The organism is Burkholderia sp. AcTa6-5, from assembly GCF_017815075.1.
Classification (GTDB): Bacteria; Pseudomonadota; Gammaproteobacteria; order Burkholderiales; family Burkholderiaceae; genus Burkholderia; species Burkholderia sola.
This window is the reverse complement of sequence record NZ_JAGIQE010000003.1, coordinates 280,158-336,580: the sequence shown is the minus strand read 5'-3', so window position 1 is coordinate 336,580 and position 56,423 is coordinate 280,158. Positions and strand designations below refer to the sequence as shown.

The following is a 56,423-nucleotide window of genomic DNA, read 5'->3' as shown; positions in this document are numbered from 1 at the left end:
ACGCTGAACGTGTGGATCTTGAACAGCTCGAGCGAGAAGATCGGCTGCGGCGCGCGCACCGCGTACAGCCCGTACGCGACGAAGCACGCGAGGCTCAGGATCAGCAGCACCAGTACGGCCGCGTGCTGCATGCCGAGATCGGCTAGCCCGTCGAGCGACAGCGAGATCGCGACCATCCCGATCGTCAGCAGCAGATAGCCCTTCAGGTCGAAGCGGCCGGCGGCCGGGTTGCGCGAATCGGGCATCGAATAGAAGGTCGCGATGCAGCCCGCGACGCCGACCGGCACGTTGATCAGGAAGATCCAGTGCCACGACGCGATCTTCACGAGCCAGCCGCCGAGCGTCGGCCCGATCAACGGGCCGATCAGGCCCGGAATCGCGACGAACGACAGCGCGGGCAGGTAGCGCTCGGCCGGGAACGTGCGCAGCACCGCGAGCCGCCCGACCGGCAGCAGCATCGCGCCGCCGACGCCCTGCACGACGCGGAACGCGACGAGCTGCGTCAGCGTATGCGCGTTCGCGCACAGCAGCGAGCCGAGCGAGAACACCAGGATCGCGCTGAAGAACACGCGCCGCGTGCCGAACGTATCGGCGAGCCACCCCGACACGGGGATCATCACCGCCATCGTCAGCGAGTACGCGATCACGACCGATTGCATCCGCAGCGGCGATTCGCCGAGGCTCGCGGCCATCGACGGCAGCGCCGTGTTGACGATCGTCGCGTCGAGCGTCTGCATGAAGAAGCCCGTCGCAACGAGCCAGAGCATCACGGTGAGGTTCTTTTCGCCGGGAGCGGCGGCGGGCGGGCTTTGGAACATGACGGCGGGGGGCGGTGGCGCGGGACAGCCGACATTGTAGGGAAAGCCGCCGCGCCTTGCAGATTCTGCGCGGTATGTCGTGCGGTTCCGGCCGGACCGGGCCGGCGCGGCGGCCGGCTGCCTGTCCCCGTCGGGCGGCCAGTACAGTTCAGCCGGAACTGTTCGCGGCCGTATCTGTCCGGGGGCGGCCGCTCTCCGAAATACTGGTGTCATCGAACCGGTGCGACCAGGAGGCTGCGATGCGCGAACTGCGACTTTACGTAATGGACGGCGACGAGCCGGCCGGACGGTGGCGGATCGTCGATCGTACGCTGCTCGAAGTGGCCGAAGGCGACGTGTGGGTGACCGTCGAGGGCCGGCCAGACGATCACTGGCTGGGCGCGGGCGAATCGTTGACGTTGCTGCCCGGCACGCGCGCGTGGGTCAGCGCCGGGCCGCGCGGCGCGACGTTCGCGTTCGGGCCATTGGCGGTGCCGGCCGTGCGCACCGCGCCCGCGTGGTGGCGCCCGTTCGCCGCATGGCGCGACGGCCGGCGTCACCCGGCCGCGTCGCTGCCGACGTAGCGTGCGCGCGGCCGGATCAGCTTTCCGTCCGCGTACTGTTCGAGCGCGTGCGCGATCCAGCCGGCCGTGCGGCCGGCCGCGAACAGCGTGAACGCCGCGCCGTCGGGCAGCGCGAGCGTGCGCTCCAGCACCGCGAGCGCGAAATCGATCGTCGGCCGCAGGCCCGTCGCTGCTTCGACGCATGCGGCGAGCGCGCGCGCCGCGCGCAGCGCCGGCCGGTCGGGCGCCGTCGCATGCAGCGCATCGAGCAGCGCCCGTGCGCGCGGGTCGCCGTCGGGGTACAGCGGGTGCGCGAAGCCGGACAGGGCCGTGCGCCCGCCGTCCGCGCGTTCGTCGTGCGCCAGCCGCAGCGCGAGGTAGCGATCGAGATCGGCGGCGCGGGCCGCTTCGTCGAGCAGCGTGCCGGCGCGGAACGTCTCGCCGCCGTGACGCGGCCCCGACAGCGCCGCGAGCCCGCCCGAGATCGCACCGAACAGATGGGTGCCGGTCGATGCGATGCAGCGCACCGCGAAGGTCGACGGATTCAGTTCGTGATCGGCGCACAACACGAGCGCACGCCGCAGCAGGTCGGCTTCGTTGCGCCGCCGCACGCGCCACGCGGCCGCGAGCTGGCGGTGCACGGGCGCGTCGCCCGGCGCGATGCCGGCGAGCGCAGCCGTCGCGACGCGCAGCAGCAGCGCCGCGGCATCGAGCTGCGCATCGCGCCCTTGCGCCCACAGGCGCGGCAGCGATGCGGCCGCGGCCGGCAGCAGCACCAGCGTGCGTTCGAGCGGTGCGAGATGCGCCCAGCGACGCGCCCAGTCGTCCCACTGCGCCGCATCGAAACCGCCGGAAGCGAGCGACGCGGCGGCCAGCCGCGCGGGCGGACAGTCCCACAGCCGCGCGGCCGTTTCTTCGAGCGTCGCCGCGTCGGCCAGCGCGAGTGCATCGACGCCGCGGTAGCGCAGGCGGCCGTCGGCGATCTGCGTGATCCGCGATTCCAGGACGGGCACACCCCAGTCGAGCGAACGTTCGGCGACACCGCCCGCGCGTTTCGCGTCGGCGCGGCGGCGCGCGAGCAGGCGCACCTCGTTGGCGTCGTAGCGGCGGCGCTTCGTCGCGCCGTCGGGCAGCGAGCGTAGCAGGCCGCGGCTCACGTACGCGTAGAGCGTGCTCACGCTGACGCCGAGCATGCCCGCGGCTTCCTGCGCACTGACGGATGTCATGCCGGTGGCTCCTGTCGCCGCGCATGAAGCGCGGGCCCGTTACGACTATTCGTTATGTATTGATTCGCGCAATCAAGATTGATCGCGCCTGTCGCGAATTCTAGACTCGATTCCGTCTCCTCAACGGCGTCTCCTCCGCCATGACACCCGAATCCGCATTGGCGCATCTTTGGCAACTCGCACGTGGCGAGCGCGACGCGCTGGCCCGCACGACCGTGACGGGGCAGGACCCGACGCTGCCGTCGACGTTTCATGTCGGCACGCTCGCTGCCGCGACGATCGCCGCGGCCGGGCTCGCGGCAGCCGAATGCCATCGGCTGCGAACGGGCGTGGCGCAATCGGTCGACGTATCGGTGCGCGACGCGCTCGTGGCGTTCCGCAGCGAACGCTACCTGCGCGTGGACGACGGGCCGCCGCCGGAGCTGCGCCATCCGGTGACCGGCTTCTTCGAGACGGGTGACGGACGATGGATTCAGCTGCACGCGAATTTCCCGCATCATTTGCACGGCATTCTCGACGTGCTCGGCTGCGGCCCGCAGCCCGCCGACGTCGCCGCCGCGATCCGTACGTGGGACGGCGCGGCGCTCGATACCGCGCTGGCCGACGCCGGCCTGTGCGCGGCATTGATCAGAACCCCTGATGAATGGGCGGCGCACGAGCAGGCGCACGCGATCGCGTCGCTGCCGCTGTTCGAGATCGAGCGGATCGGCGACGCACCGGCCGAGCCGATCGGCCGCGGCGAAGCCGGCCAGCCGCTGGCCGGTGTGCGCGTGCTCGATCTCACGCGCATCATCGCGGGGCCGGTCGCGGGCCGCACGCTGGCGTCCCACGGCGCGCAGACGCTGCTCGTCAACGGTCCGCACCTGCCGAACATCGCGCCGCTCGTGATCGACAACGGGCGTGGCAAGCGCTCGACGCGGATCGATCTGCGCGACGCGGCAGGCGTCGATACGCTGCGCGCGCTCGCGCGCGAGGCGGACGTGTTTCTGCAGTCGTACCGGCCCGGCGCGCTCGCGGCGCGCGGTTTCGCGCCGCAGGCATTGGCCGAACGGCGGCCCGGCATCGTCTACGTGTCGGTGTCGGCGTACGGGCATGCAGGGCCATGGGCGAAGCGGCGCGGGTTCGACAGCCTCGTGCAGTCGGCGAGCGGAATCGCATGGCAGGAGCAGCAGGCCGTGCAGGCGCGCGGGCCGCGCCATCTGCCGTGCCAGGCGCTCGATCATGCAACGGGGTATCTCGCGGCGTTCGGCGCGATGATCGCGCTCGCGCGGCGGGCGCGCGAAGGGGGAAGCTGGCACGTGCGGATGTCGCTCGCGCAGACGGGGCGCTGGCTGCAGTCGTTCGGCGCGGTGCCGGACGGGTTGCACGCGCCCGATCTCGCGTTGGCCGACGTGCGCGACCGGATCGACCGCATCGCGTCGCCGTTCGGCGTGCTCGACACCGTGCGGCCGGCCGAGCGACTGTCGGCGACGCCGCCGTCGTTCGCGCGGCCGCCCGTGCCGCTCGGCACCGACGACGCGCGCTGGCTGTGAGCGCCGGCGACGCGCGTCGCGTTACTTGCGCAGTTCGACGACGAAATCGTAGTAGTCGTTGCGGCAGTAGGTATCGGTCAGTTCGATCGCGCGCTGGTCGGACGTATAGCCGATCCGCGTGATCAGCAGCAGCGCGTCGTGCGGGGCGATGCCCATCTGCTCGGCGATCTCGTTGGTCGCGTTGACCGCGCGGAAATGCTGCAGCGCGCGCACGATCGGCGTGCCGCGCGCTTCGAGATAGCTGTACAGCGAGCCGACGATCGCCTGCGGATCGGGAATCAGCGTCGCGGGGAACGTCGAATTCTCGACGGCCATCACGATGCCGTCGGCGAGACGCAAACGTTTCAGGCGTGTTACCGATGCGGCCGGCGACAGCCCGAGCTGGATCACTTCGTCGCGGTTCGCGGGCTGAATTTCGCGCGCTAGCCACTGCGAGCTCGGCTTGAAGCCGCGGCGCTCGAGCATTTCGCTGAAGCTCGACAGCCGCGACAGCGGATCCTCGTAGCGCGGCTGGATGAAGTTGCCGGCGCCCTGCGTGCGACGGATCAGGCCTTGCTCGACGAGCAGCGCGATCGCCTTGCGCGCGGTGATGCGCGACACGCCGAGCGCTTCGGACAACACGCGCTCGGACGGCAGCGCCTCGCCGGCCGTCCAGCGGTTGTCGTGGATCGCATCGCCGAGCTTGCGGGCGAGCTGCAGGTAGAGCGGCGTATCGTTGTCGGGGTCGGGGCGCAGGTCCTGCCAGCGGTCGTCCGTGGGTGCCTTCATACAATGGGTATCGATCAGGTTGCGGCCATTCTAAGTCATCATGCCGCGCCGTTATAGCCGGTTTTTGCCGCGTAATAGGCCGGGGGCGCACCGATTGACTACACTGATGCGTCGTATCCGATGCTTCGGCCGCGGTGTGCGGCCACGAATCCGCCACGAGGAAACGCATGACAGACACGATCGCCACGGTCGTTTTGCCGAACGGCGAGACGATTCCGAAGCTGGGCCTGGGCACCTGGGAAATGGGGGAGCGGCCGGCGCGGCGCGCGGACGAGATCGCCGCGCTGCGCGAGGGCGTCGAGCTCGGAATGACGTTGGTCGATACCGCGGAGATGTACGGCGACGGCGCGACCGAGGAACTGGTCGGTGACGCGCTTGCGGGCCTGCGCGACGACGTGTTCCTCGTCAGCAAGGTCTATCCGCACCATGCGAGCCGGCGCGGCGTTGTCGCCGCGTGCGACGCGAGCCTCAAGCGCCTGCGTACCGATCGCCTCGACCTGTACCTGCTGCACTGGCGCGGTTCGGTGCCGCTCGCGGAAACGGTCGAGGGTTTCAACGCGTTGCAGCGTGCGGGCAAGATCCGGCACTGGGGCGTGAGCAACTTCGATACGGCCGACATGGCCGAACTCGTCGACGACGCGGGCGGCGGGGCGTGCGCCACCAACCAGATTCTCTACAACATCGCGCGACGCGGCCCGGAGTTCGACCTGCTGCCGTGGCTGGCCGATCGTCGGATCCCGGCGATGGCGTACAGCCCGGTCGATCACGGGCGGCTGCCGAAACGCTCGCCGCTCGACGACATCGCGCGGCTGCGCGGCGTGTCGGTGACGCGCGTCGCACTGGCATGGGTGCTCGCGCAGCCGGGTGTATTCGCGATTCCGAAGGCGTCGCGGATCGAGCACGTGCGCGACAACCGCGCCGCGCTCGATGTCGTGTTCAGCGATGACGAGCGCGCGCAGCTTGACGCGTATTTCCGTCCGCCGCGCAGCAAGCGCGCGCTCGAGATGCTCTGACCGACTTCAGCCGGGCAACGCTTCGGGTCAGTGGCGGCCGCCCGACGATCCGCCGTTGCCGGGACCGCCGCCGTTGCCGTTGCCGGCGCCACGGCCGTTGCCGACGCCGTTGGCCCCGCCGTTGCCGGCGCCGCCACTGCCATTGCCGTTACCGTTGCCGCCGCCATTGCCGTGGCCGCCGGTGCCGTTGGCGCCGCCGCTTCCGCCGCTCCCGCCGTTACCGTTTCCACCGCCATTGCCACCGGCGCCATTGCCGTTACCGCCGCCGTTGCCCGCGCCACCACCGCCGTTTCCGTGGCCACCTCCGCCGTTACCATGGCCGCCGCCGCCGCCGCCGCCGCCGCTGCCGCCGCTGCCACCGCTGCCACCGCTGCCACCGCTGCCGCCACCGCTGCCGCCACCGCTGCCGCCACCGCTGCCGCCACCGCTGCCGCCACCGCTGCCGCCACCGCTGCCGCCGCTGCCGCCGCTGCCGCCGGTGCCACCGCTGCTGCCGCCGCTGCCGCCGCTGCCGCCGCTGCCACCGCTGCCACCGCCACCGCCACCGCCACCGCCACCGCCGCCACCGCCGTTGCCGTGACCGCCGCCGCCACCATGACCACCGCCGTTGCCGTGACCGCCGCCGCCGCCACCATGACCACCGCCGTTGCCGTGACCGCCACCATCGCCATGGCCGCCGCCGTTGCCGTGACCGCCACCGTCACCATGGCCGCCGCCGTTGCCGTGACCACCGCCGTCACCATGGCCGCCGCCGTCGCCGTGACCACCGCCGTCACCATGGCCGCCGCCGTCGCCGTGACCACCGCCGTCACCATGGCCGCCACCGTCGCCGTGACCGCCACCGTCGCCATGACCGCCGCCGTTGCCGTGACCGCCGCCGTTGCCGTGACCGCCGCCGTCACCATCGCCACCACCACCGTGGCCACCGCCACCGGAAGTGCCGCCACCGGAAGTGCCGCCACCCGAAGTGCCGCCGCCGGAAGTGCCACCACCGGAAGTGCCGCCACCCGAGGTGCCGCCACCCGAAGTGCCGCCACCCGAGGTACCGCCACCCGAAGTGCCGCCACCCGAGGTACCGCCACCCGAGGTACCGCCACCCGAAGTGCCGCCACCCGAAGTGCCGCCACCCGAGGTGCCGCCACCCGAAGTGCCGCCACCCGAAGTGCCGCCACCGGAAGTGCCGCCACCCGAGGTGCCTCCACCGGAAGTGCCGCCGCCCGAAGTCCCACCACCTGAACCACCGTTCCCGGACGCATTGCCTCCGCGGCCCGTGCCGTTCGTACTGCCGGAGGTTCCGCCTGTCGTTCCGCCGACACCCGCAGGTCCGACGGCGCCGTTCCCGTTGTTGCCGCCGCTACCGTTCCCATTCCCGGTGCCGCCGCCGTTTCCGCTGCCGCCCGCACCGGCGCCGCCGTTTCCGTTTCCGCTGCCGCCCGCACCGGCGCCGCCATTACCGACGCCCCGGCCGGCATACACGTGTACCGCGCACGCAGCCGGATTGGCGGCGCACGGCGATGCGTTCTCGACGAGCGTCATGATGGTGTCCGCGCTGGCGTTCGCGTCGGGCGCGGCGTCAGGCGTCGTGTTCTGTGCGACCGCATACGAGCAGCAGCACGCGAACGCGGCCACGGCCAGCAAGGTTGCACGAGGGCGCCGTCCCGCCGCGCGGAACGGTTGTTTCGTTTTATGCATCATGGCCTCCCCATGCGCGCGATGCCTCGTAGCCGCGCGACGATTTACGTGTGGTGCAGGGGGGCGTAAAAGATTCGTAGTCCTATCGTCGGCCGATCGCCTTCGGGCCGACGCTGGACGTCAGCCGCGAACGCGGATCGGCACGCGGGCCCGCCGTGCGAATCTCACTCTGCGAGATTCGTGCCATCGGCCGCTCGGGCCCGTCGGTAAAGGCGGGCGCAGTCGCGTGACCGCGCATGCAACGTCGTAGGGGAGCGTTTTGTTTCCGGAATGAAACGTCGGAGGAGTCGTTCAGCGCGCCGGCGCGTCGGCCGCGCGTTGCCAGCGGTGGAACAGGATCGACGCGATCCAGCAGACGAGGAACAGCGCGACGATGCCGTAGCCGATCGAGCCGAAGCGTTCGCCGAGCGCGTCGAGCGTGTCGCGCACGGGGCCCGTCAGCGACAGCTTGTCGGCCAGCAGGCCGGCTGCCTCGATCCCGCCGATCGCCAGCGCGACGGCCGCCGAGACGAACGTGATGCTCGCGTTGTAGAGCAGCTTGCGCTGCGGATCGTCCATTGCCCAGCCGTATGCCTGAATCATCAGCACGTTGTCGGTCGAGTCGATCAGCGTCATGCCGGCGGTGAAAAGCGCGGGAAACAGCATGACCGTATAGACCGGCAGCCCCTGGCTCGCCTGCGCGGCGGCGATCGCGAGCAGGCCGATTTCGGTTGCAGTATCGAAACCGAGCCCGAACAGCACGCCGACCGGATACATGTGCCAGCTCTTCGACACGAACCGGAACAGCGGGCGCAGCAACCGCGATACGAGTCCGGCGGGACGATGCTCGTGCGCGCCGTCGTGCGTGTGCCCGGACGCGCCGCGATAGCGTCGCCACACGTCGCGCAGGATCATCAGGTTCACGCACGCGAGCACCAGCAGGAAGGTAGCCGATACCGCCGTGCCGATCGTGCCGCCGATCTCGCGGAATGCATCGAACCGGTCGCGCAGCGCGAACGCTGTCAGCGCGATACCGAGCGTCGCCGCGATCACGATCGTCGAATGACCGAGCGAAAAGAACAGGCCGACGCTCACCGGACGCTGGCCGTCCTGCATCAGCTTGCGCGTCGCGACGTCGATCGCGGCGATGTGATCCGCGTCGACCGCATGACGCAGCCCGAGCCCGTATGCGATCGCCGCGGTGCCGAGCAGCAGCGGATGGTCGTGCAGCACCGCGAGCGCCCACAGCCAGACGGCGACGTTCGCGGCGATCAGGCCGGCATAGAGGGTCAGCAGGCGGCGCAGGGCAGGGGTGGGCGGCATCGGGCGGGTTCCATCTGACGAAACGCCATCCATTGTGGCACGCGAAAAAAAGCGCGGCACGCCGATCGACAAGCCGCGAACGCGATGCGCGCCGGACGAAAAAAAGCCCGTCCGGAATGAACCGGACGGGCCTTGTGCGCATGCGCCGAAGCGCGAGCGAGCGGCGCTTACTTCACTTTCGCGTTGATCACGGCTTCCGACACGTTCGCCGGCGTTTCCGCGTAATGCTTGAACTCCATCGTGTATGTCGCGCGGCCCTGCGTGGCCGAACGCAGCGACGTCGAATAGCCGAACATTTCCGCGAGCGGCACCTCGGCGCGCACCAGCTTGCCGCCGCCGCCCGCGATGTCCTCCATCCCCTGCACGATGCCGCGCCGGCTCGACAGGTCGCCCATCACGTTGCCCATGAAGTCCTCGGGCGTCTCGACCTCGACGGCCATCATCGGCTCGAGCAGCACCGGCTTCGCCTTGCGCATCGCTTCCTTGAACGCCATCGAGCCGGCCATCCGGAACGCGTTTTCGTTCGAGTCGACGTCGTGGTACGAACCGAACGTCAGATGCACCTTCACGTCGACGACCGGGTAGCCCGCGAGCACGCCGCTCTTCAGCGTCTCGGTGATGCCCTTGTCGACGGCCGGGATGAACTCGCGCGGAATCACGCCGCCCTTGATCTCGTCGAGGAACTCATAGCCCTTGCCGGGGTTCGGCTCCAGCGTGATCACCGCATGGCCGTACTGGCCGCGCCCGCCCGACTGCTTGACGAACTTGCCTTCGACATCGGCCGCCGTCGTGCGCACCGTTTCGCGATACGCGACCTGCGGCTTGCCGACCGTCGCCTCGACGCCGAACTCGCGCTTCATCCGGTCGACCAGGATTTCGAGGTGGAGCTCGCCCATCCCCGAAATGATGGTCTGGCCGGACTCTTCGTCGGTCTGCACGCGGAACGACGGATCCTCCTGCGCGAGACGGTTCAGCGCGAGGCCCATCTTTTCCTGGTCGGCCTTCGTTTTCGGCTCGACGGCCTGCGAGATCACCGGCTCCGGGAATTCCATCTTTTCCAGGATGATCGGCTTGGCCGGATCGCACAGCGTGTCGCCGGTGGTCGCTTCCTTCAGGCCGACGGCCGCCGCGATGTCGCCCGCGCGCACTTCCTTGATTTCCTTGCGCTCGTTCGCGTGCATCTGCAGGATCCGGCCGAGCCGTTCCTTCTTGTCCTTCGTCGCGTTGAGCACCGTGTCGCCAGACTCGACGACGCCCGAATACACGCGGAAGAAGATCAGCTGGCCGACGAACGGGTCGGTCATGATCTTGAACGCGAGCGACGAGAACGGCTCGTCATCGCTCGGATGACGTTCCGCCGGCTTTTCCGGATCGGCGAAATCGTGACCGAGGATCGCGGGCACGTCGACCGGCGACGGCAGGTAGTCGATCACCGCGTCGAGCATCGCCTGCACGCCCTTGTTCTTGAACGCGCTGCCGCACAGCATCGGCACGATCTCGTTCGCGATCGTGCGCTGGCGCAGCGCGGCCTTGATCTCGTCCTCGGTCAGCGATTCATGGTCGTGCAGATACTTCTCGAGCAGTTCCTCGCTCGCTTCGGCCGCGGCCTCGACCATCTTCTCGCGCCATTCGTGCGCGAGCTCGACGAGGTTCGCGGGGATGTCCTCGTACGTGAACTTCACGCCCTGGCTTTCGTCGTCCCACACGATCGCCTTCATCTTCACGAGATCGACGACGCCCTGGAAATGGTCTTCCGCGCCGATCGGAATCTGGATCGGCACGGCGACGCCTTTCAGGCGCTCGCCGATCTGCTTCTGCACGCGGAAGAAGTCGGCGCCGATCCGGTCCATCTTGTTGACGAACGCGATGCGCGGCACCTTGTACTTGTTCGCCTGGCGCCACACGGTCTCGGATTGCGGCTGCACGCCGCCGACCGAGTCGTAGACCATGCACGCGCCGTCGAGCACGCGCATCGAGCGCTCGACTTCGATCGTGAAGTCGACGTGCCCGGGCGTATCGATGATGTTGATCCGGTGTTCCGGATAGTTGCCGGCCATGCCCTTCCAGAAGGCCGTGGTCGCGGCCGACGTGATCGTGATGCCGCGTTCCTGCTCCTGCTCCATCCAGTCCATCGTGGCCGCGCCGTCGTGCACTTCACCGATCTTGTGGCTCACGCCGGTGTAAAACAGGATGCGCTCGGTCGTCGTGGTCTTGCCGGCATCGATGTGAGCGCTGATCCCGATATTTCTATAGCGCTCGATGGGGGTTTTGCGGGGCACGTGAACCTCCTGGTGGTTCGGATCGTAAGCGGGCCGGCTGATTGGGTGCCGGCCCGGGCTGGAACTAGCGAGATTTAAAGGATAGCGCTTGTCCGTGGCTTTTGCAGATGCGGGCAGCGGGTGCCGAATCAAGGCGGGCGCCGCCGGCGGGCGAAAAAAAAGCCGGCGTCCGACAAGAAATGACGGGTGGCCGGCTGTCGGTCGGTGCGCGACGCGATGCCGCCGCGCGGGCCGTGGCGGTTACTGGGCCCTCGGCAGGCCGTCGAGCTTCATGCCGGGCTTGATGCCTTTCGCGGCGAACCAGCCCTTGCTCATTTCCAGCGCATAGACGCCGTTGTTGCGCGGGCAGTGGTTGTCGGTGGTTTCCGCGCGCATTTCGTCGATGTCGGTGATCGTGCCGTCGGCGCGGATGAACGCGATCGACAGCGGAATCAGTGTGTTCTTCATCCAGAAGCAGTGCACGGCGTTCTCGTTGAAGACGAACAGCATGCCTTCGTTCGGCGCGAGCTGCGAACGGTACATCAGCCCCTGTTCGCGGTCGGCGTCGTTCGCGGCGACGGCCGCGTCGATCACGTACATGCCGGCGCGCAGCTTCACGCGCGGGAACTCGCTCGGCTGCTTGGCGCCGGGCGGCACTTGCGCGCCGGCGGCCTGCATGCCGAGCGCGAGGACGGCGAGCGCGGCGGGAAACACGGCGGCACGCGCAAGGCGGCCGAGCGACGGGCGCAGGGAGAAGTGCACAGCATGGCTCCTGTCTGGAAAACGAGACCCGCATGGTACGCGATGCGTGCCGGCGGGCACAAAAAAGAAAAAGGCAGATCGCCTTGCGGTGATCTGCCTTTCAACGCCGTAAGAACGGCAGGACTGCGTGTTCTTGACTGCGTTATTACAGCTTGCTTACTTAGTTCGAAGCAGCTGCCGGTGCTGCTGCGTCGCTTGCTGCAGCCTTCTTCGATGCCTTGTGGTGCTTCTTGGCAGCGTGGTGCTTCTTGGCAGCGTGCTTAGCCGGTGCCGAAGCAGCTTCTGCTGCTGCCGGAGCAGCTTCCGGAGCCGAAGCTTGTGCGAAAGCAGCCGTTGCGAAGAGGCCAGCGACCAGAGCGGCGATCAGTTTGTTCATGTTGTGTTCCTCAGCTTTAGTTAATTAACCAAATGACCCGGCAATAGGAGTCATGTCGTCTAACGGTGCCATCCACCTTTCGGTTGACAGACGCTTCGAGAAATTTCTCTTTGCGCTGCGGGCGCCGAATCGTATTCGAATAAAACGTCGCTTTCGTGACGCAAACACGGGTTCGGCTGCCAATGCCGGATAGCTAAGGTTGGCATCTGCGTGATTTAACGCGCGATCTGCGCGGGTGGTTGACGAAAAAGATGACGAAAAATTCGCGCGTCCCGGATTCGTCATCCGGCCAGCGCGAAACCGTCCCACGGCGCGCGCGGCGGCAGCGCGATTGTTTCGCCCGGCGCAATGCCGAGCGCGAATATATCGAGCGCGCCGATGCCGACGCGCACCAGACGCAACGTCGGGAAGCCGACGGCCGCCGTCATCCGGCGTACCTGCCGGTTCTTGCCCTCGGTGATCGCCAGCTCGATCCACGTGGTCGGGATCGCGGCGCGGTAGCGGATCGGCGGATTGCGCGGCCACAGCGTGTCGGGCGGCTCGATGAATTCGGCGCGGCACGGGCGCGTCACGTAGTCGCCGAGGTCGACGCCGCGTGCGAGCGCCTTCAGGTCGGCCGGCCCCGGCGCGCCGTCGACCTGCGCCCAGTAGCGCTTCACCAGCTTGTGGCGCGGCTCCGCGATGCGGGCCTGCAGCGCGCCGTCGTCGGTGAGCAGCAGCAGCCCCTCGCTGTCCGCGTCGAGCCGGCCGGCCGCATACACGCCGGGCGTTTTTACCCAGTCGCCGAGCGACGGTCGCGTCTCGTGCGCGGAAAACTGGCAAATCGTGCCGAACGGCTTGTTGAGGGCGATCAGGTTCATGGCGGGGCGCCCGCCCGGCGCCCCGCGGGAAGCGGGGGCGGGCGGTCTATGGCAAATGGCGGAATCTTAATGCATAATACGGAACGGCAAGTCCTCTGTCTTATATAAGACATAAGTGAGGTCTTGATACGCAGTGCCGCGGTTCGCGCCGAAGTGCCCGGTTGGGGCGCTAGAATAGCGGCTCGCTGTTGTCGTCACGGGGTGGCCATGCCTCGCCCCGCCGCGCGCGCAGCTTCGACCAGCATCACCTGCTCAGCCACGTCACTGGAGTCGATCATGCCGTATCAGCACATCAAGGTTCCGGAGGGCGGTGACAAGATCACCGTCAACAAGGACTTCTCGCTCAACGTTTCCGATCAGCCGATCATTCCCTATATCGAAGGCGACGGTACGGGCTTCGATATCACGCCGGTCATGATCAAGGTCGTCGACGCGGCGGTCGCGCATGCGTACAAGGGCCAGCGCAAGATCCACTGGATGGAGATCTTCGCGGGCGAGAAGGCGACCAAGGTGTACGGTCCGGACGTGTGGCTGCCGGACGAAACGCTGCAGGTGCTGAAGGAATACGTGGTGTCGATCAAGGGGCCGCTCACGACCCCGGTCGGCGGCGGCATCCGTTCGCTGAACGTCGCGCTGCGCCAGGAGCTCGACCTGTACGTGTGCCTGCGCCCGGTCCAGTACTTCAAGGGCGTGCCGTCGCCGGTGCGCGAACCGCAGAAGATCGACATGGTGATCTTCCGCGAGAATTCGGAAGACATCTACGCGGGCATCGAATGGGCCGCGGGCTCCGAGCAGGCGAAGAAGGTGATCAAGTTCCTGCAGGACGAGATGGGCGTGAAGAAGATCCGCTTCCCGGAAACGTCCGGGATCGGCGTCAAGCCCGTGTCGACCGAAGGCACCGAGCGTCTCGTGCGCAAGGCGATCCAGTATGCGATCGACAACGATCGCAAGTCGGTCACGCTGGTGCACAAGGGCAACATCATGAAGTTCACGGAAGGCCTGTTCCGTGACGCCGGCTACGCGCTCGCGCAGAAGGAATTCGGCGGCGAGTTGATCGACGGCGGCCCGTGGATGCGCGTGAAGAACCCGAAGACGGGCAACGAGATCGTGATCAAGGATTCGATCGCCGACGCGTTCCTGCAGCAGATCCTGCTGCGCCCGGCCGAATACGACGTGATCGCGACGCTGAACCTGAACGGCGACTACATCTCCGACGCGCTGGCCGCGCAGGTCGGCGGCATCGGGATCGCGCCGGGCGCGAACCTGTCGGATTCGGTCGCGATGTTCGAGGCGACGCACGGCACGGCGCCGAAGTACGCGGGCAAGGATTACGTGAACCCGGGTTCCGAGATCCTGTCGGCGGAAATGATGCTGCGCCACCTCGGCTGGACGGAAGCAGCCGACACGATCATCGCCGCGATGGAGAAGTCGATCCTGCAGAAGCGCGTCACGTACGACTTCGCGCGCCTGATGGAAGGCGCGACGCAGGTGTCGTGCTCCGGCTTCGGCGAAGTGCTGATCGAGAACATGTAAGACCCTTTCCGGGGTGGGCCGGCAGGTTGCCGGCCGCCCCGGCGCTGACTGCCGGCGCCGGAGCGTTTCGTGGATGGCAGGTTTGTTGGCAGGGTGGCCCGGCATGCGGGCCGCGGCGCCGCGAAGCGGCCCGCAAGCCCTGCAAGGTAGAACATGACGGCCCTCGCAACACCACCGCCCGGCTGAGCCGGCGCGCCCCTTTCGCGATCGACCCGGTCGCTTCCCGCCGGTTACCGCCGGCGCTCTTCAGTCCCATCATCACGTAGCAATGCTTTGACCACCATGTCCACTTCGCCCAAGATCATCTACACCCTCACCGACGAAGCGCCGGCGCTCGCGACCTATTCGCTGCTGCCGATCGTCAAGGCCTTCACGCGTTCGTCGGGCGTCGCCGTCGAAACGCGCGACATCTCGCTCGCCGGCCGCATCATCGCGGCATTCGCAGACGTCCTGCCGTCGGAGCAGAAGGGTTCCGACGATCTGGCCGAACTGGGCCAGCTCACGCTGAAGCCGGAAGCGAACATCATCAAGCTGCCGAACATCAGCGCATCGGTGCCGCAGTTGAAGGCCGCGATCGCCGAACTGCAGGCGCAGGGCTACGCGCTGCCGGCCTATCCGGAAGATCCGTCGACGGACGAAGAGAAGGCCGTCAAGGCGCGCTACGACAAGATCAAGGGCAGCGCGGTGAACCCGGTGCTGCGCGAAGGCAACTCCGACCGCCGCGCGCCGCTGTCGGTCAAGAACTACGCACGCAAGCATCCGCACAAGATGGGCGCGTGGAAGGCCACGTCGAAGGCCCACGTGGCGCACATGACCGAAGGCGATTTCTACGGCAGCGAGAAGTCGGCGCTGATCGCCGATGTCGGCAGCGTGAAGATCGAACTGACGACGACCGACGGCGCGAAGAAGGTGCTGAAGGAAAAGACGGCCGTGAAGGCCGGTGAAGTGATCGACGCGTCGGTGATGAGCCGCAACGCGCTGCGCCGCTTCATCGAAGCGCAGATCGCCGACGCGAAGGCGCAGGACGTGCTGTTCTCGGTGCACCTGAAGGCGACCATGATGAAGGTCTCGGACCCGATCCTGTTCGGTCACTTCGTGTCGGTGTTCTACCGCGACGCGCTCGCGAAGCACGCGGACGTGCTGGCGAAGGTCGGCTTCAACCCGAACAACGGGATCGGCGACCTGTACGCGCGCCTGAAGGACCTGCCGGCCGACACGCGCGAAGCGATCGAAGCCGACGTCAAGGCCGAGTACGCGGTGCGCCCGCGCCTCGCGATGGTCAACTCGGACAAGGGCATCACGAACCTGCACGTGCCGAGCGACGTGATCGTCGACGCATCGATGCCGGCGATGATCCGCGATTCGGGCGGCATGTGGGGCCCGGACGGCCAACTGTACGACGCGAAGGCGGTGATTCCGGACCGCTGCTACGCGGGCGTCTACCAGGCCGTGATCGAGGACTGCAAGCAGCACGGCGCGTTCGATCCGGTCACGATGGGCAGCGTGCCGAACGTCGGCCTGATGGCGCAGGCGGCCGAGGAATACGGTTCGCACGACAAGACGTTCCAGATCCCGGCGGACGGCGTCGTGCGCGTCACCGACGAAGCCGGCAACGTGCTGCTCGAGCACGCGGTCGAGGCGGGCGACATCTGGCGCATGTGCCAGACGAAGGACGCGCCGGTGCAGGACTGGGTCAAGCTCGCGGTCAACCGCGCCCGTGCGACCGGCGCGCCGGCCGTGTTCTGGCTCGATCCGGCGCGCGCGCACGATGCGCAGATCATCGCGAAGGTCGAACGCTACCTGAAGGATCACGACACGAACGGCCTCGACATCCGCATCATGACGCCGGAAGACGCGACCCGCTTCTCGCTCGAGCGCATCCGCGCGGGCAAGGACACGATCTCGGTCACCGGCAACGTGCTGCGCGACTACCTGACCGACCTGTTCCCGATCATGGAGCTCGGCACCAGCGCGAAGATGCTGTCGATCGTGCCGCTGATGGCCGGCGGCGGGATGTTCGAAACGGGGGCGGGCGGCTCCGCGCCGAAGCACGTGCAGCAGTTCGTCGAGGAAGGCTTCCTGCGCTGGGATTCGCTCGGCGAATTCCTCGCACTGGCCGCGTCGCTCGAGCACCTCGGCAACGCGTACCAGAACCCGAAGGCGCTCGTGCTCGCGAAGACGCTCGACCAGGCGACCGGCAAGTTCCTGGACGAGAACAAGTCGCCGGCGCGCAAGGTCGGCGGCCTCGACAACCGCGGCAGCCACTTCTACCTGTGCCTGTACTGGGCGCAGGCGCTGGCCGAGCAGACCGAGGACGCCGCGCTGAAGGCACAGTTCGAGGGCGTGGCGAAGGCGCTGTCCGACAGCGAAGCGCGCATCCTGGAGGAACTGGCGGCCGCGCAAGGCAAGCCGCAGGCGATCGGCGGCTACTACCGTCCGAACGTCGACCTGACGAGCCAGGCCATGCGCCCGAGCGCGACGCTGAACGGCATCGTCGACGCGGTCGCCTGACCCCGGGCGCGCACTCGCGCGAGCCGATGTGTGTGTCGACGCGGCGCGGTGAGCCGTTCGCCGCCCGACACCCAATAAAAACGCCCCGGTCGCCCGGGGCGTTTTTCGTTGCAGGCGTGCCATTCAGACGTGAACGATTTCCCATTCGGCGATTTCGTCCGGCACTTCGAGCGTGGCCGTGTCCAGTTCGGACGGCTGCGCGCAGTCGCCGCGGGAGATGCGGTCGGCTGCGACTTCGGGGCACGAGAACGCACCGAGCGAAGCGTTGCCGAACGTCGCTTCCCAGCCGCCGTTTGCCGGCAGGATGTAGAACGACCCGAGCGCTGAACCAAAGCGAAATCCCTTCATTTCCGTTCTCCCTTTCTGATCACAAGCGATTCTGTTGTGCCGCCTGCCGGATCGACCGGCCGTGGCCCGACTGACTGCTTTGCGCCGGGTTCCGTGTCGAACGTCGTGGCGAAGCGTCAGTGCATGGAACAAAGTCTACGTCCGCGACTCGCCCGGATGGTGCATGTAGAACGGCTTCTCGAAACAAAAATTCTCTTTTAAAAACAAATAATTATTGACATCGTTTTGTATGGCGGAACGTTTTTCGGCATCGCGAAACGGGAAATTTGTGCCCTGCACCACGAATTTTTATAACGCAGGGACTTGTTCCGCATCGTGAAAAATTGACGGGTTGACGGATCGTCGATGCAGCGGATGGGGGGACGTGGGGGCGGGCGCAACGCGCAAAGGGACGGCAGATGAGCAGCGATGGCTGCCGAAGCGTCGTTTGGCGATGCTGATCGTCGCGCCGCATCCGGCGCGGTAGCGATGCTTGCTGCGGCGTATCGCCGCCCGCCCGGCGGCAGCGCTTTTCGATCCGGCCCTGCGGTTATGATGACGTGACCGCCGCGGCTGTCGCGCGGCGCTGTATGAACGACGAGGATCGATTGATGAGACGGAGAACCTTCCTGTCGCGCACCATCGGTGTCGCGGCCGCATCGCTGTTCGCGCGCACCGCATGGGCGCAGCATGCCGGTCACGCGGGCATGGCCGGCATGGATTCGATGGACGACATGCCGGGCATGACGGGTATGTCAGGGATGTCGGCGCACGCGCAGCACGGCAAGCTCGCACCGGGCGCGCTCGCGGCCGCCGACGCGCTGCCGGCCGGCGCGCCGCTCGCGACGTTGCGCACGCTCGCCAACGAAAGCCGCGAGCCCGGCACGTTCCGGGCCACGCTGGTTGCTCAACCGGTGGCGCGACCGCTGCTGCGCGGCGCGCGGCCGACCGCGTTCTGGCAGTTCGGCGTGGGCACGCAAGGGCCCGTTGTCGGCCCGCTGATCGACGTGCGCGAGGGCGATACGGTCGAGATCAGGTTCGTCAACAAGCTGCCGCAGCCGTCGACGATCCACTGGCACGGCCTGCCGGTGCCGCCCGACCAGGACGGCAACCCGTCCGATCCCGTCGCGCCCGGCGCGTCGCGCGTGTATCGCTTCACGCTGCCGAAGGGCAGCGCCGGCACCTACTGGTACCACCCGCATCCGCACATGATGACCGCCGAGCAGGTGTTCCGCGGGCTGGCCGGCCCGTTCGTCGTGCGCGCCGCGGACGATCCGCTCGCCGGCTGGCCCGAGCGCCACCTGTTCGTGTCGGACCTGAAGCTTGCACGCGACGGCACGATTGCGCCGAACGACATGATGGACTGGATGAACGGCCGTGAAGGCCAGTTCGTGCTGGTCAATGGCGCGCGCCGGCCGCGCATCGATGTCGCGGGCGACGAACGCTGGCGGGTCTGGAACGCGTGCAGCGCACGCTACCTGCGCATCGCGTTCGACGACGGCCGCGCGTTCGAGCACGTGGGCACCGACGGCGGATTGTTCGATGCGCCGCGGCGCGTGACGTCGCTGCTGATTGCGCCGGGCGAGCGCGCGGAGCTGCTGGTCCGCGCCGGCGACCGTGCGTCGCGCGCGGTGCTGCAGGCGGCCGAGTACGACCGCCGCAAGATGGCGATGTCGCACGACGACGGTCACGGCAGCCTGCCGCCCGACCCGGCGCTGGCGCTGGCCGACGTCGCGTTCGCGCCCGCCGCGGCCCGCGCGCTGCCTGCCACGCTGCGCGCGGTGCGGCCGCTGGGCGAACCGGCCGCGCACAAGACGGTTGCGTTCGGCGAGGAAATGGACATGGACGCGATGATGAAGGGCGCGGCCCACGGCCGCCCGGCGGGCATGCGCTTCACGATCAACGGCGACACCTACGCGCCGCACCGCGCGACGCTGACGAGCCGCCGCGGCGACGTCGAGCGCTGGGAGATCCGCAATACGACGGACATGGATCACCCGTTCCATTTGCACGGCACGCAGTTCCAGGTGATCGAGCGGGCGTCGGGTGGTTCACGCACGAGCGAGCCGTTCCGCGCATGGCGCGATACGGTGAACGTGCGCAGCGGCGAAACCGTGTCGATTCTCGTCACGCAAGACATGCCGGGCGAGCGCATGTTTCACTGCCATATTCTCGAACACGAGGATCTCGGCATGATGGGCACGCTGAAGGTCGTGTAACTAAGCCGCGAATGCGTTTCACGCGCGGATTCGTTATCCGATCTGCATGCGCGACGAGACAATATGCGTTCAACGGTCGGGATTGAACGAAAAGGCCGGCCAATCGATTATCGACGGGCCGGCCTCAAAAAAAGAAACCCGGCGCAATGCGCCGGGTTTCTTCGTCAGATATCCGATGCCTTATACGGCCTGGATGTTCGACGCTTGCTTGCCCTTCGGCCCTTGGACGACGTCAAAGCTCACCTTCTGGCCTTCCTTCAGCGTCTTGAAGCCATTCATGGTGATAGCCGAGAAGTGCGCAAACAGATCCTCACCGCCCTCGTCGGGAGTGATGAAACCGAAGCCCTTCGCGTCGTTGAACCATTTAACGATACCAGTTGCCATTTCCTACTTCCCCTGTCACACAGTCGCTGCTACTTACCACGAGCACGCTCGAAAAGCTAAACGACCGGAAAATGCAGCCGTTCCCCCCTCACAAGCTCACCTCGGCCCCTTTCGTTTCGCCAACCGGCGAATTGAAAAAAGTGCCAGCTTGATTGTTGGCGCTCTTTATTGGAGTGTCAAGTGGAATTTTTAGACGTTTAGAGGGTCGTTGTAAAGAACCCATTTTCAGGGTTTTTCCGGCTTTGCCTGGCTGCATGCGGCCAAGCGCGAGGGCTTGAAAAGCCGCATAATCGGCTCATATACCAGGCTCGAGTGACACGCGTTCGAGTCGTCCCGGCTTGTGGGATACTGGATGCGGACACGACGTTCCGGTGCGATTCCCCCTGACGGTTCGTGTTCCGCGCCACGCGTGAAAGCCGGCACCGCAGCCGGCTTTCGTATGGCGCGAAGGCGATCGCGTGTTCCGGGATACCGGGGAGGGCGCCGGCCGGTCGGTCGGGTAATGGCAGGATTGCGGGCCTGTCCGAGTTGTTTAGAATGGGTGTATGGCGATTATCCCGGACAAGCAGGACAGTACCGTCCTGGAACGCAAGCAGCAGAAGCTGAAGCCGCCTTCGATGTACAAGGTGGTGCTGCTGAACGACGACTTCACCCCGATGGAGTTCGTCGTGATGGTGGTCCAGGAGTATTTCAAGAAGGATCGCGAGACGGCCACGCAGATCATGCTGAAGGTCCATCGCGAAGGACGAGGGGTATGTGGGGTCTATACGCGGGACATCGCGTCGACCAAGGTTGAGCAAGTCGTTACCCATGCGCGGCAGGCAGGGCATCCGCTGCAGTGCGTGATGGAGGAAGCATGATTGCCCAGGAATTGGAAGTCAGCCTGCACATGGCGTTCATGGAAGCACGCCAGGCGCGCCATGAGTTCATTACGGTCGAGCATCTGCTGCTGGCCCTGCTGGATAATCCGACGGCGGCCGAGGTGTTGCGCGCGTGCGCGGCAAACATCGAGGACCTGCGTCAGAACCTGCGCAATTTCATCCACGACAACACACCTACCGTCCCGGGCACCGACGATGTCGATACCCAGCCGACGCTCGGTTTCCAGCGCGTGATCCAGCGCGCGATCATGCACGTCCAGTCGACGTCGAACGGCAAGAAGGAAGTGACGGGCGCGAACGTGCTGGTCGCGATCTTCGGCGAGAAGGATTCGCATGCCGTGTACTACCTGCAGCAGCAGGGCGTCACGCGCCTCGACGTGGTGAACTTCATTTCGCACGGCATCGCGAAGACGAACAGCGGCGAAGCCGCGAAGTCGACCGACGCGAACGCGGAAAGCGAAGACGCGAACGCGCAGAAGGAAACGCCGCTCGCGCAGTTCACGCAGAACCTGAACCAGATGGCGAAGGACGGCCGCATCGATCCGCTGATCGGCCGCGAGCCCGAGGTCGAGCGCGTCGTGCAGGTGCTGTGCCGCCGCCGCAAGAACAATCCGCTGCTCGTCGGCGAAGCCGGTGTCGGCAAGACCGCGATCGCCGAAGGGCTCGCGTATCGGATCACGCGCGGCGAAGTGCCGGACATCCTCGCGAACGCGCAGGTGTACTCGCTCGACATGGGCGCGCTGCTGGCGGGCACCAAGTACCGCGGCGATTTCGAGCAGCGTCTGAAGACGGTGCTGAAGGAGCTCAAGGAGCGTCCGCACGCGATCCTGTTCATCGACGAAATCCATACGCTGATCGGCGCGGGCGCCGCGTCGGGCGGCACGCTCGATGCGTCGAACCTGCTGAAGCCGGCGTTGTCGTCGGGCACGCTCAAGTGCATCGGCGCAACCACGTTCACCGAGTATCGCGGCATCTTCGAGAAGGATGCGGCGCTGTCGCGGCGCTTCCAGAAGGTCGACGTGACGGAGCCGAGCGTCGAGCAGACGGTCGCGATCCTGCGCGGGCTGAAGTCGCGCTTCGAGGAGCACCACGGCGTCAAGTATTCGTCGGGTGCGCTGTCGGCCGCGGCCGAGCTGTCGGCGCGCTTCATCACCGACCGTCACCTGCCGGACAAGGCGATCGACGTGATCGACGAGGCGGGCGCCGCGCAGCGCATCCTGCCGAAGTCGAAGCAGAAGAAGACGATCGGCAAGGGCGAGATCGAGGAAATCATCTCGAAGATCGCGCGCGTGCCGGCGCAAAGCGTGTCGCAGGACGATCGCAGCAAGCTGCAGACGCTCGACCGCGACCTGAAGAGCGTCGTGTTCGGCCAGGATCCGGCGATCGACGCGCTCGCGGCGTCGATCAAGATGGCGCGCGCGGGCCTCGGCAAGATGGACAAGCCGATCGGCGCGTTCCTGTTCTCCGGCCCGACGGGCGTCGGCAAGACCGAAGTGGCGCGCCAGCTGGCGTTCACGCTCGGCATCGAGCTGATCCGCTTCGACATGTCGGAATACATGGAACGTCACGCGGTGAGCCGGTTGATCGGCGCGCCGCCGGGCTACGTCGGGTTCGACCAGGGCGGCCTGCTGACCGAAGCCGTCACGAAGAAGCCGCATTGCGTGCTGCTGCTCGATGAAATCGAGAAGGCGCATCCGGACATCTTCAACGTGCTGCTGCAGGTGATGGACCACGGCACGCTGACGGACAACAACGGCCGCAAGGCGGATTTCCGCAACGTCATCATCATCATGACGACGAACGCGGGCGCCGAGTCGATGCAGAAGGCGACGATCGGCTTCACGACGCGCCGCGAAACCGGCGACGAGATGACCGACATCAAGCGCCTGTTCACGCCGGAGTTCCGCAACCGGCTGGATGCGATCATCAGCTTCCGCTCGCTCGATGAGGAAATCATCATGCGCGTGGTCGACAAGTTCCTGATCCAGCTCGAGGAACAGCTGCACGAGAAGAAGGTCGACGCGCTCTTCACCGACGCGTTGCGCAAGCATCTCGCGAAGCACGGCTTCGACCCGCTGATGGGCGCGCGGCCGATGCAGCGGCTGATCCAGGACACGATCCGGCGTGCACTGGCCGACGAGCTGCTGTTCGGCAAGCTTCTCAACGGCGGTCATGTGACGGTCGACGTCGACGAAAACGACAAGGTGCAGTTGTCGTTCGACAAGCTGGCGAATCCGCCGCACAAGCCGAACGAAGAGACGGTCGAAGTCGAGTAAGCGATAATTCGTTGTTCATGCGAACGGCGCGGGAAGTTCTCCGCGCCGTTTCGTTTTATCCGGCGCCGGCGGCGCGATGGTGGGGCAGGGGAGTGGTTACGCGGTGACACAACAACAACGGTCGTTCGACGCTATCGTCGCGCGTGAACAAGGGCTGCGCCACGCGCTGACGTCGGGGCAGATGGCGATGATCGCGATCGGTGGCGCGATCGGCACGGGGCTGTTCCTCGGCAGCGGGTTTGCGATCGGGCTCGCGGGCCCGAGCGTGCTGCTTTCCTATGCGATCGGCGCACTGATTGCGCTGCTGCTGATGGGCGCGCTTGCGGAAATGACGGTCGCGCATCCGACGGCCGGCTCGTTCGGCGCCTATGCCGAGCATTACGTCGGCCCGCTCGCGGGCTTCCTGGTGCGCTATGCGTACTGGTTCGCGGTCGTGTTCGCGATCGGTACCGAGATCAGCGCGATCGCCGTGTTCATGAAGTACTGGTTCCCGGCCGTGCCCGGCTGGTACTGGGTGATCGGATTTTCCGCGCTGCTGATCGCCGTGAACCTCGCGAGCGTCACGCTGTACGGGACGGTCGAATACGCGTTCTCGCTGCTGAAGATCGCGGCGATCGTCGTGTTCATCGTGCTCGGCGCGTTTCTCGTGTGGTCGGCGCCGCCCGCATCGGGCATCGGTTTCGTGAACTACACCGCGCACGGCGGCTTCATGCCGAAGGGGCCGTGGGGCACCTGGGTTGCCGTGATCGTCGCGATCTTCAGCTACATGAGCATCGAGGCCGTCGCGATCGCGGCCGGCGAGGCGCGCGATCCGCAGCACGCGGTCACGCGCGCATTCCGCTCGACGGTGTTCCGGCTCGTGCTGTTCTACCTGCTGACGCTCGCGCTGATGCTCGCGATCGTGCCGTGGACGCAGGCCGGCACCGACGAAAGCCCGTTCGTGAAGGTGATGGCCGCGACGCACGTGCCGTATGCGGCGGGCGTGATCAACTTCGTGCTGTTGATCGCGGCGCTGTCGGCGATGAACAGCCAGCTCTACGTGACGACGCGGATGATGTTCAGCCTGTCGCGCGCGCAACTCGCGCCGGCGGTGTTCGGCCGGCTCGGCGCGAACGGCGTGCCGCGCGCCGCGCTGTGGATCTCGACGAGCGGCGTCGCGGTGGCGGCCGTGCTGGTCGCGCTCGCGCCCGACACCGCGTTCACCGTGATGATGGCGATCGCGATGTTCGGCGCGCTGTTCACGTGGCTGATGATCTTCGTCACGCACCTGCGGTTCCGTGCGCGGTATCGCGGCCCTGCGCTCGCGTTCCGGATGTGGGGGCACCCGTTCGGCAGCCTGGCCGGTGCGGGGCTCGTCGCGGCGATCCTGCTGACGACCCCTTTCACGCGCGAATTCCGGATGACGATGGTGGTCGGTGTCGTGTTCGTCGTGCTGCTGACGCTCGCCTACGCGTTGCACTACCGCCACCAGCACGCGCGCTGACCGCGGCGTCGCGAACCCGCGCCTGCGCGAATCGCGCAACCGGGCTGCACGTGGCGGTGCGCAAAAAGAAAAAGGGGCCGTGGCCCCTTTTTTCGTGCTGTGTGGCTCAGTGGCGGCCGGTGCTGCCGAACCCGCCTTCGCCGCGATCGCTCTCGGTGAACTCGTCGACGATGTTGAATTGCGCCTGCACGACCGGCACGATCACGAGCTGCGCGAGGCGTTCGAACGGGTTCAGCACGAATTCGGTCTGGCCGCGATTCCACGTCGACACCATCAACTGGCCCTGGTAGTCGGAATCGATCAGGCCGACGAGGTTGCCGAGCACGATCCCGTGCTTGTGGCCGAGGCCCGAGCGCGGCAGGATCAGCGCCGCATAGCCGGGATCGGCGAGGTGGATCGCGAGGCCGGTCGGCACCAGCGTGGTTTCGCCCGGCTGCAGCGTGACCGGCGCGTCGAGGCATGCGCGCAGGTCGAGGCCGGCGCTGCCGGGGGTCGCGTAGGCGGGCAGGTAATCGCGCATGCGCGCGTCGAGAATCTTCAGGTCGAGTTTCATGCGGTGGTCGAATCGGTCGGGAAGGGCGCGGCGGCGTCTGCCGCCGCGCAAGGGATCAGATCAGGCGGTTGTCCGGCAGGCGCTTCGCGATTTCGGCCACGAGCGTATGCGCGAGTTCGTCTTTGGGCGCGCGCGGCAGGCGCGTGAGGCCGGCCGCTTCGAACAACACGACTTCGTTGTCGTCGCGCCCGAACGTCAGCGGGCCGAGGTTGCCGACGAGCAGCGGCACGTTCTTGCGCTTGCGCTTCTCGTCGCCATGCACGTCGAGGTCGCCGCTTTCGGCCGCGAAGCCGACGCAGAACGGCGCATCGGGCAGCGCCGCGACCGATGCGAGGATGTCGGGGTTCTCGACGAACGCGAGCGCCGGCATCTTGCGGTCGGCCGTCTTCTTCATCTTGTGCTCGGCCGGCTGGTCGACGCGCCAGTCGGCGACTGCGGCCACCGCGATGAAGATGTCGGCATCGTTCACGGCATGCATCACCGCGTCATACATCTGCTGCGCGGTCTGCACGTCCTGGCGGGTCACGCCCCACGGCGTGTCGAGCGCGACCGGCCCGGCGACGAGATGCACGTCGGCGCCGGCCTGTTGCGCGGCGCGCGCGAGCGCGAAACCCATCTTGCCGCTGGAGCGGTTCGTCAGGCCGCGCACCGGGTCGAGCGGTTCGAATGTGGGCCCGGCCGTGATCAGCACGCGGCGGTGCGCGAGCACCTTCGGCGCGAAGTGCGCGACGATCGCTTCATAGATCGCCTCGGGTTCGAGCATGCGGCCGTCGCCGACTTCGCCGCAGGCCTGCGCGCCCGAATCCGGGCCGAGCACCGACACGCCGTCCGCGCGCAATTGCGCGGCGTTGCGTTGCGTGGCCGGGTTCTGCCACATCTGGCGGTTCATTGCGGGCACGACGAGCAGCGGACAGTCGCGCGCGACGCACAGCGTCGACAACAGATCGTCGGCGAACCCGTGCGCGAGCTTCGCGAGGAAATCCGTCGACGCGGGCGCGATCACGATCGCGTCGGCTTCGCGCGACAGGTCGATGTGCGCCATGTTGTTGTCGATGCGCGCGTCCCACTGGCTCGTATAGACGGGCCGGCCCGACAGCGCCTGCATCGTGACGGGCGTGATGAACTGGGTGGCGGCGTCGGTCATCGCGACCTGCACGGTCGCGCCGGCCTTCACGAGCAGCCGCGTGAGTTCGGCGATCTTGTAGCAGGCGATGCCGCCCGTCAGGCCGAGAACGAGGTGTTTTCCTGCGAGTTCTGCGTGTGCCAACTCAGGCCTCCTGGGGTCAAACGGAACGGCCGGCGCGAAGCCGGCCGTCGACACGGAGTATGCGCGCTCAGCGCGCGCCGCGCACGCGCCGCAGCTCGTCGTAGATCAGCAGCACCGCGCCGACCGTGATCGCGGAATCGGCGAGGTTGAACGCCGGGAAGTGCCACGCGCCGACGTGAAAATCGAGGAAGTCGATCACGTGGCCGTAGACGAGCCGGTCGATCACGTTGCCGAGCGCGCCGCCGAGGATCAGCGCGAGCGACACGCTGAATAGCCGCTGGTGGCCGTGGCGCTTCAGCAGGAAGCAGATCACGAGCGTCGCGCCGACGCCGAGCGCGGTGAACGCCCAGCGCTGCCAGCCGCTCGCGGTCGACAGGAAGCCGAACGCGGCGCCGCGGTTGTACACCAGCACGAGGTTGAAGAACGACGTCAGCGCATGCTGCGCGCCGTACGCGAATGTCTTGAGGATCGCGATCTTCGACAGCTGGTCGAACAGGATCACGATCAGCGAAATGCCGAGCCAGGGCGCGAGCGCGCCGCTGGCCGGTTTCGACAGGGTCTTCGCCATAATTTAAGCAGCGCTCCGGATTTCGCCGTTTTCAAACAGGTTCGAGAAGCAGCGGCCGCACAGCGTCGGATGATCGGCGTGCGCGCCGACATCTTCACGGTAGTGCCAGCAGCGCTCGCACTTCTGGTACTTCGACGCGGCCACGTCGACGCTTTCCTGCGCTTCGTCGTCGACCTTCACGACGGTCGCCGCCGACGTGATCAGCACGAACTTGAGATCGTCGCCGAGGCTCGTCAGCGCGTCGTAGCGCGCGCCGCTCGCATGCACGGTCACTTCGGCCTGCAGCGACGAACCGATGCGGTTCGCGGTGCGCGCTTCCTCGAGCGCCTTCGTCACGTTGCCGCGCACGTCGCGCAGCAGCGCCCACTTGTCGATCAGCGCGGCCGAGCCGGCGACTTCCGGATACGCATAGTAGGTTTCCGTGAAGATCGTGTCGCTCGCCGGCTGGAACACCTTCCACGCTTCTTCCGCCGTGAACGACAGGAACGGCGCGAGCACGCGCAGCAGGCCGTGCGTCAGGTGATACAGCGCGGTTTGCGCGGAGCGGCGCGCGCGCGAATCGGCGGCGCTCGTGTACAGGCGGTCCTTCAGCACGTCGAGGTAGAAGCCGCCGAGGTCTTCCGAGCAGTACGTCTGCAGCTTCGCGACGACCGGGTGGAATTCGTACTTCTCGTAGTGGCCGAGCAGTTCGGTCTGCAGTTGCTGCGAGAACGCGACCGCATAGCGGTCGATCTCGAGCCATTCGTCGACCGGCACCGCGTGCTGCGCGAAATCGAAATCCGACAGGTTCGCGAGCAGGAAGCGCAGCGTGTTGCGGATGCGGCGATAGCCTTCCGTTACGCGCTTCAGGATTTCCTCGGAGATCGCGAGTTCGCCCGAGTAGTCGGTCGATGCGATCCACAGGCGGATGATTTCCGCGCCGAGACGGTTCGCGACTTCATGCGGGTCGATGCCGTTGCCGAGCGACTTGCTCATCTTGCGGCCTTCGCCGTCGACCGTGAAGCCGTGCGTGAGCAGGCCCTTGTACGGCGCGCGACCGTCGATCATCGATGCCGTCAGGAGCGACGAGTGGAACCAGCCGCGATGCTGGTCCGAGCCTTCGAGGTACAGGTCGGCCGGGAACTGCAGCTGATCCTTGTGCGAGCCGCGCAGCACGTGCCAGTGCGTCGTGCCCGAATCGAACCACACGTCGAGCGTGTCGCGGTTCTTTTCGTACAGGTTCGCGTCGTCGCCGATCAGCTCGCGCGGGTCGAGCGATTGCCACGCCTCGATGCCCGACTGCTCGACGCGCTTCGCGACTTCCTCGAGCAGCTCGAGCGTGCGCGGGTGCAGCTCGCCGGTTTCCTTGTGCACGAAGAACGCCATCGGCACGCCCCACTGGCGCTGGCGCGACAGCGTCCAGTCGGGACGGTTCGCGATCATGCTGAACAGGCGCTGCTTGCCCCACGACGGGTAGAACGCGGTCGCGTCGACGCCTTCGAGCGCCGTCTCGCGCAGCGTCTTGCCGCCGTCGCGCGGCGTCACGTCCATGCCGGCAAACCACTGCGACGTCGCGCGGTAGATGATCGGCGTCTTGTGGCGCCAGCAGTGCATGTAGCTGTGCGTGTACTTCTCGCTGCGCAGCAGCGAGCCGGCCGCGTTCAGCGCGTCGACGATCTTCGGGTTCGCGTCCCAGATCGACAGGCCGCCGAACAGCGGCAGCGATTCGATATAGCGGCCGTCGCCCATCACCGGGTTGATGAAGTCGGAATCGGTCATCCCGTGCGCCTTGCACGACTGGAAGTCCTCGATACCGTATGCGGGCGACGAGTGCACGACGCCGGTACCCGTGTCGGTCGTCACGTAGTCGCCGAGATAGACGGGCGCGGTGCGCTGGTAGCCGGGGTGGGCCGAGGCGAGCGGGTGGTGGAAGCGCAGGTTCGCGAGCTTCACGCCGGGCGCGGTCGCGACGACGCGGCCGGTCAGCTTGAAGTCGGCCATGCAGGCTTCGACGCGCTCTTGCGCAATGATCAGCAGCCCGCGCTCGGTGTCGACCAGCGCGTAGACGATTTCCGGATGGAGGTTCAGCGCCTGGTTGGCGGGAATCGTCCACGGCGTGGTGGTCCAGATCACGATGCCGCCGTCGGCGCGCGGCAGCGCCGGCAGGCCGAACGCGTGCGCGGTCTTTTCCGGTTCCGCGAACGCGAACATCACGTCGATCGTCGGGTCGGTGCGGTCCTTGTACTCGACTTCCGCTTCCGCGAGCGCCGAGCCGCAGTCGAAGCACCAGTTGACCGGCTTCAGCCCGCGGTACACGTAGCCCTTCTCGATGATCTTGCCGAGCGCGCGGATTTCTTCCGCCTCGTTCACGAAGTTCATCGTCTTGTACGGATTCGCCCAGTCGCCGAGCACGCCCAGGCGCTTGAAGCCGACCTTCTGCTTCTCGATCTGCTCGGTCGCGTACGCGCGCGCCTTGCTCATCACCTCGGCCGCCGGCAGCGACTTGCCGAACTGCTTCTCGATCTGGATCTCGATCGGCATCCCGTGGCAATCCCAGCCGGGCACGTACGGCGCGTCGAAGCCGGCCATGTTGCGCGACTTGACGACGATGTCCTTCAGGATCTTGTTGACCGCGTGGCCGAGGTGGATGTCGCCGTTCGCATACGGCGGGCCGTCGTGCAGGATGAACTTCGGCCGGCCCTGGCTGGCCGCGCGGATCTTCTCGTAGATGCCTCGCTCCTCCCACTCCTTGACCCACTGCGGCTCGCGCTTGGGCAGGTCGCCGCGCATCGGGAACGGCGTGTCGAGCAGGTTGACCGGATACTTGGCCTGCGGTTTCGAATCGGCTTTCTTGTTGCTCATGATGGGATCGCTATCTAAATCGGGGACGCTCGGCGTCGTGAATCGGGTAGGCGCGCGACGGGGCGGCGCGAGGGTGCGGCGCGAGGCGCCGCCGTCCGGATCAGCTAATTCGGTCGGTAGCCGACGTCGCGAAGCCCGTCGCGCGGCTGCCCGGCGCACGGTCGCGTTCGACGAAATAAGCGCGTGCATTCGCGACGTCCAGCGCGATCGCGCGCGACAGCGCCTCGAGATCGTCGAACTTCGCCTCGTCGCGCAGCTTCTTCAGGAATTCGACACGGATCAGCTTGCCGTACGCATCGCCGTGCCAGTCGAGCAGGTGGACTTCGAGCAGCACGCGGCCCGAATCGTCGACGGTCGGGCGCAGCCCGAGGCTTGCGACGCCGGGCAGCGGCTCGGGGCCGAGGCCGTGCACCTGCACGACGAAGATGCCCGCGAGCGCCGGCCGCTTGTGCGCGATCGGCAGGTTCAGCGTCGGGAAGCCGAGGTCGCGGCCGAGCTTGAGGCCGTGCGCGACGTGGCCGCTGATCGCGTAGCCGTGGCCGAGCGCTTGCGCGGCCGCGTCGAGATCACCCGCGGCGAGCGCCGCGCGCACGCCGGAGCTGGAAATGCGCGTGCCGTCGCTGCCGGACACCGTGCCCATCTGCTCGACCTCGAAGCCGTGCAGCTCGCCGGCCGCCTTCAGCGTGTCGAAGGTGCCCGCGCGCTTCGCGCCGTAGCAGAAATCGTCACCGACCATCATCCAGCGCGCGTGCAGCCCGTTCACCAGCGTGCGCTCGACGAACGCCTGCGGCGACTGGCTCGCGAAGGTGTGGTTGAAGTGCTCGACGACGACGCGGTCGACCCCGTGGTCGCGCAATGCTTCCAGCTTGTCGCGCAGCATCGCGATGCGCGGCGGCGCGCCGGCCGGGTTGAAGAATTCGCGCGGGTGCGGCTCGAACGTCATCACGCACACGGGCAGGCCGCGTGCGTCCGCTGCCGCGCGCACGCGCGCGAGCAGGGCCTGATGCCCGCGATGGACACCGTCGAAGTTGCCGATCGTCAACGCGCACGGGGCGCGGCTCTCGGCGTTGGGCAGGCCGCGGAAGACTTTCACGATAGCGGATGCAGCGTCGGGGGAATGGGCGGTGGGATGCCGCAAAGCAGAAGATTATAAACGTTCGGGCGGCCCGACGGCCGAGAAGGCGGGAAACGCGAGGGCGAATGGTAAAATTCGCGGATGAAAAAACTCGTGATCCTGATTTCCGGTCGCGGCAGCAACATGGAGGCCATCGTCCGCGCGTGCGCGCAGGAACGCTGGCCGGCCGAGATTGCCGCCGTGATCGCCAACCGGCCCGATGCGGCCGGGCTGGCTTTTGCCGCGTCGCACGGGGTGGCGACGGCGGTGGTCGACCACCGGTCGTTCGACGGCCGCGACAGCTTCGACGCGGCGCTCGCCGCCGAGATCGACCGTTTCGCGCCCGATCTCGTCGTCCTCGCCGGCTTCATGCGCATCCTCACACCCGCATTCGTCAGACGATACGAAGGCCGGCTGCTGAACATCCATCCGTCGCTGCTGCCGAGCTTCAAGGGCATCCACACGCATCAGCAGGCGCTGGATGCCGGCGTCGCGCTGCATGGCGCGAGCGTGCATTTCGTCATTCCCGAGCTCGACAGCGGCGCGATCGTCGCGCAGGGCGCGGTGCCCGTGCGCGCCGGCGACGACGCGGCCGCGCTCGCGCGGCGCGTGCTGACGGTCGAGCACGTGCTGTATCCGCGCGCGGTGCGCTGGTTCGTCGAGGGGCGTTTGCGCCTCGAGGACGGCCGTGCAGTGGTCGCGCCCGAAGAGGCGCGCTGGATTTTCGCGGATCAACCGCAAACCGAAACGAGTGAGGGCGTATGAAGCTGCACGGATTCCTGATTGGCCAGACCGAAACCCTGCTCGCCGAGGTGCTGAAGTTCGCCGGCCCCGCCGACGCGACGACGAGCCGGTTCTTCCGCGCGCACCCGAAGCTCGGGCATGCCGAGCGCGGCGTGATCGCCGAGGCCGTGTTCGCGGTGCTGCGCCGGAAGATGGAGTTTTCGCATCTGGCCGAGAGTGGCACCGGCACGCCCGCGCGGCGCCTGACGCTGCTCGGCCTGATGCAGACGATGGGGCGCAATGCGCTGAAGCCGTTCCTGTCCGACACCGAGTCCGCATGGCTCGAGCACGTGTCGAAGATCGATCCGGCGAGCCTGCCCGTGCGCATTCGCACGAACCTGCCCGACTGGATTCACCAGGCGCTGTCGGCCCGCTTCGACGCGGACGAGCTTGCGCAGCTCGCCGCCGCGCTGAACTACCCGGCGCCGCTCGACCTGCGCGCCAACGCGCAGAAGGCGAGCCGCGACCAGGTGATCGAAGCGCTGCGCGTGAGCGGCATCGACGCGGGCGCGACGCCGTTCGCGCCGTTCGGCGTGCGCGTGGTCGGCAAGCCGGCGCTGACGCGCCTGAAGCTGTTCGAGGAAGGCGCGATCGAGGTGCAGGACGAAGGCAGCCAGCTGCTGTGCTCGCTGGTCGCGCCGCGGCGCGGCGAGATGGTCGTCGATTTCTGCGCGGGCGCGGGCGGCAAGACGCTCGCGCTCGGCGCGATGATGCGCTCGACCGGGCGCCTCTATGCGTTCGACATCTCGGAGAAGCGCCTCGCGAAGCTGAAGCCGCGCCTCGCGCGCAGCGGGCTGTCGAACGTGAACCCGGTGCTGATCGACAGCGAGCACGACGCGAAGATCAAGCGGCTCGCCGGCAAGATCGACCGCGTGCTGGTCGACGCGCCGTGCAGCGGCCTCGGCACGCTGCGCCGCAATCCGGACCTGAAGTGGCGCCAGACGCGCACCGCGATCGACGAGCTGACGCCGAAACAGGCGTCGATCCTCGCGAGCGCCGCGCGGCTCGTGAAGAAGGGCGGCCGGCTCGTCTACGCGACCTGCAGCGTGCTCGACGCCGAGAACGAGCGCATCGTCGAGCAGTTCCTCGCCGATCACCCCGAGTTCGTGCTGGTGCCGGCGCAGCAGGTGCTGGCCGACCAGCGCATCGAGCTCGAGACGGGCGACTACCTGTCGCTGTGGCCGCACCGTCATGCGACCGACGGCTTCTTCGCCGCGGTGCTCGAACGCCGCGCCGCGCAGTAACGACCGGCCGGACGGACGATGGAGAATCTGCAGAGCCGCCTGCTGTCGCACCGGCTGGAATCGGTGATTCGCGATTTCCACCAGCCGGTGATGATCTGGCAGGCGGCGATCCTCGTCGGTGCGCTGTGTTTCGCATGGGTGGCCGCGCGTTTCGTGCACGGCCGGATCGATGCGCGGCGGCGGGCGGCCGGGCGCGCGCCCGGCGCGGGCGCGCAGAGCCTGAAGCGTGCGCTGTTTCCGCTGTTCGGCAGCGTGTTCGTCGGCGGCGCGCAGCTCGCGTTCGAGCCGTTCATGTCGACGTCGCTGCTGTCGCTCGCGCTCGTGCCGCTGTTCGGCATCGGGCTGATCTACGTGCTGTTCTTCTTCGCGCGGCGCGTGTTCGCACGCGACGGCCACACGCACGCGTGGCTGTCGATCGTCGAGAAGATTGTGTCGACCGTCGTGTGGGCCGCGATGGTGATGACCGTGCTCGGCATCCAGCGCGACGTGCTCGGCTGGCTCGACAGCGTGCAGTTCCGGGTCGCGACCGCGCACCTCACGCTGCTGTCGGTGATCTCCGGCGCGCTGTGGGTGTGCGTGACGCTGATGGTCGCGATGTGGCTCGGCTCGGTGCTCGAGGATCGCCTGTCGCGCGCGAGCACGCTCGACGCCAACCTGAAGGTCGTGCTGTCGCGGGTCGGCCGCGCGCTGCTCGTGTTCGCGGCGATCCTGATCGGGCTGTCGCTCGTCGGCATCGACGTGACGGTGCTCGGCGTATTCGGCGGCGCGGTGGGCGTCGGCCTCGGCTTCGGGCTGCAAAAGATCGCGAGCAACTACGTGTCGGGTTTCATCATCCTGCTCGACCGCTCGTTGCGGCTCGGCGATGCGATCAGCGTCGGCGGGCTGCAGGGCGTCGTCACGCAGATCCGCACGCGCTACACGGTCGTGCGCGGCCTCGACGGCAACGAGACGCTGATCCCGAACGAGAAGCTGATCACCGACGTCGTGCAGAACCAGTCGTCGTACCTGACGCGCGGCTATGCGAAGGTCGCGGTGCAGGTCGCGTACACGAGCGACGTCGAGCAGGCACTCGCGTTGCTCGCTGACGCGGCGAAGGACGTGCCGCGCGTGCTGGCCGAGCCGGCGCCGACCCCGTACCTCGTGAGTTTCGGCGCGGACGGGATCGATCTGGAGCTCGGTTTCTGGATCGAGGATTCGGCGAAAGGCACGTCGGGCGTGCGATCGAGCGTGAACCGCAACATCTGGCGGCTGTTCGGCGAGCACGGGATCTCGATTCCGTTTCCGCAGCGCGAAGTGCGCGTGGTCGGGCTGCCGGACGGCTTTCCCGCGGCGAGCGCGGCGGCCGGGCGCCCGCCGGCGGCGGCCAACGGTGCGCTGGACGGGCACGCGCCGGCGGCGTAGCGGGCGCGGGCGGTCAATCGTACCGATTCCGCGGCCGAAACCGGATCGCGGGCCTTTCCGAGTCCGCACATGGACCGCGCGGATTGCGTCAGGGCAAGAAAATATTCATTTTTTACAAAGACTTGGAACGGTTGAAGTAAAATTCTGGTCTACACGCGGTATGCTTTCATTCTTCTGACGCCAGCGTGGCGTCGCTCTCATCACGGGTAACTGCCTTGTTGAATTCTGTGCTCGATTTTCTTTCCCACGGGCTCCTGCATTTTTCGTGGTGGCAAGTCGCGTTGTTCGCGCTCGCCGTCACGCACGTCACGATCATCGGCGTGACCGTCTACCTGCACCGCTGCCAGGCGCACCGCGCACTGGAGCTGCATCCGATCGCGAGCCACTTCTTCCGGTTCTGGCTGTGGATGACCACCGGCATGCTGACCGGCCAGTGGGCCGCGATTCACCGCAAGCACCACGCGAAGTGCGAGACCGAGGAAGATCCGCACAGCCCGCAGACGCGCGGCATCTGGAAGGTGTTCCTCGAAGGCGCCGAGCTGTACCGCGCGGAAGCGAAGAACGAAGAGACGATGCGCAAGTTCAGCCACGGCACGCCGAACGACTGGCTCGAGCGCAATGTGTACTCGAAGTACCCGATTCTCGGCATCAGCATGATGATGGTGATCGACGTCGCGCTGTTCGGCGTGCTCGGCCTGACCGTGTGGGCCGTGCAGATGGTCTGGATTCCGTTCTGGGCCGCTGGCGTCGTGAACGGCTTCGGTCACTTCTGGGGCTATCGCAACTTCAACTCGGCTGACGCGAGCACGAACCTGTTCCCGTGGGGCATCGTGATCGGCGGCGAGGAACTGCACAACAACCACCACACGTTCGCGACGTCGGCGAAGCTGTCGAACAAGTGGTACGAGTTCGACATCGGCTGGATGTACATCCGCATCATGTCGGCCTTCGGTCTCGCGAAGGTGAAGAAGGTCGCGCCGACGCCGCGCCTGAACAAGCCGAAGACGGTGCTCGATCAGGAAACGCTGCAGGCCGTGCTGTCGAACCGCTACGAAGTGATGGCGCGCTACGGCAAGGCCGTGAAGCGTGCGTACCGTCAGGAGCTCGCGCATCTGAAGGAACTCGGTTCGAGCGAGAAGTACCAGCTGATGCGCGGCGCGCGCAAATGGTTCCACAAGGACGCCGACGGCCTCGACGAGCCGCAGAAGAAGCTGCTGCCGGAAATCTTCGCGAACAGCCAGAAGCTGCATACGTACTTCCAACTGCGCCAGGATCTCGCCGCGATCTGGGATCGTTCGACCGCATCGCGCGAACAGCTTCTCGCGCAATTGCAGGATTGGTGCCATCGCGCAGAACAAAGCGGCATCAAGGCGCTGCAGGAATTCGCGACACGCCTGCGTCGCTACGCCTGATTCGAAATCGATTAGAATCTCAGGACGTCACAAACCCCGCGTTGGCGGGGTTTTTTCATTTGGGCCGCTGGTTTTTGACGGATCGGCGGCGCCGGGATTGGTATGAGGTTTGGGGCAGGAGATATGGAGATGCAATCGACGATCAAACCCGTCGAGTACGACCGGCCCATCGCAACGGGGACCGTGTGTGGCGTCGGACAGGCATGGGCCAAGGTGCCCGACGCGCCGTCCGCCGAGGAGCGCGCTGCGCTGAAGGCGCGTATCAAGGCGTTGCTCGCCCGTGAAAAGGCCGTGCTGGTCGCCCACTACTACGTGGATGCCGAACTGCAGGAGCTGGCCGACGAAACGGGCGGCTGCGTCGCGGATTCGCTCGAAATGGCCCGCTTCGGCCGCGATCACGACGCGCAGACGCTGGTCGTCGCCGGCGTGCGCTTCATGGGCGAAACCGCGAAGATCCTGAGCCCGAACAAGCGGATCCTGATGCCCGACCTCGACGCGACCTGTTCGCTCGACCTCGGCTGCCCGGTCGACGAATTCTCGGCGTTCTGCGATGCGCATCCGGACCGTACCGTCGTCGTCTACGCGAACACCAGCGCGGCCGTGAAGGCGCGCGCGGACTGGATGGTCACGTCGTCGATCGGCCTCGAGATCGTTGCCGACCTGCATGCGCGCGGCGAAAAGATCATCTGGGCGCCGGACCGCCATCTGGGCAGCTATATCCAGAAGAAAACCGGTGCCGACATGCTGCTGTGGCAGGGCTCGTGCCTCGTCCACGACGAGTTCAAGGGCATCGAGCTCGACCTGCTGCGCGCCGAATATCCGGACGCGAAGGTGCTCGTACATCCCGAGTCGCCGGAAAACGTCGTGGCGCAGGCCGATGTCGTCGGTTCGACCACGCAACTGATCGACGCGGCCGTCAAGTTCGACGCGAAACGCTTCATCGTCGCGACCGATCTCGGCATCCTGCACAAGATGCAGCTTGCCGCGCCCGGCAAGACCTTCATCGCCGCGCCGACGGCCGGCAACAGCGCGACCTGCAAGAGCTGCGCGCACTGCCCGTGGATGGCGATGAACGGCCTCGCGAACCTCGCCGACGTGCTCGAACGCGGTCACAACGAGATCTTCGTCGATCCGGCGATCGGCGAGCGCGCGCGTTTGCCGATCGACCGGATGCTCGAATTCGCGGCTGCACACAAGAAGCGCGTGCAGGCGAGCGGCGACCTGCAGCGCGACCAGCAACTGTTCGCGAACGTGGGGCCCGCATGAGCAACGCCGTCTCCCCGCTGTTCGACGCCGTCCGCGCCCAATACGGCGCGGCATTCGACGAAGCGATCGCGCGCAACGTGGCCGATGCGATCGCCGAAGACGTCGGCCGCGGCGACCAGACCGGGCGCCTCGTGCCGGCCGGCGAGCGCCGCCGTGCGCGGATCATCGTGCGCGAGGAAGCCGTGCTGTGCGGCGTGCCGTGGTTCGAGGGCGTGATCGCACGGATCGATCCGTCGATCGTCGTGCAATGGCGCTATCGCGAAGGCGACCGGATGACGCCGGATTCGACCGTGTGCGAACTCGAAGGGCCGGCGCGCGCGCTGCTGACGGCCGAGCGCAACGGGCTGAACTTCCTGCAGTTGCTGTCGGGTGTCGCGACCGCGACGCGCCGTTACGTCGATCGCGTCGAAGGCACGCGCGCGAAGATCCTCGACACACGCAAGACGCTGCCGGGGCTGCGGCTCGCGCAGAAGTACGCGGTGCGCGTGGGTGGCGGTGAGAACCAGCGTCTCGCGCTGTACGACGGCATCCTGATCAAGGAGAACCACATCGCGGCGGCAGGCGGTGTCGGCGAGGCGCTCGACGCGGCGTTCGCGCTGGAGTCGGGCGTGCCGGTGCAGGTCGAAGTCGAGACGCTCGCGCAGCTCGACACGGCGCTCGCGCATCGCGCGCAGTCGGTGCTGCTCGACAACTTCACGCTCGACATGATGCGCGAAGCGGTGCGCGTGACGGCGGCCAGGGCCGTGCTCGAAGTGTCGGGCGGCGTCAATTTCGATACGGTGCGTGCGTTCGCGGAGACGGGCGTCGATCGTATCTCGATCGGCGCGCTGACGAAGGACGTGCGGGCGACCGACTATTCGATGCGGATCGTCGACTGACCGAAACGCGTTCGTCAGACAAAAAGCCGTTGGCGCGCACACGCCAACGGCTTTTTTCTTGGGCTGCGGTCGCCGCCGGGAAGGGCAACGCGCCGCTCAGCGGCGCGAGCGCGGCGTGAGTACGCTCGGCAGCGCCTTCGGCAGCGTATGCGGCCAGTCGCGGCTGTAGTGCAGCCCGCGGCTTTCGCGGCGCGAGTACGCGCTTTTCACGATCAGCGTGGCCACGTCGACGAGGTTGCGCAGTTCGAGCAGATCGCGCGTCACGCGGAAATTCGCGTAGTACTCGTGGATCTCGTCGCGCAGCAGCGACAGCCGGTGCTTCGCGCGCTCGAGGCGCTTGTCGGTGCGCACGATGCCGACGTAGTTCCACATCAGGCGGCGCAGTTCGTCCCAGTTGTGGGCCACGACGACTTCCTCGTCCGCATCCGACACGCGGCTTTCGTCCCATGCGGGCAGTGCGGTGGGCGTTTGGGCGTCGAAGCCGGCCGCATCGATCGCCTCGGCCGCCGCGCGGCCGATCACGAGGCATTCGAGCAGCGAGTTGCTCGCGAGCCGGTTCGCGCCGTGCAGCCCCGTGTACGACGTTTCACCGACCGCATACAGGCCGGCGAGATCGGTGCGCCCCGCGAGATCGGTGACGACGCCGCCGCACGTATAGTGCGCGGCCGGCACGACGGGGATCGGTTGTTTCGCGATGTCGATGCCGAATTCGAGGCAGCGCGCATGAATCGTCGGGAAATGTTCGCGCAGGAACGCTTCCGGCTGATGGCTGATGTCGAGATACACGCAGTCGATCCCGCGCTTCTTGATCTCGAAGTCGATCGCGCGTGCGACGATGTCGCGCGGCGCGAGCTCGGCGCGCGGATCGTGTGCGGGCATGAAGCGCGTGCCGTCGGGCAGCTTCAGCAGGCCGCCTTCGCCGCGCACGGCTTCCGAAATCAGGAACGACTTCGCGTACGGATGGAACAGGCAGGTCGGGTGGAACTGGATGAATTCCATGTTCGACACGCGGCAGCCTGCCCGCCATGCCATCGCGATGCCGTCGCCGGTCGCGGTGTCGGGGTTCGTCGTGTACAGGTAGACCTTGCCCGCGCCGCCGGTGGCGAGCACCGTATGCGGCGCCTCGATCGTGATCGTGCGGTCGTGGTCGACGTCGAGCGCATACAGGCCATGACAGCGGCGGCCGGGCAGGCCGAGCCGGTCCGACGTGATCAGGTCGATCGCGTGGTGGTTTTCGAAGAACGTGATGTTCGGATGCTGGCGCGCGCGCGCCGACAGCGTCGCGAGCACCGCATGGCCGGTCGCATCGGCCGCATGGATGATCCGGCGGTGACTGTGGCCGCCTTCGCGCGTCAGGTGAAAGCCGAGTTCGGCCGCGTCGTCCTTCGTGAACGGCACGCCTTGCGAGATCAGCCATTCGATCGCTTCGCGGCCGTGCTCGACGATGTAGCGCGTCGCGCCTTCGTCGCACAGCCCGCCACCGGCGACCAGCGTGTCGTCGACGTGGTTCTCGATGCTGTCCGCCGAGTCGAGGACCGCCGCGATGCCGCCCTGCGCGTGATCGCTTGCCCCCTCCATCATCGAACGTTTCGCGATCAGCGCGACACGTCGCGTGCTGGCCAGGTTGAGTGCGACCGACAGCCCTGCCAGGCCGCTGCCGACGATCGCCACGTCGAATTTCATGCTGCATCTCCATCGTTACGCTTTTTGATCTTGCGTTCCGTCGGTCGTCGCCGCGGAAAGGGGAGAGCATACCGCGTCGGGCGCGAGCGCGCGCGCCAAAACAAAAAGCCCCGCAGGAGCGGGGCTTTTCGGTCGCCGTCAGGCTGGCAGAAACCGGAGATTACTTGATCTTGGTTTCTTTGTATTCCACATGCTTGCGGACGACGGGATCGAACTTCTTGATCGCCATCTTTTCCGGCATGTTGCGCTTGTTCTTCGTGGTCGTGTAGAAGTGACCCGTACCAGCGGTCGACTCAAGCTTGATCTTGTCGCGGGCGCCTTTTGCCATGATTCTGCTCCTTGGGCTTAGGCTTCGCCGCGTGCGCGCAGGTCAGCGAGCACGGAATCGATGCCGTTCTTGTCGATCAGGCGCAGACCGGCGTTCGAGACGCGCAGACGCACCCAGCGGTTTTCGCTCTCAACCCAGAACCGGCGGTTTTGCAGGTTCGGGAGGAAGCGGCGCTTCGTCTTGTTGTTGGCGTGGGAAACGTTGTTGCCGCTCATCGGCGCTTTCCCAGTTACTTGGCATACGCGTGCCATGAGAGCACTCCTAATACGCTAAATTCGGGGTTCGATCGCCGGTGAAGGTTCCATCGCACCGCCACGTGATCCATGGCTGCACTCAGAACGCCGTAGCCCTTACAGACAAGGCCCTTCGATGGCTAGAACTGGTTGGAAAAAAGACAGACGGCGATTCTAGCAGAAAAAGTTCAGAAAAATCAAACCTAATTTCGCTTCGCCGTTGCGGCGCCCTGGGGAAGGGCCGCCGCGCCACAGTCTACAGCCAACCGGCCCGTGCGAACGAAAAAGTATCGCTGACGCCGACGACGACGTGATCGAGCAGCCGCACGTCGACGAGCTCGAGCGCGTCCTTCAGCACGCGGGTCAGGCGGCGGTCTTCCGCGCTCGGCTGCACCGCGCCCGACGGATGGTTGTGCGCGACGATCAGCGCGGCGGCGTTCTGTTTCATCGCCTGCCGCACGATCTCGCGCGGGTAGACGGCCATGCGCGTGAGCGAGCCGCGCGCGATTTCCTCGATGTCGATCATGCGGTTGCGGGCGTCCAGGTAGACCGCGACGAACACTTCGTGCGGGAGCGTGCCGATCTTCATGCGCAGGCAATCCTCGACGGCGCCGGGCGAATCGATCTGCATGCCGTCCCGTGCTTTTTCCTCCAGCATGCGCCGGGCGATCTCGGTGACCGCGACCAGCCGCGCGGAGCGCGCGGGGCCGATGCCGGGGTGCGCCTCGAAATCGTCGGCGCCCGCTTCGAGCAATCCGCGCAGCGACTTGTATTGATCGATCAGTTCGCGGGCGATGACGAAGACGTCGTGACCGGGCTTGCCGGTGCCGAGCAGCAGCGCGATCAGCTCGTCGTCGGTCAGCGCGGCCGGCCCGCGCTCCAGCAGTCGTTCGCGCGGCCGCTCGGGCCGCCAGTCGGCCGGGCGGCGCTTGCGCCGGTTGATCGGGATGACGCGGGCCGGCGAATCGGCCGGCGCGTCGGCGGTGTCGCGGCATTCGGCCGACGGCAGGATGAGGCAGGGTGATGGCATGGTCTGAACTCCATTGGCGGCGGGCGGCATGCGCGACGTCGTCGCACTTTCCGCCTTGCACGCTCAGGTGACTTACAATATTGGCTTTGCGCCGGGCCATTCGGCCGTAGCGGGCGCCGACCGAACGAGTAATTCATGAGCCTCATCGATCTATCCGAAGTGAAGCCCGGTTCCCACGTCACGTTGCATTACCGGCTCGCACTGGCCGACGGCGCCGACATCGTCAACACCTTCTCGGACAAGCCGGCCACGCTGTTGCTGGGAGCGGGGCAACTGGCGCCGTCGCTGGAACAGATTCTGCTCGGGCTCCGGGTCGGCGACCACTCGACTTTTCAGCTAGCGCCCGAGCAGGGGTTCGGTCCCCGCAATCCCGACATGCTCCAGCGCGTGACGCTGTCGACGCTGCGCGAGAACGGGATGGTCGGCGACGACTTCACGCCGGGCGAACTCATCGAGTTCAACGCACCGGATGGCGGTCGCTACGCGGGGGTGCTGAAGGAAGTCAGCGAGACCTCGGCGCTGTTCGACTTCAACCATCCGCTCGCGGGCCAGGCGCTCACGTTCGAAGTGAAAATCATCGGAATCCTGTAATCATGAGTACCACCGATACGCTGTCCGGGCAGACCGTCGCCGCCGACGCCGAAATCCTGCTGGCCCAGCCGCGCGGTTTCTGCGCGGGCGTCGACCGCGCGATCGAGATCGTCGAGCGCGCCATCGCGATGCACGGCGCGCCGATCTACGTGCGTCACGAAATCGTCCACAACAAGTACGTGGTCGAGGATCTGAGGAAGAAGGGCGCGATCTTCGTCGAGGAGCTCGAGGAAGTGCCGGCCGGCAATACCGTGATCTTCAGTGCGCACGGTGTGTCGAAAGCCGTGCGCGACGAGGCCGACGTGCGCGGCCTGCGCATTTACGACGCAACCTGCCCGCTCGTCACGAAGGTGCACGTCGAAGTGGCGAAGATGCGCCAGGATGGCGTCGACATCGTCATGATCGGGCACAAGGGCCATCCGGAAGTCGAAGGCACGATGGGCCAGGTCGAGCGCGGCATGCACCTCGTCGAAAGCGTCGAGGACGTACAGAAGCTCGAGCTCGCCGATCCCGAACGCATCGCGCTCGTCACGCAGACGACGCTGTCCGTCGACGACGCGGCCGAGATCATCGGCGCGCTGAAGGCGAAGTATCCGAAGATCCGCGAGCCGAAGAAGCAGGACATCTGCTACGCGACGCAGAACCGCCAGGACGCGGTGAAGTTCATGGCGCCGCAATGCGATGTCGTGATCGTGGTCGGCAGCCCGAACAGCTCGAACTCGAGCCGGCTGCGCGAAGTGGCCGAAAAGCGCGGCGTGGCCGCGTACATGGTCGATGCACCGGACCAGATCGATCCGGCGTGGGTCGCCGGCAAGCGCCGCATCGGCGTGACGGCCGGCGCGTCGGCGCCCGAGGTGCTCGCCCAGGCCGTGATCGCGCGGCTGCGCGAACTCGGCGTGCGCAACGTCCGCGCACTCGACGGCATCGAGGAAAACGTGTCGTTTCCGCTGCCGCGCGGGTTGAACCTGCCGCCCGCCGCCTGATTGCCGCATCGCACCCCGCGGAACACCGAAGCGCGCCTTCCCGGCGCGCTTTTTTTGTGCCTCGAAATTCATATCGCAACCATTATTCCCAGCGATGGTGCAACCCGGTTGCTCTCGGCTCGCGCAATCGTGTCTCAAAATTGGTTGCAATGCAGGAAAACCCCATCGAATCAGGAATATTGGCGGCCTATAAATGGAGTTACAATGCGGCCGTTTTCAAGCCGGAATGGCTTTGAAACGGGTTTTGGCAAGGCGCGGGAGACCATTCAATGCATGTGAAGTTGGCTTACGCCGTGTCCGTCGCCGCACCGGTTGCAATGCTTGCCGGTTGCAGCAAAAAGAGCGACGACGGGGCGGGCAGGAAGGCTGCGGGGTTCGCGGCACCATCGGCCAGCGGCGTGCGCGCCGCCGGAACCGGACGGGCGGCGCCATCGGCGCGCCGTCTCGTGCAACAGGGCAGGGACAAGGAAAACGGGGCACGTTTGACGATCGAGGAAATCAACGCGCTTGGACCGGCGACCGGTCCGGCAGCGGGCATGCCGGCTGCATCGGGGCAAGCCGCCGGTCGACGGAAGCCGGACGATCGCGGCGTTGCCGGCAGCGTGCAGACGCCTCTGTTCCCCCTTCAATTCGATTCGACGAAACAGCGCGCCGCCGCGACCGACCGTGTCGTGGCGCGCCGTCTGGTTCGTACGATGGATTCCGATGCAGTCCTGACGAACGTCGGGCGCGGCCGTCGCAACGCCTTGTCGGGCGACGTGGCGCGGAATCCGATCCGTCCTGGCGCGATGCTTGCATGGCACCGGACGGACCAAGGCACGGATGCCGGGAAACCGGACGACGGCCGTCTCGGCATGCTGCCCCACGACTTCAAGGAGGCCACGAACACCGTCCTCGATGTCGTGACGATTTAGCGACGGGACTCATGACGGCACCGGATCAGTGCGGTGCCGTTTTTGTATCCGCTCCGGCGGCAGGTCCGGCCGTACAGGCCGGGCGGCGCGCGCCGGGACGATCCACCCTTACCGGTATCGACTAGTACCCGCAGTGTCGCCGAGAAGGCGCGATTCCTCGCTTACCCGCGGGGCGCAACGTCCTCCGGCAGCACGGGCCAAGGAGCTTTAAATGGATATTTTCGTCCAGCAGGTTCTCAACGGGCTGGTGCTCGGCAGTGTGTACGCCATCATCGCGTTGGGATACACGATGGTGTACGGCATTCTCGGCATCATCAACTTCGCGCACGGCGACGTGCTGATGATCGGCGCGATGGTCGCGCTGTCGGCCATCACCGTGCTGCAGAATCACTTTCCCGGACTCGGCAACGTCGCGACGCTGACGATCGGCCTGGGCATCGCCGCGGTCGTCTGTGCGTTCGTCGGCTTCACGATCGAGCGCGTCGCGTACCGGCCGCTGCGCCGCGCGCCGCGCCTCGCGCCGCTGATCACCGCGATCGGCGTGTCGATCCTGCTGCAGACGGCTGCGATGATCATCTGGTCGCGCAACCCGCTGCCGTTCCCGCAATTGCTGCCGACCGACCCGATCAACGTGATCAAGGCCACCGACACGACGCCCGGCGCCGTGATCTCGGTCACCGAAATCGTGATCATCGCGGTCGCGTTCCTCGTGATGGGCGGCCTGCTGCTGCTCGTGCACAAGACCAAGCTCGGCCGCGCGATGCGCGCGATCGCCGAAAGCCCGAATACGGCGAGCCTGATGGGCGTGAACCCGAACTTCGTGATCTCCGCGACGTTCATGATCGGCTCCGCGCTCGCCGCGCTGGCCGGCGTGATGATCGCGTCCGAATACGGCAACGTGCACTTCTACATGGGCTTCATCCCCGGCATGAAGGCGTTCACGGCCGCGGTGCTCGGCGGGATCGGCAACCTCGGCGGCGCGATGGTCGGCGGCGTGCTGCTCGGCCTGATCGAGCAGCTCGGGGCCGGCTACATCGGCAACCTCACGGGCGGCGTATTCGGCAGTAACTATCAGGACGTGTTCGCCTTCGTCGTGCTGATCATCGTGCTGGTGTTCCGTCCGTCCGGCCTGCTGGGCGAACGGGTCGCGGACCGCGCGTAACGGAAGGGGAGCAAACAACATGACATCCATTCAACCGATCGAATCGTCGACGTCGCTCGTCGAAGAGCGCAACACCGCCAAGACCGTCGTCATCGGCCTCCTCACTGCGGTCCTCGTGATCGCCGCGCCGATCGTGATCGGCTCGGCCGGCGGCAACTACTGGGTCCGCGTGCTCGACTTCGCGATGCTGTACGTGATGCTCGCGCTGGGCCTGAACGTGGTGGTCGGCTTCGCCGGCCTGCTCGACCTCGGCTACATCGCGTTCTACGCGGTGGGCGCGTACACGGCGGCGCTCCTGAGCTCGCCGCACCTGACCTCGCAGTTCGAGTGGATCGCGGCGCTCGCGCCGAACGGCCTGCACGTGCCGTTCCTGCTGATCGTGCCGATCGCGATGGCGCTCGCGGCGACCTTCGGGATCCTGCTCGGCGCGCCGACGCTGCGCCTGCGCGGCGACTACCTGGCGATCGTCACGCTCGGCTTCGGTGAAATCGTCCGGATCTTCATGAACAACCTCGACCGTCCGGTGAACATCACCAACGGCCCGAAGGGGATCACGGGCATCGATCCGGTGCACGTCGGCGGCTTCAACCTGTCGCAGACGCATACGCTGTTCGGCTTCCAGCTGCCGTCGGTGTACATGTACTACTACCTGTTCGTGCTCTGCTCGCTGCTGGTGATCTGGGTGTGTACGCGTCTGCAGCACTCGCGTATCGGCCGCGCGTGGGCCGCGATCCGCGAAGACGAGATCGCCGCGAAGGCAATGGGCATCAACACCCGTAACGTGAAGCTGCTCGCGTTCGCGATGGGCGCGTCGTTCGGCGGCCTGTCGGGCTCGATGTTCGGCGCGTTCCAGGGCTTCGTGTCGCCCGAGTCGTTCACGTTCTGGGAATCGATCGTCGTGCTCGCGTGCGTGGTGCTCGGCGGCATGGGCCACATCCCGGGCGTGATCCTGGGTGCGGTGCTGCTCGCGATCTTCCCGGAATTCCTGCGTTCGACGATGAGCCCGCTGCAGCATGCGCTGTTCGGTCATGACATCGTCGATACGGAAGTGATCCGTCAGGCGCTGTACGGCCTCGCGATGGTGATCATCATGCTGTATCGCTCGGAAGGCCTGTGGCCCGCGCCGAAGCATGAGGACAAGATCGCGAAACTGGCGAAGCGCAACAGCAAGAAGCCGGTGCGCGCGTAACCTACGGACAAGGGGATAAACACATGAGCGACAAGCAAATCCGACTGTCCGTCTCGGGCGTGAACAAGCGCTTCGGCGGGCTGCAGGCGCTGTCCGACGTCGGCCTGCAGATCAAGGAAGGCGAGATCTACGGGCTGATCGGCCCGAACGGCGCCGGCAAGACCACGTTCTTCAACGTGATCACGGGCCTTTACACGCCGGACTCCGGCGACTTCAAGCTGGACGGCACGAACTACACGCCGACGGCCGTGCACCAGGTGGCCAAGGCCGGCATCGCGCGCACGTTCCAGAACATCCGCCTGTTCGGCGGGATGACGGCGCTCGAGAACGTGATGGTGGGCCGCCACGTGCGCACCAAGCACGGGCTGCTCGGCGCGGTGTTCCAGACGCCGGCCGAACGTCAGGAAGAGCGCGAGATCAAGGAACGCGCGATCGAGCTGCTCGACTACGTCGGCGTGCTGCAGTACGCGGACTACACGTCGCGCAACCTGTCGTACGGTCACCAGCGCCGGCTGGAAATCGCCCGTGCATTGGCGACCGACCCGAAGCTGCTCGCGCTCGACGAGCCGGCAGCCGGGATGAACGCGACCGAGAAGGTCGAACTCACGCGCCTGCTCGACAAGATCCGTTCGGACGGCCGCACGATCCTGCTGATCGAGCACGACGTGAAGCTCGTGATGGGGCTGTGCAACCGGATGACGGTGCTCGATTACGGCAAGGTGATCGCCGAGGGTCTGCCGCAGGACGTGCAGAAGAATCCGAAGGTGATTGAGGCATATCTCGGCGCAGGGGTGCACTGATGGCAGCGGCAATGTTGAAAATCAAGGGCTTGCAGGTCAACTACGGCGGCATCCAGGCCGTCAAGGGCGTTGACATGGAAGTCCGCCAGGGCGAGCTCGTGACGCTGATCGGCGCGAACGGCGCCGGCAAGACCACGACGATGAAGGCGATCACCGGCCTGAAGCCGTACTCGGCGGGCGACATCGAGTACGACGGCAAGTCGATCAAGGGCGTGCCGTCGCACGAGCTGCTCAAGCGCGGCCTCGCGATGGTGCCGGAAGGCCGCGGGATCTTCGCGCGGATGTCGATCATCGAGAACATGCAGATGGGCGCGTACCTGCGCAACGACAACGACCAGATCAAGAAGGACGTCGACCGGATGTTCGGCTTCTTCCCGCGCCTGAAGGAACGGGCGACGCAGCTCGCGGGCACGCTGTCGGGCGGCGAGCAGCAGATGCTGGCGATGTCGCGCGCGATTCTGAGCAAGCCGAAGCTGCTGCTGCTCGACGAGCCGTCGATGGGGTTGTCGCCGATCATGGTCGAGAAGATCTTCGAAGTGGTGCGCGAGATCTCGAAGGAAGGCATCACGGTGCTGCTGGTCGAGCAGAACGCACGCCTCGCGCTGCAGGCAGCCGATCGCGGCTACGTGATGGACTCGGGCACGGTCACGATGGAAGGCGACGCGAAGCAGATGCTCGACGATCCGAAGGTGCGCGCCGCGTATCTGGGCGAGTAAGCGATCGAACGAACGAGTCCGGTTGCGCGCGTCGCACCCGGGCTGTCGAAAGCCGTTACGGGAAACCGTGACGGCTTTTTTTCGTATGGGGCGATTCGCGTCGAACTGTGCGCACGAAGGCGACTCCATTCGACTATTGGATCGTGCATGCGGCTGGCGCGCCGGCCGCCCGCAGCCCGCAAACCGACACACGGGCCGCGTAGCATCGATTACCCATCGGCACACGGAGAACGCGCATGAGTCTGGACTACGGTTTCGTGAAGGCGAAGGTGAAGTCGATCGCGAAGCTGAAGGGTTCGCCGCACGGCAGCGAGATCCAGTATCACGTTCACCTGACGCTGGCGCTGCCGGCAGGTGACTGGGACGTCGCGATCAACGTCGGTACCAACGACGCGGACGACCTGCTGAACTACAAGCTCGTCTACGATTTCCATCATCCGGTCACGCAGACGCTCGCGGCCGCGGCCGAAGGCTACACGGACCTGACCGGGCAAACGGCGTTGCCCGCGCTCGACTATCTGCGCAGCGACATCCTGGGCGACACGGGCGCGTGGCGCGCGAGTGCGGTGATGGACGGCACCGAGCATCCGGAGCCGATCCCGTCGCTGCTGCGGCTCGTGAACGCCGCGCAGTCGCAGGGGCTCGACGTCGTGGTGTTCGGCCGCACCTATGCGCAAGGCAACGGCATCCACGACACGCACATGAACCAGGGCTCGACGGGGCCGAACTACCTGCATCGCGCGGGCGACGACCACAACGATCACAACGACGTGTGGCAGGACGGCGCGCTGCTCGTGCGCGTGAGCGACACGCAGTGGGCCGCGTATTTCGCGGCGTTCGAGCAGCAGGCCGTGCCGACCGACGCGCTCGGCAATCCGCTGCCGGGCGCGGGGCCGATCACGCGCTGAGCCGCGCGGCGGCCGGCGGCGGTTTTACGCGACCGGCAGCGTCTTGCCGAACGAGATGCGTTCCTCGACGCGATAGCCGAGCGCTGCGTAGAAGCGGCATGCATCGTCGTTGCCGGGCAGCACCTGCAGGTTGATCTTCATGCAGCCGCGCGCGGCGAGCGCGCGTTCCGCATGCGCGATCAGCGCGCGGCCGACGCCGAGCCGGCGCGCGTCGTTCGCGACGCCGAACGAGTAGAGCCAGCCGCGATGTCCGTCGAAACCGGCCATCAGCGTGCCGACGACGCGCGCGCCGCTGATCGCGACGAAGAACAGTTCCGGCTGCGTCGCGAGCTTCAACTCGATCGATCGCAGCGGATCGCGGTGCGGGGGCGCACCGGTCTCGTCGTACTGCGGGAACGCGTCGCGCCATACCGCGAGCACGGCATCGGTGTCGGCGCGTTCGAACGGGCGGATCGCGACAGCATCGGCGGCGGCATTCATCGCGGCGGTCTCCTTACAGCGTGTCGAGGATCGACCGCAGCATCGCCATCATCTGGTCGATTTCCTCGGTCGTCACGTTCAGCGCGGGCATGAAGCGCAGCAGGTTCGGCCGTGCGGCGTTCAGCAGCAGGCCGTCCGGTTGCATGTCGCGCGCCTTCTCGACGATCTGCGGGCCGATGTCCTTGCCGAGCAGCAGCGCGCGCAGCAGGCCTTCGCCGCGCTCGCCCTCGAAGCCGCGTTCCTCCGACAGCTCGAGCAGCTTGCGCTTCAGATACTCGCTGCGCGCGCGCACCCCTTCGAGGAAGCCGGGCGCGACGAGCTGCGAGATCACCGAATAGCCGACCGCCGTCATCAGCGGGTTGCCGTTGTACGTGCCGCCCTGGTCGCCGGCCTCGAACACCGCGACATCGGCCTTCGACAGCAGCGCGCCGAGCGGTACGCCGCCGCCGATGCCCTTCGCGAGCGTCATGACGTCCGGCTCGATGCCGGACAGCTCGTACGCGAACAGCGTGCCCGCGCGGCCGCAGCCGCTCTGCACTTCGTCGACGATCAGCAGCAGGTTGTGCTGCTTCGTCAGCGCGCGCAGCGCCTGCATGAATTCACGCGTGGCCGGGATCACGCCGCCTTCGCCCTGGATCGGCTCGAGCATCACGGCGACGGTCTTGTCGGTGATCAGCTTCTCGACCGACTCGATGTTGTTCAGCTCGGCCTTCGGGAAGCCCGGCACCTGCGGCGCGTAGATCGTGTCCCAGCCCGGCTTGCCGCTGGCCGACATCGTCGCGAGCGTGCGGCCGTGGAAGCTGTGGTCGAACGTGATGATCTCGTACGCGCCGTTCCTGAACTTGCGGCCCCACTTGCGCGCGAGCTTGATCGCGCCTTCATTAGCCTCGGCGCCGCTGTTCGTGAAGAACACCTTGTCGAACACGCTGTGCTGCGTGAGCAGGCCCGCGAGCTTCGCCATCGGCTCGTTGTAGAACGCCGGCGACGGATTCAGCAGCTTGTCGGCCTGCGTCTTCAGCGCTTCGACGATGCCGTCGTTGCAGTGGCCGAGGCTGTTGACGGCCCAGCCCTGGATGAAGTCCAGATAGCGCTTGCCCGTGTGATCGTAGAGCCACGAACCCTTGCCGTGCGTAAACACGATGTCGGGGCGGTTCGTGATGTACATCAGCGAGTCGATCGGATAATCGTTCAGGGGCATGGCAGCAGACTCCAGCGGGCGTTGAAAGGGAAACGGGCAATAAAAAAGCCACGGAAGGCCGTGGCTGGTGGGTCGAACAGCTTGTGCGTAACCGGTGAAGCGGAGGAGGGTTACGCGCGAGTCCGTGACGAGCCGGCGGCATCCGGGCGGAGCGGCGAGCGGCGACGTCGGAGAGCGGACAGGAAGCGGTTCATGTGCGCAAGCATAAGGCATCCCGCGCCCCACTGTAAACCGCCGCGATGCCACGGATGTGACACGGCGGCGCGCAGCGGGGCGCGGGCGCGCCCGCCGCTCAGACGGGATGCGCGAGGTCGGCGGCGCTCGTGAACGAGTCCGCGTAGAACTCGTCGGCCGGCAGCGCGTGGTGCTGCGTGAAGTCGCGCTGCGCGGATTCGACCATCACCGGCGCGCCGCACGCATAGACCTGGTGGCCGGACAGATCGGGCAGGTCCTCGATCACCGCCCGGTGGACGAAGCCCGTGCGGCCCGTCCACCGGTCGGCGTCGTCCGGCTCGGAGAGCACCGGCACGTACTTGAAGTTCGGGATCTCGCGCGCCCACTGCTCGGCGAGTTCGGCGAGATAGATGTCCTTCTTGCGGCGCGCGCCCCAGTAGAGCGTCATCGGACGCGTGATGCCCGAGTGCTTCACGTGCTCGATGATCGCCTTGATCGGCGCGAAGCCGGTGCCCGACGCGAGCAGCACGATCGGCTTGTCGGAATCCTCGCGCAGGAAGAACGTGCCGAGCGGGCCTTCGAAGCGCAGGATGTCGCGCTCCTTCATCGCGCCGAATACGTGGTCGGTGAACTTGCCGCCCGGCATGTGGCGGATGTGCAGCTCGATCGGGCCTTCCTCGTGCGGCGCGTTCGCCATCGAGTAGCTGCGGCGCGAGCCGTCCTTCAGGATGAATTCGACGTACTGGCCCGCGAGGTACTGCAGGCGTTCGTTGGCCGGCAACTGCAGCTTCACGACCATCACGTCGTCCGCCTTGCGTTCGAGCGCGGCGATCCGGCACGGCAGCTTCTTCACCTGCACGCCGTCGACGCCGGCGATTTCGCGCACGTCGATCTCGAGGTCGCATTGCGCCTTCGAGCAGCACAGCAGCGCGAGGCCGCGCGTGCGTTCGTCGTTGGACAGCGCCGACGCGGCGTGCGGGCCCTGTTCGATCTGGCCCGACACGATCTGGCCCTTGCAGGAGCCGCACGCGCCGTTCTTGCAGCCGTACGGCAGATGGACGTTCTGGCGCAGCGCGGCCGCCAGCACGGTTTCATCCGACTCGACCTGGAATTGCCGGCCGCTTTGCTTGAGAGTGACGTTGAATGCCATAGAACCAAACTAGAACAAAATGGGGGGACCGTGCATGTCGCGCACGGCAGCTACAATGCAAAACCGTTGCGCGTCGCGCAACGGCGGCTACTGATCTCGCAACCAACATGATCGCGACACGAATCCTGCGCCGGCCGCGCGTACTGATCGTCGGCTGCGGCGACGTCGGCATGCGCTGCGTCGCGCAATGGCGTGACGCGCGCCCCGACCTGCGCATCCTCGCGCTGACGAGCCACCCGGCTCGCCGCGACGAACTGCGCGCCGCGGGCGCGACGCCGATCGTCGGCGACCTCGATCGCCGGGCGACGCTCGGCCGCCTCGCGGGCCTTGCCCGCACGATCCTGCATCTCGCGCCGCCGCCATCCGGCGGCCGCGACGACCGGCGCACGCGTGCACTGATCGCCGCAACGTCCATGCCCGCGCGTCGGCCGGCGGTACCGCCGGCATCGGCAGTCGGCCGGCTCCGAACGCTGCGCGGCGCGGCGCGACAGGCCGGCGCGTCCGTTCGGGCAGCGCGTATTGTACCCGAGGGTCTTCGCGCGCCGAGGCTGGTCTACGCCAGCACGACGGGCGTCTACGGCGACTGCGGCGGCGCGCGCATCGACGAAACGCACCCGCTGCGCCCCGCGAACCCGCGCGCATTCCGGCGCGTGTCGGCCGAGCGGCAACTGCGTGCGGCGACGGTGCGCGGCGTGCTGTCCGCGCGCATCGTGCGCATTCCCGGCATCTATGCGGCGAACCGTCTGCCGGTCGCGCGGCTCGAGCGCGGTACGCCGGCGCTCGAGCCGGCCGACGACGTGTACACGAATCACATCCACGCGGACGATCTCGCGGCGATCCTGCGTCGTGCGGCCGAGCGCGGCAAGCCGGCGCGCGCCGTGCACGCGTCGGACGATACCGAACTGCGGATGGGAGAGTATTTCGACCGGGTCGCGCAGGTGCTCGGCCTGCCGAAGCCGCCGCGTGTCAGCCGCGCGGACGCGGAGCGCGTGCTCGAGCCGACGCTGCTGTCGTTCATGCGCGAGTCGCGGCGCCTGTCCAACGCACGGCTCAAGGCCGAATTGTGCGTGACGTTGCGCTATCCGACCGTAGACGATTTCCTTCAAACGCTCGCGCCGGGCGGCGTCAGGTGAGCGCCGGTAACGCCTCGATCAGCAGGAAGCACAGCAGCGCACCGATCAGCGCGCCGATCAGGTTCGGATGATATTTGTGCTTCAGATGCATCGCGGCCAGCAGGCCGCCGATCACGATGACGCCGATGACCGCGAACGCGATCATCACGGACGACAGTTCGAAAGAATGGTTGATGTTCATGATGTCTCCCCCTGCATCACTGCTCTTGCAGCTTGTGATTTCAGTATAGCGGGGGAACCTGCAGCCGAGAGGCCGCCAGGCACCGAACGGTCGTGCGGATTTTCCCTTACAGGGTTTGGACGGGATTGCGCAGCATGGAAAGGTCGGCTTCGTCGAGCCACCGCCATGCGCCCGGCGCGAGATCGGCCGGCAGCGTGAACCCGCCGATGCTTTCGCGGTGCAGCAATTCGACGCGGTTGCTCGCCGCCGCGACCATCCGCTTGACCTGGTGGTATTTGCCTTCGAGCACGGTCAGCGCGAGCATGTGCGGGGCGCGGGCGTCCGCGGCGACGGCCGCGATCGGCTTCGGCTCGCCATGTAGTTGCACGCCGGTGCGCAGCGCGTGCAATTGCGCATCGTCGAGCGGGTGGCGCACGGTCGCGACGTAGGTCTTCGGCACCTTGCGCTTCGGCGACGTGTACGCGTGCACGAACTGGCCGTCGTCGGACAACAGCAACAGGCCGGTCGTGTCCTGGTCGAGCCGGCCGACGCACTGCACGCCGCGCGCGACGAGCGGCGCGGGCAACAGGCTGAACACGCTCGCATGGTGCTGCGGATCGCGCGAGCATTCGTAGCCGGCCGGCTTGTTGAGCGCGAGATACGCGCGTGCGTGGAACGGCCAGGCCGTATCGTCGACCGTGAACACGAGGCCGTCGGTATCGAAGGTGGCGTCCGGGTCGGGCGCGACGGCGCCCGCGACGGCGACGCGGCCTGCTTCGATCAGGCCGCGGCACTGGCGGCGCGAGCCGAAGCCCTGGGTGTAGAGAATGCTTTCGAGATCCATAGCGCGCGCATTCTATCAAGCGCCGGCGCCCGACCGGCATGAACGCGTCTGCGCTGGTAAGCTGCCGGAACTGCGCCGCGCGAGGCGCCCGTTCATTCTTCACGGACAGTCCATGCGTTTCGATTCATTCCCGTTCGGCCGACACGTTGCCACCGTCATCGTGGCCGCGACCGTTTCGTCGGCCGCGTTCGCGCACGCGCATCTCGCAACGAGCGACCCGGCGGCGGGGGCGACGCTGGCTGCCGCACCGGCCGCCGTCACGATCGACTTCACCGAGCCGCTGGAGCCGGCATTCAGCTCGATCGTCGTCGTCGATGGCGCCGGCAAGACTGTGTCGGACGGCCGCGCGCGCATCGACGCGTCGAACCGCAAGCGGATGACGGTGCCGCTCGCGGCGCCCGGCACGGGCGCGTACGCGGTGAAGTGGGTGGCCGTCGCGACCGACGGGCATCGCACGCAGGGCGCGTACGGCTTCAGCGTGAAGTGACGCAACGGCGGCGGCAGGCCCGTGCCAGGATTGCCGCTCGCCTTCATCCGACAGGGAGGCTCCCGCATGAATCCGACGACGCTCGACGCACTCGCCGATTTTCCCCGTCAGCTCGAAGCGCATTTCGCGGCCGTGCCCGACGGCTATACGCGCTGGACCCCCGACGACTGGGCCGGCATGCCGAGCGAGCACTTCTCGCCGCTCGGGCAGCTCTGCCACGTGCGTGACATCGAGATCGACGGCTATCACGTGCGGCTGCGTCGCATGCTCGACGAAGACCACCCGCTGCTCGTGTCGATCGATGGCGACGCGCTCGCGATCGAACGGCGCTACGACGACGCGTATGCGTCCGACGTGCTCGCGGCGATTCGCGACGCACGGCGCGAGACGCTGGCGCTGCTGTCGCGCCTAACGCCCGAACAGTTCGAGCGTACCGGCGAATTCGACGGCTACGGTTCGCTGACCGTGCGCGGGCTGGTCCATTACCTGTGCAGCCACGACCAGCAGCACCTGGCCGGCATGCAGTGGCTGCTCGGCAAGATCGACGCGGCGCGGTACGCGCGCTGAGCCGGCCGGCGGCGGCGCCGCAATCGGTCGCGGAATCCGGCGCCGCCGTCGGTGCGGCAGATCACCTTGCGCGGCTTCGATTGGATCGGTTTTCTGGATAATCCATCCAGCGTCGACCGGCTGATCGGCGCGTCGCGTATGCCTACACTCCTAGCTTCGTTCAACGAAAAAAGGAGTCAACCGTGGCAACTCATACGCTCGCAGACAAGGTCGTCCTGATCGCAGGCGGCGCAAAGAATCTCGGCGGCCTGATCGCGCGGGACCTGGCGGGCCACGGCGCGAAGGCGGTGGCGATTCACTACAACAGCGCGGCGTCGCAGGCGCAGGCCGAGGAGACGGCTGCGGCGGTGCGCGCGGCTGGCGCGCAAGCCGCGACGTTCCAGGCGGACCTGACGACGGCCGCCGCGGTCGAGAAGCTGTTCGACGACGCGAAGCAGCGCTTCGGCAAGATCGACATCGCGATCAACACGGTCGGCAAGGTGCTGAAGAAGCCGTTCACCGAGATCAGCGAGGCCGAGTACGACGAGATGTTCGCGGTCAACAGCAAGTCGGCGTTCTTCTTCATCAAGGAAGCCGGGCGGCATCTCGAGGATCACGGCAAGCTCGTCACGCTCGTGACGTCGCTGCTCGGCGCGTTCACGCCGTTCTACGCGGCGTACGAAGGATCGAAGGCGCCGGTCGAGCATTTCACGCGCGCGGCGTCGAAGGAGTACGGCGCACGCGGGATCTCGGTGACGGCCGTCGGGCCGGGCCCGATGGACACGCCGTTCTTCTATCCGGCCGAAGGCGCCGATGCGGTCGCGTATCACAAGACGGCCGCCGCGCTGTCGCCGTTCAGCAAGACCGGGCTGACCGACATCGAGGACGTCGTGCCGTTCATCCGCCATCTCGTGACCGACGGCTGGTGGATCACGGGCCAGACGATCCTGATCAACGGCGGCTATACGACCAAGTAACCGGGCCGCTTGCGGCCGCGCGGCGCGCCGCAATGGCGCGTTTGCGTGGACAATGGACGGGCGCGCAGCCACGAGGCCGCGCGCCCGTTTTCTCTTGTCGCCGAAGCCAGCCGCGCTGCGTGGCGGCCGGCGCCGACCGTCGTTCGAACCCGGGTTTCCCGTCGATGGACAAGCTGGATCAGGTCAGGATCTTTCTGCAGGTTGCCGAGATGGGCAGCTTCATCAAGGCCGCGCATGCGCTCGACGTGCCGCGCGCGACCGTGTCGGCGGCCGTCCAGCAACTCGAGACGGCGCTCGGCACGCGGCTGCTGCACCGCACGACGCGCCAGGTGCAACTGACCGCCGACGGCGCGCTGCTGCTCGAACGCGGCCGGCGCCTGCTCGCGGAAGCCGACGAACTCGACCGCCTGTTCCGGCGCCGCGACCGCGACGTGGTCGGGCGGCTGAACGTCGACGTGCCGAGCCGGATCGCCCGCCGCGTCGTGGCGCCCGCGCTGCCGTCGCTGTTTCGCCGCCACCCGAAGCTGCAACTGTCGCTGGGCTCCACCGACCGCGCGATCGACCTCGTGCAGGAGGGCGTCGATTGCGCGATCCGCGTCGGGCGGCTCGCGGACAGCAGCCTCGTCGTTCGGCCGCTTGGGCAGTTC

At 67.0% G+C, this 56,423-nt stretch carries 53 protein-coding genes (2 of these 53 cut by a window edge); 28 read left to right on the top strand and 25 right to left on the bottom strand.

The window, feature by feature from the left end; all coding sequences use genetic code 11:
- Window positions 1-818 carry the 5' portion of a multidrug transporter subunit MdtD gene (mdtD, locus tag J8I33_RS06635; protein WP_124595614.1) on the bottom strand. The gene continues 619 nt to the left of window position 1, outside the view, so only the first 818 of its 1,437 coding nucleotides appear in the window; its start codon is at window positions 816-818; its stop codon lies beyond the left edge, outside the window.
- Window positions 819-1,057: 239 nt separating this feature from the next.
- Between mdtD and J8I33_RS06630 the strand changes: the two genes are divergently transcribed.
- Complete coding sequence (locus tag J8I33_RS06630) at window positions 1,058-1,381, top strand: DUF2917 domain-containing protein (protein ID WP_124595613.1); 324 nt, start codon at window positions 1,058-1,060, stop codon at window positions 1,379-1,381.
- On the opposite strand, the gene J8I33_RS06625 is transcribed toward J8I33_RS06630, so the two are convergent.
- Complete coding sequence (locus J8I33_RS06625) at window positions 1,354-2,586, bottom strand: citrate/2-methylcitrate synthase (RefSeq protein ID WP_209934008.1); 1,233 nt, start codon at window positions 2,584-2,586, stop codon at window positions 1,354-1,356. The genes J8I33_RS06630 and J8I33_RS06625 overlap by 28 nt on opposite strands.
- 140 nt (window positions 2,587-2,726) lie before the next feature.
- On the opposite strand from J8I33_RS06625, the gene J8I33_RS06620 reads away from it, so the two are divergent.
- Window positions 2,727-4,118, top strand: coding sequence for a CoA transferase (locus J8I33_RS06620; protein ID WP_089488755.1), 1,392 nt, complete (start codon window positions 2,727-2,729; stop codon window positions 4,116-4,118).
- A 21-nt stretch (window positions 4,119-4,139) separates the two neighbouring features.
- On the opposite strand, the gene J8I33_RS06615 is transcribed toward J8I33_RS06620, so the two are convergent.
- Entirely contained in the window at window positions 4,140-4,886 is a 747-nt protein-coding gene (locus J8I33_RS06615) for a GntR family transcriptional regulator (protein WP_050017088.1), read from the bottom strand.
- Window positions 4,887-5,053: 167 nt separating this feature from the next.
- On the opposite strand from J8I33_RS06615, the gene J8I33_RS06610 reads away from it, so the two are divergent.
- Window positions 5,054-5,899, top strand: a complete 846-nt coding sequence (locus J8I33_RS06610; RefSeq protein WP_209933999.1) for an aldo/keto reductase — start codon at window positions 5,054-5,056, stop codon at window positions 5,897-5,899.
- A gap of 27 nt (window positions 5,900-5,926) precedes the next feature.
- Here the strand turns inward: J8I33_RS06610 and J8I33_RS34425 are convergent, their stop codons facing one another.
- From J8I33_RS34425 to J8I33_RS06580, 6 genes are all read right to left on the bottom strand, one after another.
- Complete coding sequence (locus J8I33_RS34425) at window positions 5,927-7,591, bottom strand: hypothetical protein (RefSeq protein WP_245171593.1); 1,665 nt, start codon at window positions 7,589-7,591, stop codon at window positions 5,927-5,929.
- A 291-nt stretch (window positions 7,592-7,882) separates the two neighbouring features.
- The gene (locus J8I33_RS06600; protein ID WP_176016093.1) at window positions 7,883-8,893 is read right to left on the bottom strand and encodes a HoxN/HupN/NixA family nickel/cobalt transporter; all 1,011 of its coding nucleotides are present in this window, start codon (window positions 8,891-8,893) and stop codon (window positions 7,883-7,885) included.
- Between the two features lie 167 nt (window positions 8,894-9,060).
- Window positions 9,061-11,172, bottom strand: coding sequence for an elongation factor G (gene fusA / locus J8I33_RS06595; protein WP_023477042.1), 2,112 nt, complete (start codon window positions 11,170-11,172; stop codon window positions 9,061-9,063).
- Between the two features lie 240 nt (window positions 11,173-11,412).
- Complete coding sequence (locus J8I33_RS06590; RefSeq protein WP_006490889.1) at window positions 11,413-11,913, bottom strand: DUF192 domain-containing protein; 501 nt, start codon at window positions 11,911-11,913, stop codon at window positions 11,413-11,415.
- Between the two features lie 160 nt (window positions 11,914-12,073).
- Window positions 12,074-12,289, bottom strand: a complete 216-nt coding sequence (locus tag J8I33_RS06585) for a hypothetical protein (protein ID WP_011352970.1) — start codon at window positions 12,287-12,289, stop codon at window positions 12,074-12,076.
- A 281-nt stretch (window positions 12,290-12,570) separates the two neighbouring features.
- Window positions 12,571-13,149: a pseudouridine synthase gene (locus J8I33_RS06580; RefSeq protein WP_124631849.1), complete on the bottom strand. Its 579-nt coding sequence runs from the start codon at window positions 13,147-13,149 to the stop codon at window positions 12,571-12,573.
- 276 nt (window positions 13,150-13,425) lie between these two features.
- On the opposite strand from J8I33_RS06580, the gene icd reads away from it, so the two are divergent.
- A complete protein-coding gene (icd, locus tag J8I33_RS06575) occupies window positions 13,426-14,682 on the top strand; it encodes an NADP-dependent isocitrate dehydrogenase (RefSeq protein ID WP_039368210.1) in 1,257 nt (418 codons plus the stop codon).
- 282 nt (window positions 14,683-14,964) lie between these two features.
- On the top strand, window positions 14,965-17,193 hold the full coding sequence (locus J8I33_RS06570; protein WP_209933990.1) for an NADP-dependent isocitrate dehydrogenase: 2,229 nt from the start codon (window positions 14,965-14,967) through the stop codon (window positions 17,191-17,193).
- A 123-nt stretch (window positions 17,194-17,316) separates the two neighbouring features.
- Here the strand turns inward: J8I33_RS06570 and J8I33_RS06565 are convergent, their stop codons facing one another.
- Window positions 17,317-17,541, bottom strand: a complete 225-nt coding sequence (locus J8I33_RS06565) for a hypothetical protein (RefSeq protein ID WP_006478028.1) — start codon at window positions 17,539-17,541, stop codon at window positions 17,317-17,319.
- 590 nt (window positions 17,542-18,131) lie between these two features.
- Between J8I33_RS06565 and J8I33_RS06560 the strand changes: the two genes are divergently transcribed.
- Complete coding sequence (locus tag J8I33_RS06560; protein WP_209933983.1) at window positions 18,132-19,739, top strand: multicopper oxidase family protein; 1,608 nt, start codon at window positions 18,132-18,134, stop codon at window positions 19,737-19,739.
- A 180-nt stretch (window positions 19,740-19,919) separates the two neighbouring features.
- Here the strand turns inward: J8I33_RS06560 and J8I33_RS06555 are convergent, their stop codons facing one another.
- Window positions 19,920-20,123 carry a cold-shock protein gene (locus J8I33_RS06555; protein WP_006488945.1) on the bottom strand — a complete coding sequence of 68 codons (204 nt, stop codon included), beginning with the start codon at window positions 20,121-20,123 and terminating at the stop codon, window positions 19,920-19,922.
- A gap of 545 nt (window positions 20,124-20,668) precedes the next feature.
- On the opposite strand from J8I33_RS06555, the gene clpS reads away from it, so the two are divergent.
- From clpS to J8I33_RS06540, 3 genes are all read left to right on the top strand, one after another.
- Window positions 20,669-20,983: an ATP-dependent Clp protease adapter ClpS gene (gene clpS, locus J8I33_RS06550; protein WP_006398529.1), complete on the top strand. Its 315-nt coding sequence runs from the start codon at window positions 20,669-20,671 to the stop codon at window positions 20,981-20,983.
- A complete protein-coding gene (gene clpA / locus J8I33_RS06545) occupies window positions 20,980-23,280 on the top strand; it encodes an ATP-dependent Clp protease ATP-binding subunit ClpA (protein WP_050017548.1) in 2,301 nt (766 codons plus the stop codon). The genes clpS and clpA overlap by 4 nt, the downstream gene beginning before the upstream one ends.
- Before the next feature lie 103 nt (window positions 23,281-23,383).
- Complete coding sequence (locus tag J8I33_RS06540) at window positions 23,384-24,763, top strand: amino acid permease (protein ID WP_209933976.1); 1,380 nt, start codon at window positions 23,384-23,386, stop codon at window positions 24,761-24,763.
- Window positions 24,764-24,869: 106 nt separating this feature from the next.
- On the opposite strand, the gene dut is transcribed toward J8I33_RS06540, so the two are convergent.
- The 5 genes from dut to J8I33_RS06515 all read right to left on the bottom strand — a co-directional run bounded on the left by dut (window position 24,870) and on the right by J8I33_RS06515 (window position 31,085).
- On the bottom strand, window positions 24,870-25,316 hold the full coding sequence (gene dut / locus J8I33_RS06535; protein WP_050017546.1) for a dUTP diphosphatase: 447 nt from the start codon (window positions 25,314-25,316) through the stop codon (window positions 24,870-24,872).
- A 55-nt stretch (window positions 25,317-25,371) separates the two neighbouring features.
- Window positions 25,372-26,583 (bottom strand): bifunctional phosphopantothenoylcysteine decarboxylase/phosphopantothenate--cysteine ligase CoaBC, encoded by a 1,212-nt coding sequence (coaBC, locus tag J8I33_RS06530; protein WP_050017545.1) that lies wholly within the window; start codon window positions 26,581-26,583, stop codon window positions 25,372-25,374.
- Between the two features lie 67 nt (window positions 26,584-26,650).
- Complete coding sequence (lspA, locus tag J8I33_RS06525; protein ID WP_050017544.1) at window positions 26,651-27,151, bottom strand: signal peptidase II; 501 nt, start codon at window positions 27,149-27,151, stop codon at window positions 26,651-26,653.
- A gap of 3 nt (window positions 27,152-27,154) precedes the next feature.
- Window positions 27,155-29,992 (bottom strand): isoleucine--tRNA ligase, encoded by a 2,838-nt coding sequence (ileS, locus tag J8I33_RS06520; protein WP_209933969.1) that lies wholly within the window; start codon window positions 29,990-29,992, stop codon window positions 27,155-27,157.
- A gap of 100 nt (window positions 29,993-30,092) precedes the next feature.
- Window positions 30,093-31,085: a bifunctional riboflavin kinase/FAD synthetase gene (locus J8I33_RS06515; protein ID WP_050017542.1), complete on the bottom strand. Its 993-nt coding sequence runs from the start codon at window positions 31,083-31,085 to the stop codon at window positions 30,093-30,095.
- A 123-nt stretch (window positions 31,086-31,208) separates the two neighbouring features.
- Here J8I33_RS06515 and purN point away from each other — a divergent pair, with 123 nt between their 5' ends.
- The 6 genes from purN to nadC all read left to right on the top strand — a co-directional run bounded on the left by purN (window position 31,209) and on the right by nadC (window position 38,090).
- Window positions 31,209-31,871, top strand: coding sequence for a phosphoribosylglycinamide formyltransferase (gene purN / locus J8I33_RS06510; RefSeq protein ID WP_006478038.1), 663 nt, complete (start codon window positions 31,209-31,211; stop codon window positions 31,869-31,871).
- The gene (locus J8I33_RS06505) at window positions 31,868-33,133 is read left to right on the top strand and encodes an RsmB/NOP family class I SAM-dependent RNA methyltransferase (RefSeq protein ID WP_050017541.1); all 1,266 of its coding nucleotides are present in this window, start codon (window positions 31,868-31,870) and stop codon (window positions 33,131-33,133) included. Before purN ends, J8I33_RS06505 begins: the two co-directional genes overlap by 4 nt.
- 18 nt (window positions 33,134-33,151) lie before the next feature.
- Complete coding sequence (locus tag J8I33_RS06500; protein WP_209933962.1) at window positions 33,152-34,534, top strand: mechanosensitive ion channel domain-containing protein; 1,383 nt, start codon at window positions 33,152-33,154, stop codon at window positions 34,532-34,534.
- 215 nt (window positions 34,535-34,749) lie between these two features.
- On the top strand, window positions 34,750-35,946 hold the full coding sequence (locus J8I33_RS06495; protein WP_089488751.1) for an acyl-CoA desaturase: 1,197 nt from the start codon (window positions 34,750-34,752) through the stop codon (window positions 35,944-35,946).
- Between the two features lie 129 nt (window positions 35,947-36,075).
- Entirely contained in the window at window positions 36,076-37,212 is a 1,137-nt protein-coding gene (nadA, locus tag J8I33_RS06490; RefSeq protein WP_050017553.1) for a quinolinate synthase NadA, read from the top strand.
- The gene (gene nadC / locus J8I33_RS06485; RefSeq protein WP_209926337.1) at window positions 37,209-38,090 is read left to right on the top strand and encodes a carboxylating nicotinate-nucleotide diphosphorylase; all 882 of its coding nucleotides are present in this window, start codon (window positions 37,209-37,211) and stop codon (window positions 38,088-38,090) included. The genes nadA and nadC overlap by 4 nt, the downstream gene beginning before the upstream one ends.
- A gap of 96 nt (window positions 38,091-38,186) precedes the next feature.
- Here the strand turns inward: nadC and nadB are convergent, their stop codons facing one another.
- From nadB to radC, 4 genes are all read right to left on the bottom strand, one after another.
- Window positions 38,187-39,773 carry an L-aspartate oxidase gene (nadB, locus tag J8I33_RS06480; RefSeq protein WP_124654685.1) on the bottom strand — a complete coding sequence of 529 codons (1,587 nt, stop codon included), beginning with the start codon at window positions 39,771-39,773 and terminating at the stop codon, window positions 38,187-38,189.
- A gap of 160 nt (window positions 39,774-39,933) precedes the next feature.
- Window positions 39,934-40,101, bottom strand: coding sequence for a 50S ribosomal protein L33 (gene rpmG / locus J8I33_RS06475; protein ID WP_006478046.1), 168 nt, complete (start codon window positions 40,099-40,101; stop codon window positions 39,934-39,936).
- A gap of 17 nt (window positions 40,102-40,118) precedes the next feature.
- Window positions 40,119-40,352: a 50S ribosomal protein L28 gene (gene rpmB, locus J8I33_RS06470; protein ID WP_004186391.1), complete on the bottom strand. Its 234-nt coding sequence runs from the start codon at window positions 40,350-40,352 to the stop codon at window positions 40,119-40,121.
- 238 nt (window positions 40,353-40,590) lie between these two features.
- A complete protein-coding gene (radC, locus tag J8I33_RS06465) occupies window positions 40,591-41,364 on the bottom strand; it encodes a DNA repair protein RadC (protein WP_050017535.1) in 774 nt (257 codons plus the stop codon).
- A 135-nt stretch (window positions 41,365-41,499) separates the two neighbouring features.
- On the opposite strand from radC, the gene J8I33_RS06460 reads away from it, so the two are divergent.
- The 8 genes from J8I33_RS06460 (at window position 41,500) to J8I33_RS06425 (ending at window position 48,627) form a co-directional block, all read left to right on the top strand.
- A complete protein-coding gene (locus J8I33_RS06460; protein ID WP_069233031.1) occupies window positions 41,500-41,955 on the top strand; it encodes a peptidylprolyl isomerase in 456 nt (151 codons plus the stop codon).
- A 2-nt stretch (window positions 41,956-41,957) separates the two neighbouring features.
- Window positions 41,958-42,938, top strand: coding sequence for a 4-hydroxy-3-methylbut-2-enyl diphosphate reductase (ispH, locus tag J8I33_RS06455; RefSeq protein ID WP_050017533.1), 981 nt, complete (start codon window positions 41,958-41,960; stop codon window positions 42,936-42,938).
- A 269-nt stretch (window positions 42,939-43,207) separates the two neighbouring features.
- On the top strand, window positions 43,208-43,852 hold the full coding sequence (locus J8I33_RS06450) for an amino acid-binding protein (RefSeq protein ID WP_209933954.1): 645 nt from the start codon (window positions 43,208-43,210) through the stop codon (window positions 43,850-43,852).
- A 211-nt stretch (window positions 43,853-44,063) separates the two neighbouring features.
- Window positions 44,064-45,014 carry a branched-chain amino acid ABC transporter permease gene (locus J8I33_RS06445; protein WP_021160758.1) on the top strand — a complete coding sequence of 317 codons (951 nt, stop codon included), beginning with the start codon at window positions 44,064-44,066 and terminating at the stop codon, window positions 45,012-45,014.
- Window positions 45,015-45,033: 19 nt separating this feature from the next.
- On the top strand, window positions 45,034-46,203 hold the full coding sequence (locus J8I33_RS06440; protein WP_006488940.1) for an ABC transporter ATP-binding protein: 1,170 nt from the start codon (window positions 45,034-45,036) through the stop codon (window positions 46,201-46,203).
- A gap of 23 nt (window positions 46,204-46,226) precedes the next feature.
- Window positions 46,227-47,003 carry an ABC transporter ATP-binding protein gene (locus tag J8I33_RS06435; RefSeq protein WP_050017531.1) on the top strand — a complete coding sequence of 259 codons (777 nt, stop codon included), beginning with the start codon at window positions 46,227-46,229 and terminating at the stop codon, window positions 47,001-47,003.
- A complete protein-coding gene (locus J8I33_RS06430) occupies window positions 47,003-47,719 on the top strand; it encodes an ABC transporter ATP-binding protein (RefSeq protein WP_050017530.1) in 717 nt (238 codons plus the stop codon). The genes J8I33_RS06435 and J8I33_RS06430 overlap by 1 nt, the downstream gene beginning before the upstream one ends.
- Window positions 47,720-47,955: 236 nt before the next feature.
- On the top strand, window positions 47,956-48,627 hold the full coding sequence (locus J8I33_RS06425; protein ID WP_050017528.1) for a DUF2278 family protein: 672 nt from the start codon (window positions 47,956-47,958) through the stop codon (window positions 48,625-48,627).
- A 24-nt stretch (window positions 48,628-48,651) separates the two neighbouring features.
- On the opposite strand, the gene J8I33_RS06420 is transcribed toward J8I33_RS06425, so the two are convergent.
- From J8I33_RS06420 to J8I33_RS06410, 3 genes are all read right to left on the bottom strand, one after another.
- On the bottom strand, window positions 48,652-49,107 hold the full coding sequence (locus J8I33_RS06420) for a GNAT family acetyltransferase (RefSeq protein WP_050017527.1): 456 nt from the start codon (window positions 49,105-49,107) through the stop codon (window positions 48,652-48,654).
- 13 nt (window positions 49,108-49,120) lie between these two features.
- Window positions 49,121-50,305 (bottom strand): acetylornithine transaminase, encoded by a 1,185-nt coding sequence (locus J8I33_RS06415; RefSeq protein WP_050017526.1) that lies wholly within the window; start codon window positions 50,303-50,305, stop codon window positions 49,121-49,123.
- 292 nt (window positions 50,306-50,597) lie between these two features.
- Entirely contained in the window at window positions 50,598-51,629 is a 1,032-nt protein-coding gene (locus tag J8I33_RS06410) for a CDP-6-deoxy-delta-3,4-glucoseen reductase (RefSeq protein ID WP_050017525.1), read from the bottom strand.
- Window positions 51,630-51,736: 107 nt separating this feature from the next.
- Between J8I33_RS06410 and J8I33_RS06405 the strand changes: the two genes are divergently transcribed.
- Complete coding sequence (locus J8I33_RS06405; RefSeq protein ID WP_209926346.1) at window positions 51,737-52,762, top strand: NAD-dependent epimerase/dehydratase family protein; 1,026 nt, start codon at window positions 51,737-51,739, stop codon at window positions 52,760-52,762.
- Here the strand turns inward: J8I33_RS06405 and J8I33_RS06400 are convergent.
- Window positions 52,755-52,943, bottom strand: coding sequence for a hypothetical protein (locus J8I33_RS06400; protein WP_050017523.1), 189 nt, complete (start codon window positions 52,941-52,943; stop codon window positions 52,755-52,757). The two genes, J8I33_RS06405 and J8I33_RS06400, sit on opposite strands and share 8 nt — an antisense overlap.
- 106 nt (window positions 52,944-53,049) lie before the next feature.
- Window positions 53,050-53,766 carry a 16S rRNA pseudouridine(516) synthase gene (locus tag J8I33_RS06395; protein WP_209933947.1) on the bottom strand — a complete coding sequence of 239 codons (717 nt, stop codon included), beginning with the start codon at window positions 53,764-53,766 and terminating at the stop codon, window positions 53,050-53,052.
- Between the two features lie 112 nt (window positions 53,767-53,878).
- Here J8I33_RS06395 and copC point away from each other — a divergent pair, with 112 nt between their 5' ends.
- The 4 genes from copC to J8I33_RS06375 form a co-directional block, all read left to right on the top strand.
- Window positions 53,879-54,253 carry a copper homeostasis periplasmic binding protein CopC gene (gene copC / locus J8I33_RS06390; protein ID WP_209926351.1) on the top strand — a complete coding sequence of 125 codons (375 nt, stop codon included), beginning with the start codon at window positions 53,879-53,881 and terminating at the stop codon, window positions 54,251-54,253.
- Window positions 54,254-54,319: 66 nt separating this feature from the next.
- Entirely contained in the window at window positions 54,320-54,820 is a 501-nt protein-coding gene (locus J8I33_RS06385) for a DinB family protein (protein ID WP_209933945.1), read from the top strand.
- A gap of 182 nt (window positions 54,821-55,002) precedes the next feature.
- Window positions 55,003-55,776 (top strand): SDR family oxidoreductase, encoded by a 774-nt coding sequence (locus J8I33_RS06380; RefSeq protein ID WP_027785181.1) that lies wholly within the window; start codon window positions 55,003-55,005, stop codon window positions 55,774-55,776.
- Between the two features lie 164 nt (window positions 55,777-55,940).
- On the top strand, window positions 55,941-56,423 hold the 5' portion of the coding sequence (locus J8I33_RS06375) for a LysR family transcriptional regulator (RefSeq protein ID WP_209926354.1). It continues 453 nt past the right edge of the window; 483 of the gene's 936 nt are visible here — the first part of the coding sequence; it begins with the start codon at window positions 55,941-55,943; its stop codon lies off the right edge, out of view.

Coding starts and splice junctions, on each gene's coding strand:
- purN (WP_006478038.1), top strand. CDS start 31,209: ATGAAAAAACTCGTGATCCTGATTTCCGGTCGCGGCAGCAACATGGAG.
- J8I33_RS06430 (WP_050017530.1), top strand. CDS start 47,003: ATGGCAGCGGCAATGTTGAAAATCAAGGGCTTGCAGGTCAACTACGGC.
- dut (WP_050017546.1), bottom strand. CDS start 25,316: ATGAAACTCGACCTGAAGATTCTCGACGCGCGCATGCGCGATTACCTG.
- J8I33_RS06505 (WP_050017541.1), top strand. CDS start 31,868: ATGAAGCTGCACGGATTCCTGATTGGCCAGACCGAAACCCTGCTCGCC.
- J8I33_RS06615 (WP_050017088.1), bottom strand. CDS start 4,886: ATGAAGGCACCCACGGACGACCGCTGGCAGGACCTGCGCCCCGACCCC.
- J8I33_RS06420 (WP_050017527.1), bottom strand. CDS start 49,107: ATGAATGCCGCCGCCGATGCTGTCGCGATCCGCCCGTTCGAACGCGCC.
- J8I33_RS06500 (WP_209933962.1), top strand. CDS start 33,152: ATGGAGAATCTGCAGAGCCGCCTGCTGTCGCACCGGCTGGAATCGGTG.
- J8I33_RS06400 (WP_050017523.1), bottom strand. CDS start 52,943: ATGAACATCAACCATTCTTTCGAACTGTCGTCCGTGATGATCGCGTTC.
- J8I33_RS06570 (WP_209933990.1), top strand. CDS start 14,965: ATGTCCACTTCGCCCAAGATCATCTACACCCTCACCGACGAAGCGCCG.
- nadC (WP_209926337.1), top strand. CDS start 37,209: ATGAGCAACGCCGTCTCCCCGCTGTTCGACGCCGTCCGCGCCCAATAC.
- J8I33_RS06435 (WP_050017531.1), top strand. CDS start 46,227: ATGAGCGACAAGCAAATCCGACTGTCCGTCTCGGGCGTGAACAAGCGC.
- J8I33_RS06460 (WP_069233031.1), top strand. CDS start 41,500: ATGAGCCTCATCGATCTATCCGAAGTGAAGCCCGGTTCCCACGTCACG.
- radC (WP_050017535.1), bottom strand. CDS start 41,364: ATGCCATCACCCTGCCTCATCCTGCCGTCGGCCGAATGCCGCGACACC.
- rpmG (WP_006478046.1), bottom strand. CDS start 40,101: ATGGCAAAAGGCGCCCGCGACAAGATCAAGCTTGAGTCGACCGCTGGT.
- J8I33_RS34425 (WP_245171593.1), bottom strand. CDS start 7,591: ATGCATAAAACGAAACAACCGTTCCGCGCGGCGGGACGGCGCCCTCGT.
- nadB (WP_124654685.1), bottom strand. CDS start 39,773: ATGAAATTCGACGTGGCGATCGTCGGCAGCGGCCTGGCAGGGCTGTCG.
- icd (WP_039368210.1), top strand. CDS start 13,426: ATGCCGTATCAGCACATCAAGGTTCCGGAGGGCGGTGACAAGATCACC.
- ileS (WP_209933969.1), bottom strand. CDS start 29,992: ATGAGCAACAAGAAAGCCGATTCGAAACCGCAGGCCAAGTATCCGGTC.
- J8I33_RS06625 (WP_209934008.1), bottom strand. CDS start 2,586: ATGACATCCGTCAGTGCGCAGGAAGCCGCGGGCATGCTCGGCGTCAGC.
- J8I33_RS06405 (WP_209926346.1), top strand. CDS start 51,737: ATGATCGCGACACGAATCCTGCGCCGGCCGCGCGTACTGATCGTCGGC.
- J8I33_RS06565 (WP_006478028.1), bottom strand. CDS start 17,541: ATGAAGGGATTTCGCTTTGGTTCAGCGCTCGGGTCGTTCTACATCCTG.
- J8I33_RS06555 (WP_006488945.1), bottom strand. CDS start 20,123: ATGGCAACTGGTATCGTTAAATGGTTCAACGACGCGAAGGGCTTCGGT.
- J8I33_RS06450 (WP_209933954.1), top strand. CDS start 43,208: ATGCATGTGAAGTTGGCTTACGCCGTGTCCGTCGCCGCACCGGTTGCA.
- J8I33_RS06610 (WP_209933999.1), top strand. CDS start 5,054: ATGACAGACACGATCGCCACGGTCGTTTTGCCGAACGGCGAGACGATT.
- J8I33_RS06395 (WP_209933947.1), bottom strand. CDS start 53,766: ATGGATCTCGAAAGCATTCTCTACACCCAGGGCTTCGGCTCGCGCCGC.
- J8I33_RS06410 (WP_050017525.1), bottom strand. CDS start 51,629: ATGGCATTCAACGTCACTCTCAAGCAAAGCGGCCGGCAATTCCAGGTC.
- ispH (WP_050017533.1), top strand. CDS start 41,958: ATGAGTACCACCGATACGCTGTCCGGGCAGACCGTCGCCGCCGACGCC.
- J8I33_RS06425 (WP_050017528.1), top strand. CDS start 47,956: ATGAGTCTGGACTACGGTTTCGTGAAGGCGAAGGTGAAGTCGATCGCG.
- J8I33_RS06620 (WP_089488755.1), top strand. CDS start 2,727: ATGACACCCGAATCCGCATTGGCGCATCTTTGGCAACTCGCACGTGGC.
- rpmB (WP_004186391.1), bottom strand. CDS start 40,352: ATGGCACGCGTATGCCAAGTAACTGGGAAAGCGCCGATGAGCGGCAAC.
- J8I33_RS06630 (WP_124595613.1), top strand. CDS start 1,058: ATGCGCGAACTGCGACTTTACGTAATGGACGGCGACGAGCCGGCCGGA.
- J8I33_RS06560 (WP_209933983.1), top strand. CDS start 18,132: ATGAGACGGAGAACCTTCCTGTCGCGCACCATCGGTGTCGCGGCCGCA.
- nadA (WP_050017553.1), top strand. CDS start 36,076: ATGCAATCGACGATCAAACCCGTCGAGTACGACCGGCCCATCGCAACG.
- copC (WP_209926351.1), top strand. CDS start 53,879: ATGCGTTTCGATTCATTCCCGTTCGGCCGACACGTTGCCACCGTCATC.
- J8I33_RS06600 (WP_176016093.1), bottom strand. CDS start 8,893: ATGCCGCCCACCCCTGCCCTGCGCCGCCTGCTGACCCTCTATGCCGGC.
- J8I33_RS06415 (WP_050017526.1), bottom strand. CDS start 50,305: ATGCCCCTGAACGATTATCCGATCGACTCGCTGATGTACATCACGAAC.
- J8I33_RS06580 (WP_124631849.1), bottom strand. CDS start 13,149: ATGAACCTGATCGCCCTCAACAAGCCGTTCGGCACGATTTGCCAGTTT.
- J8I33_RS06440 (WP_006488940.1), top strand. CDS start 45,034: ATGACATCCATTCAACCGATCGAATCGTCGACGTCGCTCGTCGAAGAG.
- J8I33_RS06385 (WP_209933945.1), top strand. CDS start 54,320: ATGAATCCGACGACGCTCGACGCACTCGCCGATTTTCCCCGTCAGCTC.
- lspA (WP_050017544.1), bottom strand. CDS start 27,151: ATGGCGAAGACCCTGTCGAAACCGGCCAGCGGCGCGCTCGCGCCCTGG.
- clpA (WP_050017548.1), top strand. CDS start 20,980: ATGATTGCCCAGGAATTGGAAGTCAGCCTGCACATGGCGTTCATGGAA.
- J8I33_RS06585 (WP_011352970.1), bottom strand. CDS start 12,289: ATGAACAAACTGATCGCCGCTCTGGTCGCTGGCCTCTTCGCAACGGCT.
- J8I33_RS06445 (WP_021160758.1), top strand. CDS start 44,064: ATGGATATTTTCGTCCAGCAGGTTCTCAACGGGCTGGTGCTCGGCAGT.
- clpS (WP_006398529.1), top strand. CDS start 20,669: ATGGCGATTATCCCGGACAAGCAGGACAGTACCGTCCTGGAACGCAAG.